This window comes from Methylobacterium sp. J-068, assembly GCF_022829445.1.
In the GTDB taxonomy this organism is placed as follows: domain Bacteria; phylum Pseudomonadota; class Alphaproteobacteria; order Rhizobiales; family Beijerinckiaceae; genus Methylobacterium.
Genome location: NZ_JAKSXY010000101.1, coordinates 1 through 54680 on the forward strand (window position 1 = coordinate 1; position 54680 = coordinate 54680).

General features: G+C 68.0%; 57 protein-coding genes and 3 tRNA genes (1 of these 60 running past the window's edge). 18 read left to right on the forward strand and 42 right to left on the reverse strand.

Annotated elements, in window-relative coordinates; translation table 11 throughout:
• The 5 genes from MKK54_RS17370 to MKK54_RS17390 form a co-directional block, all read left to right on the forward strand.
• Positions 1–826 (forward strand): cytochrome b/b6 domain-containing protein (locus tag MKK54_RS17370; RefSeq protein WP_244012460.1); only part of this gene is annotated, 826 nt, incomplete at its 5' end.
• Positions 823–1746, forward strand: a complete 924-nt coding sequence (locus MKK54_RS17375) for a molybdopterin-binding protein (protein WP_244012461.1) — start codon at positions 823–825, stop codon at positions 1744–1746. The genes MKK54_RS17370 and MKK54_RS17375, both read left to right, overlap by 4 nt.
• A 273-nt stretch (positions 1747–2019) precedes the next feature.
• Positions 2020–2808: an alpha/beta fold hydrolase gene (locus tag MKK54_RS17380; RefSeq protein ID WP_244012462.1), complete on the forward strand. Its 789-nt coding sequence runs from the start codon at positions 2020–2022 to the stop codon at positions 2806–2808.
• 323 nt (positions 2809–3131) lie between these two features.
• Entirely contained in the window at positions 3132–4214 is a 1083-nt protein-coding gene (locus tag MKK54_RS17385) for a catalase family protein (RefSeq protein WP_244012463.1), read from the forward strand.
• 54 nt (positions 4215–4268) lie between these two features.
• Positions 4269–4838: a type 1 glutamine amidotransferase domain-containing protein gene (locus tag MKK54_RS17390; protein WP_244012464.1), complete on the forward strand. Its 570-nt coding sequence runs from the start codon at positions 4269–4271 to the stop codon at positions 4836–4838.
• A gap of 111 nt (positions 4839–4949) precedes the next feature.
• Here the strand turns inward: MKK54_RS17390 and MKK54_RS17395 are convergent, their stop codons facing one another.
• A complete protein-coding gene (locus MKK54_RS17395) occupies positions 4950–5363 on the reverse strand; it encodes an ester cyclase (protein WP_244012465.1) in 414 nt (137 codons plus the stop codon).
• A 213-nt stretch (positions 5364–5576) separates the two neighbouring features.
• Complete coding sequence (locus MKK54_RS17400) at positions 5577–6656, reverse strand: molybdopterin-dependent oxidoreductase (protein WP_244012466.1); 1080 nt, start codon at positions 6654–6656, stop codon at positions 5577–5579.
• A 774-nt stretch (positions 6657–7430) separates the two neighbouring features.
• On the opposite strand from MKK54_RS17400, the gene MKK54_RS17405 reads away from it, so the two are divergent.
• Positions 7431–8459 carry an SDR family oxidoreductase gene (locus MKK54_RS17405; RefSeq protein ID WP_244012467.1) on the forward strand — a complete coding sequence of 343 codons (1029 nt, stop codon included), beginning with the start codon at positions 7431–7433 and terminating at the stop codon, positions 8457–8459.
• A 24-nt stretch (positions 8460–8483) separates the two neighbouring features.
• Here MKK54_RS17405 and MKK54_RS17410 read toward each other — a convergent pair whose 3' ends face one another.
• The 7 genes from MKK54_RS17410 to MKK54_RS17440 form a co-directional block, all read right to left on the reverse strand.
• A complete protein-coding gene (locus MKK54_RS17410; RefSeq protein WP_244012468.1) occupies positions 8484–8942 on the reverse strand; it encodes a cytochrome o ubiquinol/quinol oxidase subunit IV in 459 nt (152 codons plus the stop codon).
• Positions 8939–9565 (reverse strand): cytochrome c oxidase subunit 3, encoded by a 627-nt coding sequence (locus tag MKK54_RS17415; protein WP_244012469.1) that lies wholly within the window; start codon positions 9563–9565, stop codon positions 8939–8941. The genes MKK54_RS17410 and MKK54_RS17415 overlap by 4 nt, the downstream gene beginning before the upstream one ends.
• The gene (locus tag MKK54_RS17420; RefSeq protein ID WP_244012470.1) at positions 9562–11664 is read right to left on the reverse strand and encodes a cbb3-type cytochrome c oxidase subunit I; all 2103 of its coding nucleotides are present in this window, start codon (positions 11662–11664) and stop codon (positions 9562–9564) included. Before MKK54_RS17420 ends, MKK54_RS17415 begins: the two co-directional genes overlap by 4 nt.
• Complete coding sequence (locus MKK54_RS17425) at positions 11661–12584, reverse strand: ubiquinol oxidase subunit II (protein WP_244012471.1); 924 nt, start codon at positions 12582–12584, stop codon at positions 11661–11663. Before MKK54_RS17425 ends, MKK54_RS17420 begins: the two co-directional genes overlap by 4 nt.
• Before the next feature lie 877 nt (positions 12585–13461).
• Positions 13462–14181, reverse strand: coding sequence for a cytochrome c biogenesis CcdA family protein (locus tag MKK54_RS17430; RefSeq protein WP_244012473.1), 720 nt, complete (start codon positions 14179–14181; stop codon positions 13462–13464).
• A gap of 6 nt (positions 14182–14187) precedes the next feature.
• Positions 14188–14577: a thioredoxin family protein gene (locus MKK54_RS17435; RefSeq protein WP_244012475.1), complete on the reverse strand. Its 390-nt coding sequence runs from the start codon at positions 14575–14577 to the stop codon at positions 14188–14190.
• Positions 14578–14618: 41 nt separating this feature from the next.
• The gene (locus MKK54_RS17440; protein WP_244012477.1) at positions 14619–15419 is read right to left on the reverse strand and encodes a pentapeptide repeat-containing protein; all 801 of its coding nucleotides are present in this window, start codon (positions 15417–15419) and stop codon (positions 14619–14621) included.
• Between the two features lie 209 nt (positions 15420–15628).
• On the opposite strand from MKK54_RS17440, the gene MKK54_RS17445 reads away from it, so the two are divergent.
• From MKK54_RS17445 to MKK54_RS17455, 3 genes are all read left to right on the forward strand, one after another.
• Positions 15629–16309, forward strand: coding sequence for a Crp/Fnr family transcriptional regulator (locus tag MKK54_RS17445; protein WP_244012479.1), 681 nt, complete (start codon positions 15629–15631; stop codon positions 16307–16309).
• A gap of 29 nt (positions 16310–16338) precedes the next feature.
• A complete protein-coding gene (locus tag MKK54_RS17450) occupies positions 16339–16641 on the forward strand; it encodes a hypothetical protein (protein WP_244012481.1) in 303 nt (100 codons plus the stop codon).
• Positions 16642–16759: 118 nt separating this feature from the next.
• Positions 16760–17098, forward strand: coding sequence for a carboxymuconolactone decarboxylase family protein (locus tag MKK54_RS17455; RefSeq protein WP_244012483.1), 339 nt, complete (start codon positions 16760–16762; stop codon positions 17096–17098).
• Positions 17099–17294: 196 nt separating this feature from the next.
• On the opposite strand, the gene MKK54_RS24790 is transcribed toward MKK54_RS17455, so the two are convergent.
• The 3 genes from MKK54_RS24790 to MKK54_RS17465 all read right to left on the reverse strand — a co-directional run bounded on the left by MKK54_RS24790 (position 17295) and on the right by MKK54_RS17465 (position 18453).
• A complete protein-coding gene (locus MKK54_RS24790) occupies positions 17295–17567 on the reverse strand; it encodes a GCG_CRPN prefix-to-repeats domain-containing protein (RefSeq protein WP_409564200.1) in 273 nt (90 codons plus the stop codon).
• An 86-nt stretch (positions 17568–17653) separates the two neighbouring features.
• A complete protein-coding gene (locus MKK54_RS17460) occupies positions 17654–18049 on the reverse strand; it encodes an EF-hand domain-containing protein (protein ID WP_244012485.1) in 396 nt (131 codons plus the stop codon).
• A 71-nt stretch (positions 18050–18120) separates the two neighbouring features.
• Positions 18121–18453, reverse strand: a complete 333-nt coding sequence (locus MKK54_RS17465; RefSeq protein WP_244012487.1) for a GCG_CRPN prefix-to-repeats domain-containing protein — start codon at positions 18451–18453, stop codon at positions 18121–18123.
• 208 nt (positions 18454–18661) lie between these two features.
• Here MKK54_RS17465 and MKK54_RS17470 point away from each other — a divergent pair, with 208 nt between their 5' ends.
• On the forward strand, positions 18662–19363 hold the full coding sequence (locus MKK54_RS17470; protein ID WP_409564201.1) for a response regulator: 702 nt from the start codon (positions 18662–18664) through the stop codon (positions 19361–19363).
• Positions 19360–20700, forward strand: coding sequence for an ATP-binding protein (locus MKK54_RS17475; protein WP_244012491.1), 1341 nt, complete (start codon positions 19360–19362; stop codon positions 20698–20700). Before MKK54_RS17470 ends, MKK54_RS17475 begins: the two co-directional genes overlap by 4 nt.
• On the opposite strand, the gene MKK54_RS17480 is transcribed toward MKK54_RS17475, so the two are convergent.
• The 8 genes from MKK54_RS17480 to MKK54_RS17515 all read right to left on the reverse strand — a co-directional run bounded on the left by MKK54_RS17480 (position 20689) and on the right by MKK54_RS17515 (position 27632).
• Positions 20689–21216: a regulator gene (locus MKK54_RS17480; protein ID WP_244012493.1), complete on the reverse strand. Its 528-nt coding sequence runs from the start codon at positions 21214–21216 to the stop codon at positions 20689–20691. The genes MKK54_RS17475 and MKK54_RS17480 overlap by 12 nt on opposite strands.
• Positions 21217–21381: 165 nt before the next feature.
• Complete coding sequence (locus tag MKK54_RS17485; RefSeq protein WP_244012495.1) at positions 21382–21756, reverse strand: response regulator; 375 nt, start codon at positions 21754–21756, stop codon at positions 21382–21384.
• Positions 21757–22198: 442 nt separating this feature from the next.
• Positions 22199–23158, reverse strand: a complete 960-nt coding sequence (locus MKK54_RS17490) for a LysR family transcriptional regulator (protein ID WP_244012497.1) — start codon at positions 23156–23158, stop codon at positions 22199–22201.
• Positions 23159–23268: 110 nt separating this feature from the next.
• Entirely contained in the window at positions 23269–24111 is an 843-nt protein-coding gene (locus MKK54_RS17495) for an SDR family NAD(P)-dependent oxidoreductase (protein ID WP_244012499.1), read from the reverse strand.
• A gap of 25 nt (positions 24112–24136) precedes the next feature.
• Positions 24137–24835, reverse strand: a complete 699-nt coding sequence (locus MKK54_RS17500; RefSeq protein ID WP_244012501.1) for a RibD family protein — start codon at positions 24833–24835, stop codon at positions 24137–24139.
• A gap of 95 nt (positions 24836–24930) precedes the next feature.
• Positions 24931–25740, reverse strand: a complete 810-nt coding sequence (locus MKK54_RS17505; protein ID WP_244012503.1) for an SDR family NAD(P)-dependent oxidoreductase — start codon at positions 25738–25740, stop codon at positions 24931–24933.
• 13 nt (positions 25741–25753) lie between these two features.
• A complete protein-coding gene (locus MKK54_RS17510; RefSeq protein WP_244012505.1) occupies positions 25754–26491 on the reverse strand; it encodes a haloacid dehalogenase type II in 738 nt (245 codons plus the stop codon).
• Positions 26492–26744: 253 nt separating this feature from the next.
• Positions 26745–27632 (reverse strand): NAD-dependent epimerase/dehydratase family protein, encoded by an 888-nt coding sequence (locus tag MKK54_RS17515; protein WP_244012507.1) that lies wholly within the window; start codon positions 27630–27632, stop codon positions 26745–26747.
• A gap of 132 nt (positions 27633–27764) precedes the next feature.
• Here MKK54_RS17515 and MKK54_RS17520 point away from each other — a divergent pair, with 132 nt between their 5' ends.
• The 4 genes from MKK54_RS17520 to MKK54_RS17535 all read left to right on the forward strand — a co-directional run bounded on the left by MKK54_RS17520 (position 27765) and on the right by MKK54_RS17535 (position 31223).
• Positions 27765–28676: a LysR family transcriptional regulator gene (locus MKK54_RS17520; protein WP_244012509.1), complete on the forward strand. Its 912-nt coding sequence runs from the start codon at positions 27765–27767 to the stop codon at positions 28674–28676.
• Positions 28677–29014: 338 nt separating this feature from the next.
• Complete coding sequence (locus MKK54_RS17525) at positions 29015–29770, forward strand: hypothetical protein (RefSeq protein WP_244012511.1); 756 nt, start codon at positions 29015–29017, stop codon at positions 29768–29770.
• 2 nt (positions 29771–29772) lie between these two features.
• Positions 29773–29964 carry a hypothetical protein gene (locus MKK54_RS17530; protein WP_244012513.1) on the forward strand — a complete coding sequence of 64 codons (192 nt, stop codon included), beginning with the start codon at positions 29773–29775 and terminating at the stop codon, positions 29962–29964.
• A 221-nt stretch (positions 29965–30185) separates the two neighbouring features.
• Positions 30186–31223, forward strand: coding sequence for a hypothetical protein (locus MKK54_RS17535; RefSeq protein WP_244012515.1), 1038 nt, complete (start codon positions 30186–30188; stop codon positions 31221–31223).
• On the opposite strand, the gene MKK54_RS17540 is transcribed toward MKK54_RS17535, so the two are convergent.
• Both MKK54_RS17540 and MKK54_RS17545 read right to left on the reverse strand, forming a co-directional pair.
• Complete coding sequence (locus tag MKK54_RS17540; protein ID WP_244012517.1) at positions 31220–31783, reverse strand: metallophosphoesterase family protein; 564 nt, start codon at positions 31781–31783, stop codon at positions 31220–31222. The genes MKK54_RS17535 and MKK54_RS17540 overlap by 4 nt on opposite strands.
• Before the next feature lie 323 nt (positions 31784–32106).
• Positions 32107–32373 (reverse strand): hypothetical protein, encoded by a 267-nt coding sequence (locus MKK54_RS17545; protein WP_244012519.1) that lies wholly within the window; start codon positions 32371–32373, stop codon positions 32107–32109.
• Positions 32374–32443: 70 nt separating this feature from the next.
• Here MKK54_RS17545 and MKK54_RS17550 point away from each other — a divergent pair, with 70 nt between their 5' ends.
• Positions 32444–32632 (forward strand): hypothetical protein, encoded by a 189-nt coding sequence (locus tag MKK54_RS17550; protein WP_244012521.1) that lies wholly within the window; start codon positions 32444–32446, stop codon positions 32630–32632.
• A gap of 223 nt (positions 32633–32855) precedes the next feature.
• Here the strand turns inward: MKK54_RS17550 and MKK54_RS17555 are convergent.
• From MKK54_RS17555 to MKK54_RS17620, 14 genes are all read right to left on the reverse strand, one after another.
• Positions 32856–32932 (reverse strand) — tRNA-Met (locus MKK54_RS17555).
• A 110-nt stretch (positions 32933–33042) separates the two neighbouring features.
• A complete protein-coding gene (gene trpB / locus MKK54_RS17560) occupies positions 33043–34284 on the reverse strand; it encodes a tryptophan synthase subunit beta (RefSeq protein ID WP_244012523.1) in 1242 nt (413 codons plus the stop codon).
• 220 nt (positions 34285–34504) lie between these two features.
• The gene (locus MKK54_RS17565) at positions 34505–35146 is read right to left on the reverse strand and encodes a phosphoribosylanthranilate isomerase (protein ID WP_244012525.1); all 642 of its coding nucleotides are present in this window, start codon (positions 35144–35146) and stop codon (positions 34505–34507) included.
• Between the two features lie 46 nt (positions 35147–35192).
• Positions 35193–35567: a LapA family protein gene (locus tag MKK54_RS17570; RefSeq protein ID WP_244012527.1), complete on the reverse strand. Its 375-nt coding sequence runs from the start codon at positions 35565–35567 to the stop codon at positions 35193–35195.
• Positions 35568–35607: 40 nt separating this feature from the next.
• The gene (gene ihfB, locus MKK54_RS17575) at positions 35608–35919 is read right to left on the reverse strand and encodes an integration host factor subunit beta (RefSeq protein ID WP_238277152.1); all 312 of its coding nucleotides are present in this window, start codon (positions 35917–35919) and stop codon (positions 35608–35610) included.
• A 51-nt stretch (positions 35920–35970) separates the two neighbouring features.
• Entirely contained in the window at positions 35971–36957 is a 987-nt protein-coding gene (gene sppA, locus MKK54_RS17580) for a signal peptide peptidase SppA (RefSeq protein WP_244012529.1), read from the reverse strand.
• A gap of 321 nt (positions 36958–37278) precedes the next feature.
• Complete coding sequence (rpsA, locus tag MKK54_RS17585; RefSeq protein ID WP_056184418.1) at positions 37279–39009, reverse strand: 30S ribosomal protein S1; 1731 nt, start codon at positions 39007–39009, stop codon at positions 37279–37281.
• 269 nt (positions 39010–39278) lie between these two features.
• The gene (locus MKK54_RS17590) at positions 39279–39806 is read right to left on the reverse strand and encodes a hypothetical protein (protein ID WP_244012531.1); all 528 of its coding nucleotides are present in this window, start codon (positions 39804–39806) and stop codon (positions 39279–39281) included.
• Between the two features lie 155 nt (positions 39807–39961).
• Complete coding sequence (locus tag MKK54_RS17595) at positions 39962–40864, reverse strand: dihydrodipicolinate synthase family protein (RefSeq protein ID WP_244012534.1); 903 nt, start codon at positions 40862–40864, stop codon at positions 39962–39964.
• A 61-nt stretch (positions 40865–40925) separates the two neighbouring features.
• On the reverse strand, positions 40926–41636 hold the full coding sequence (locus MKK54_RS17600) for a DUF1013 domain-containing protein (RefSeq protein ID WP_244012536.1): 711 nt from the start codon (positions 41634–41636) through the stop codon (positions 40926–40928).
• 223 nt (positions 41637–41859) lie between these two features.
• Positions 41860–42804 (reverse strand): ribose-phosphate pyrophosphokinase, encoded by a 945-nt coding sequence (locus tag MKK54_RS17605; RefSeq protein ID WP_056097113.1) that lies wholly within the window; start codon positions 42802–42804, stop codon positions 41860–41862.
• Positions 42805–42939: 135 nt separating this feature from the next.
• Entirely contained in the window at positions 42940–43167 is a 228-nt protein-coding gene (locus MKK54_RS17610; RefSeq protein WP_244012538.1) for a DUF4170 domain-containing protein, read from the reverse strand.
• A 198-nt stretch (positions 43168–43365) separates the two neighbouring features.
• Positions 43366–45078 carry an exodeoxyribonuclease VII large subunit gene (gene xseA, locus MKK54_RS17615; protein WP_244012540.1) on the reverse strand — a complete coding sequence of 571 codons (1713 nt, stop codon included), beginning with the start codon at positions 45076–45078 and terminating at the stop codon, positions 43366–43368.
• A 61-nt stretch (positions 45079–45139) separates the two neighbouring features.
• A complete protein-coding gene (locus MKK54_RS17620; RefSeq protein WP_244012542.1) occupies positions 45140–45319 on the reverse strand; it encodes a hypothetical protein in 180 nt (59 codons plus the stop codon).
• Positions 45320–45533: 214 nt separating this feature from the next.
• Between MKK54_RS17620 and purD the strand changes: the two genes are divergently transcribed.
• Complete coding sequence (gene purD, locus MKK54_RS17625; protein ID WP_244012545.1) at positions 45534–46817, forward strand: phosphoribosylamine--glycine ligase; 1284 nt, start codon at positions 45534–45536, stop codon at positions 46815–46817.
• A gap of 53 nt (positions 46818–46870) precedes the next feature.
• Here purD and rsgA read toward each other — a convergent pair whose 3' ends face one another.
• The 6 genes from rsgA to MKK54_RS17655 all read right to left on the reverse strand — a co-directional run bounded on the left by rsgA (position 46871) and on the right by MKK54_RS17655 (position 54300).
• Entirely contained in the window at positions 46871–47869 is a 999-nt protein-coding gene (gene rsgA, locus MKK54_RS17630; RefSeq protein ID WP_244012547.1) for a ribosome small subunit-dependent GTPase A, read from the reverse strand.
• A 64-nt stretch (positions 47870–47933) separates the two neighbouring features.
• A complete protein-coding gene (locus tag MKK54_RS17635) occupies positions 47934–50801 on the reverse strand; it encodes a valine--tRNA ligase (protein ID WP_244012549.1) in 2868 nt (955 codons plus the stop codon).
• Between the two features lie 93 nt (positions 50802–50894).
• The gene (locus MKK54_RS17640; protein ID WP_244012551.1) at positions 50895–51506 is read right to left on the reverse strand and encodes a PopZ family protein; all 612 of its coding nucleotides are present in this window, start codon (positions 51504–51506) and stop codon (positions 50895–50897) included.
• Between the two features lie 123 nt (positions 51507–51629).
• Positions 51630–52880, reverse strand: coding sequence for a TolC family outer membrane protein (locus MKK54_RS17645; protein ID WP_409564204.1), 1251 nt, complete (start codon positions 52878–52880; stop codon positions 51630–51632).
• A gap of 396 nt (positions 52881–53276) precedes the next feature.
• Positions 53277–53927: a protein-L-isoaspartate O-methyltransferase family protein gene (locus MKK54_RS17650; RefSeq protein WP_244012555.1), complete on the reverse strand. Its 651-nt coding sequence runs from the start codon at positions 53925–53927 to the stop codon at positions 53277–53279.
• 299 nt (positions 53928–54226) lie between these two features.
• Positions 54227–54300: transfer RNA gene (locus MKK54_RS17655), tRNA-Cys, on the reverse strand.
• Between the two features lie 348 nt (positions 54301–54648).
• On the opposite strand from MKK54_RS17655, the gene MKK54_RS17660 reads away from it, so the two are divergent.
• Positions 54649–54680 (forward strand) — tRNA-Asn (locus MKK54_RS17660); it runs 44 nt beyond the window's last position.

The window sequence follows — 54680 nt, forward strand, 5'->3', positions numbered from 1 at the left end:
CCGCTGGATGTTTCGCCATCCCCTCGTGATCAGAGTCACCCACTGGGTGAACGCGATCTGCCTGCTGGTCCTGGTGATGAGCGGCCTACAGATCTTCAACGCCCACCCGGCCCTTTATTGGGGCAAGGTCTCGACCTTCGACGCGCCGCTCATGTCGATGACCCAGACCGAGGACGACCCGCCCAAAGGCATGACGACGGTGTTCGGCCATGGCTTCGACACGACGGGCTGGCTCGGTTCATCGGTCGGCTCCGACGGCGAGGCGGCGGACCGAGGCTTCTCGGCCTGGACGACCTTGCCGAGCGACCAGGACCTTACCGGCGGCCGTTCCTGGCACTTCTTCTTCGCCTGGGCCTTCGTCCTGAACGGCATCGCCTATCTGCTCTATGGTCTGGTCAGCGGGCAGCTGCGATTCCGTGTGATCCCGTCGCGCGACCAGATCCGTCATTTCGGGGCCTCGGTTTGGGAGCACCTGACGCTGCGCTTCCCTCAAGGAGACGAGGCCAAGCGCTACAACGTCATCCAGAAGCTCACCTACCTCGTCGTGCTGTTCGTGCTCCTGCCGGTGCAGGTGCTGGCCGGGCTCGCGATGTCGCCGGCGATGAACGCGGCCTTTCCCTTCCTTCTGACGCTCTTTGATGGACGCCAGTCGGCCCGCACGGTCCATTTCGTCGTGGCGGGCCTGCTGGTCCTGTTCGTAGTCGTGCACGTCGCCCTGGTCCTGCTGTCGGGCTTCTGGAACAACATGCGCGGCATGCTCACCGGCTGGTTCGTGATCGAGCGCAAGGTCGAGCCGGCCGTCCCTGCCGGAGAGCCCCGGGCATGAGCCGCGCACCCAACCGACGCGCCCTCCTGGTGGGGGCTTCCGCCACGGCCGCGGCGGCCATGCTCGGAGGCTGCGACCGCCTGGGCAACGCGGAGTGGTTCCGGCGAACGCTAAAGACCGGCGAAGACGCCAACATGTTCGTCCAGCGCCTGCTCATGGACGACGCGACGCTGGCACCGGAATACGCCGAGGCCGACATCTCGCCATGGTTCAAGCCGAACGGCACCGAGGACCCGCCGGACAAGGACTACAAGGCCCTGGCGAAGGGCAAGTTCGCTAAGTACCACTTGGAGGTCGGCGGCCTCGTGGAGGCGCCCCTCAAGCTGTCCCTCGCCGAACTCCGCAAGCTTCCGGCCCGCACCCAAATCACCCGGCACGATTGCGTCGAGGGCTGGAGCGCCATCGGCAAATGGACCGGGGTACCCCTCGCCGAATTGCTCAACCGCGCTCGGCTCAAGCCGGAGGCGCGATACGTGGTGTTCCACTGCGCCGACACCATGGACCAGGGCAATTCGCTCGAAGGCGGAGGAGATGGTGAGGGGACCGACGAGGTACCCGCCGGCAACGCCAATCCGAGCATGACCAAGCAATCGGGCAGCGGCGAGAGCAGGAAGGACTCCGGCGGACAGCAGGCGTCGGAGGACACCGCGGCCAGCGGCGGATCACCTGTCAGGTACTACGAGAGCATCGACTTGGTCGACGCGTTCCACCCGCAGACGATCCTCGCCTACGAAATGAACGGGGAGGCATTACCTATCTCGAACGGCGCCCCGCTTCGCCTGCGGGTGGAACGCAACCTCGGCTACAAGCAGGCGAAGTACGTGATGCGAATCGAGGTGGTCGAGAGCTTCGCCCACATCGGCGGGGGCAAGGGCGGCTACTGGGAGGACCAGGGCTACGCCTGGTACGCCGGCATCTGAGTTGGCGCGGAGATTACGTCCACGTCTCTGCGAGCATTGAAGGCCCAGCTCTCTCGTGGCGAACTTTGGCAGGATCTTCCCGGTGACGTCCGGCGCTTGCAAGACTGCGGAGTAGGGTCGGCCCCGCGCGGTTTAGCTGGCTGTCAGACCAGCGATGCAACCTCGAAGTGTCCGATACGAGCGCCCACGGACCTGACTGGCACGCCCAGACTGACGAAATCTGCGACGGACCAATGTTCGGACTGCAGCGCGAACATTAAGGACAATGCCGTCATGTTCCTACATTCCGAACGCCTCGGCACGGGGCGGCCGCTACTGATGGTCCACGGGCTGGGGGCCAATCTCCGTACCTGGGATCCGCTCTTGTCCGCATTACGCGGCTCGCGCGAACTGATCTTGGTCGACCTGCCGGGACATGGCAGATCGGCCCCGCTCGCGGGCCGGCAGACGGTTGAGGCCTATGCGGACGCCCTTGCCGCCTTCGTGCAGTCTCAAGGCCTGACGACAGCGGACCTTGTCGGCAGTTCGGTGGGGGGCCGGCTGGTCCTGGAGCTGACGCGGCGGGGCATCGGTCGGCACTGCGTGGCGCTTGATCCCGGCGGTTTCTGGCGCGGGTGGGAAACACGCTGGTTACACTGGACGCTCGCGGCATCAATACGCCTGGTGCGATTGCTGCGGCCCTTCCATCCCGGCCTGTCGCGCCACGCCGTCACCCGTACGCTGCTGCTGGCCCAACTGTCAGCCCGTCCGTGGCTGCTGCCACCGCAGCTTGTCGTAGAGGAGCTGCAGAGCCTGGCGGCCACACCGGTTTTCGATTCGATGCTGCGTGAGCTGGCACGCGGGCCCTTGCAGCAGGGTTCGGCAAAGACCCCCGGCCTTGTCACCATAGGCTGGGGCCGCCAAGACCACCTTCTGCTGCCGCGCCAGGCTGCACGCGCCCAGGTGGCATTCCCGTCGGCCCATCTGCACTGGTTCGAGCGCTGCGGCCACTTCCCGCACTGGGATCAGCCTGCCGAGACGGCGCGCGTAATCCTTGAAACGGTCGGGAAGGATGCGCCCTGAAACGGCTTGTCGCACACCCGAGCCCGCGGTCATCCCCGGGTCGTCAAGCATTTCGGCCGAGCTTGCCGCCTCCGCTCAGCAACCGGTCCATGGTCCAGTCTTCCATTACCGCGAAAACGAAGCAGCGCTTCGAAGCCAACTCATGGCGCAGCCGACCTCAGGCAGACTTTCGACGGACGCAAGGTCATCCGGGAACGGTCCGCGGCCGTCCCTCGATATTTGGAACGGGATCCCGTTTCAGACTCAATACGTCGTACCCAGAGTCCGCCGCCCTCTCTCCTGCCGCGGTCCGCTTCAGTTCCCCGATCACCGTGAGGAAGACCTTGACCTACCTTCGATACACCCCCGGCATCGAGAAGCCTGCTGCGGACGAGCAGAAGACGATTGACGGCATCATCGCCGGCATGACGCAGCAATCCGAGACGGTGGAGAGGCGCGAGCACCATGTGGTGCGGGCCAGCCACGCAAAGAGTTCGGCCTGCGTCACTGGCGAGTTGACGATCGCGACCGGCCTGCCGCCTGAACTGGCCCAAGGGTTGTTCGCCACTCCCGGCACCCATCCCGTCGCGGTTCGCTTCGCTCAGGGACCGGGCGAGACCCTGGGTGACCGGGTCTCAACCCACCGCGGAATGTCGATCAAGGTTTTCGACGTCCCCGGCGAGAAGCTGCCCGGCCACGCGGTCGACACCCAGGATTTCGTCCTCGCGACCGGGACCACCTTTCCGTCCGGTACGGCGGCGGGCTTCCTGCGCGACGGCACTGTCATCGGCAAGTCGACCGGTCTGCCGGAGGGCGTGAAGAGCGCGGTGTCCTCCACCATGCGCAACCTCAACCGGGCGCTGCATGCCTTCGGCACCGAGAGCGCGCTGGCCGACTTCTTCGGCCATCCCTACAGCCACCCGCTGGCCGACAGCTACTTCAGCCAGGCACCTGTCCGCTACGGTGACTACGTGGCCAAGCTCGGGGCCGTGCCGTCGACGGACAGCCAGCGTGCCCTGTCCGAGTGGCGTCTCGACCCGCACCAAGACGAGGACGGCTTCCGGCACGCCACCGTCGCGTTCTTCCGGGAGAACGAGGTGGTGTTCGAGCTGAAGGCGCAGCTTTGGGCGGATGCCGAGCGGCAGCCCATCGAGGACGCCTCGGTCGACTGGCCGGTCTCGGTCAGCCCCTACCGCACGGTGGCGACGCTGCGCCTGCCGCGTCAGGACGCCTACTCGCCGGATCGGGTGCGCTACTTCGACGAGGTGATGACCTTCCGCCCGGCGCACAGCCTCGCGGCGCACCAGCCGCTCGGTTCGGTGATGCGGGCGCGCCTCCAGGTCTACCGGGCGCTGAGCGACTTCCGCCACCGCGAGAACGGCGTGGCGGCCGAGGATTCCGTCGGCATCGACCGCATCCCGGCGTGAGGAACGGCGCGAACGGCGCCTCCGTTGAATGACGACATTCAGAAGGATGATGACATGAGCTTGCAGGGCAGGAAGATCGCGATCCTGATCGCACCGCGCGGCACCGAGGAGCCGGAGTTCGCCAAGCCGCATGAGGCGGTGAAGCAGGTCGGGGCGACCGTGACGGTCATCGGTCTGGAGGCCAGCGAGGCCGAGACGGTCAACAACGACCTTGATCCCGCTGGCCGCTACAAGGTGGACAGGACCATCGAGGGGGCCTCGGCCGCGGACTACGACGGGCTCATCATCCCCGGCGGTTGCGTCGGCGCCGACAAGCTCCGGGCGAGCAAGGACGTCGTGGCGTTCGTCCGGGACTTCTTTGCCGCGGGTAAGCCGGTCGGAGTCATCTGCCACGGTCCCTGGACGCTGATCGAGGCGGACGTCGTGAAGGGCCGGACGCTGACCTCCTACCCCACGGTTCGCCGCGACATCGAGAACGCCGGCGGCACCTGGGTCGACGAGGAGGTCGTCTGCGACAAGGGGCTGGTCACCAGTCGCACGCCCAAGGACCTGCCGGCCTTCTGCGCCAAGATCGTCGAGGAGTTCGCGGAGGGCCGCCATCCCGACCAGGCCCGGAGCGCCTGAGGAGTCGGGCATCCAGCGGTTGGTTCTTAAGCGTCCGGGGCGGTACAGGGGCCGCCCCGGGTCAGGCCTTGACGACGTCCCTTGGCTGGGACGTCCTCGCGGAGGCTTCCATTATCCCTCGATGGCGCCGATCTGCTTGAGGATGCCGAGCTCGTCGGAGGAACCCCACCGCTCGACCATCTTGCCGTCGACGAAGCGGCCGATCTGCATGCCGCGGACCTTGATGGCCTTCCCGGTCGGCTTGTGGCCGTTGAAGTCGCCCTGGTGAGTGCCGGTGAGCGTGTAGGCGAAGGCGACGCTGTCCCCCTCGGCGACGAGCTTCTTCACCTCGACCTGCATGTCGGGAAAGGCGGAGCGAAGCTGCGTGAAAAACATCTGGTATCCCTCGGGACCCATGTGCTGGCCCGGCGCCGGGTCGTGATCGTGGCAATCCGGGGCGACGACCTCGGGGAAGGCTTCGAACCGGCCGCCGTTGACGAGCTCGCCGAATTTCTCGGTCGCCTGGATGCTGGTCTCACGGGACATGGAGTTCCTTGCAGTTTGGGGGCGGCGACACGGCGCCGGGTATCTCGACGCACGGGAAACTCCCGCCAAGGTCGGACGTTGCCTGTGCCGCGCACGATAGGGTCGGAATGACCGCCGGGCGTCACGTCGGATCGTGGCGGGATGCCGGGTCGGCCGCTGTGTGGGACGTCGTCCACGAGGGCGGAGGTAGGCGATAGGCCAGGTCGCCTGTCCCTAGGCGACGTTAACCCGTACCCGATGCCAGCAGGCGCACAGGTAGCCCTTGTGGTTCCAGATCTCGTTCGACGTTGCCGGCTGCGTTTGGCCCGCTTCGTCCCAGGCGCGCACGGCGAGTTCATGCTCGCCCGCAGGCATGTCGAGACTTGTGCTCCAGAACGTCCAGGCGAACGGAGCGTCCGCCTCGTGTTCGAGCTCGGCCTGTACCCAGGACCGGCCGCCGTTCCCGGAGACGTCGACGCGTACGACGGCCCGATCCCCGCTCACCGCGTAGCCGCGGACCCTATTACCCCCTGACTTGAGGGTTGCCCCAGCCCCGGGCTCGCAGATCGCGGCGTTCAGCGGCATCGTATCGATGGTGTACCCCTTGGCCTGATCGGCGGCCTCGGCGGTCACGTCGGCCGGATACAGCTTGTACTCGTCGGCCTGGATCGGGTTGTCCGAGGGATGGCCCTGGACGCTCAGGCGACGGAGCCATTTGGGGCTGCGCACGCCGGCGAAGCCCGGCACCACCGCGCGGACCGGAAAGCCGTGTTCCGGGAGCAGGGCTTCGCCGTTCATGGCGTAGGCCAGCAGGGTCTCGGGCGCCATGGCCTTGGCGAGCGGGATCGACACGCCGTAGGGACGGCCTTCCACCATGTCGTAGCTCTCGAAGGCGACATGGTGACCCACGTGCTCGGCGACCCCCGCCTCGCGCAGGACGTCGCCGAGACGCACCCCGGTCCATTCGGCGGTGCCGATGGCTCCGGCATCCCACGGGTCGCCCGAGACCGGGGCGACCGCCCGCATGTCGGCGCGGCGATTGCCGGCGCACTGCATCGTGGCCGTGACCGTGGCTTCCGGGAAGCGGATCCGCAGATCGGATAGCGACAACTCAAGCGCGGTGCTGGTGCGGCCATCGATGGTTAAGCGCCAGGCTGCCTCGTCGAGGTCCGGCAGGTTGCCGTGCGAGCGGACGTAGAAATCCTTCGCCGGCGTCCGGTACGAGGCCCGCAATCGGTCGAGGGGCGGTTCGGCGTTGTAGGGCTGGTCGCCGTGGACGATCAGGCGTGCCTTGCGCTCGGTCAGACTCGACATCGGGGCTCCCGTCCCAGTGGGGTTACGGGAGTGAACGCGCGGAGGCGGCAAAGCTCAACCGGCGATGCAGGGGCCAGGGCGGTGGCGGCACGGCATCATCGCTCTGTTTGGTCGAGCCATTCGCCAAGCGTCGCAAATACCCGCTAGCACCGACCTTTTCCGTGCCGTTTCTCGTGCTCTACCGGAAAAAAGCTGAATCCCGCCCTGGGGATCGACGGTTTGGGCGGACTGTTATGAGCGGCCTGGTTAATCCATTTAGCTAGCGTTCAGATTGATGCTCACCTTAGGCATGTCGGACTTTTGGGTTGAATCGAGCTTCGACCTGGCGTGGGTTCCACGCTCAGGGAAATTGATTTTTTTAGTTGCCTGGCGGCCTTTAGGGCAACGTCCGCTTTCGGGCGACGCTCGCAACGGGATGTACGACTATGTTGGGTCGAATGCGGCAGGTCTGCCTTTTAAGCCTGGCAGGTCTGTGGCACGAATCCCGAACGTTGAACCGCGTTGTATCGCGGCGCTGCCAAATCGCTTCAAGCTCCGTCGGAATGGCCGAGCGAGCGCTACGGTCTCGTCTGGACACGCGAGCGCTGAGGGAATGAAAGGTCCTTCGCCCAAATCCCGCGGCGCCTACTGGTCGGCGACAACTGCGATTCGGACGAATTCCACACCATCAGGATGGAACGCTCATGTCGCCCATGTCAGGCGAACGCGCCGTCCGCTGGAACGTTGATCGGCCGCGACCAGGAAAATGTCCAAATCAGTTCCAACGGGTGACCGATGAGCCAAAAGCGAAAAGTGGACCGGCGTCCCACCGTGGTGGTGACCGGTGCAAGTGCGGGGGTGGGGCGGGCGATCGCCCACGAATTTGCCCGGCATCACTGGAACGTCTCGGTGCTGGCGCGGGGAGAAGCAGGGCTCGACGGTACCGTACGGGACATCGAGAACGCCGGGGGCCGGGCGCTGGCGCATCGGGTCGACGTCGCGGACGCCGATGCCGTCATGCGGGCGGCGGACGAGACCGTAAGGGCGTTCGGTGGCATCGACGTTTGGATCAACGTGGCGATGGTGACGATCTACGCGCCGGTGCAGAAGACATCGCCTGAGGAGTACAAGCGGGCGACCGAGGTGACGTATCTCGGACAGGTCTACGGCACGCTGGCGGCCCTCAAGCACATGCAGCACCGAAACGCCAGCTCCATCGTCTGCATCGGCTCCGCCCTGGCGTACAGGTCGATTCCGCTCCAATCGAGCTACTGCGCGGCGAAGGCCGCCGTGCGGGGCTTCGTCGACAGCCTGCGCAGCGAGTTGCTGCACGATGGTTCGCGGGTGCGGTTGACGATGGTGCAGCTTCCGGCGGTGAACACGCCGCAGTTCGACTGGGCGCGAACGCGCATGCCGCGTCGGCTGGAACCGGTCCCGCCGATCTATCAACCAGAGGCGATCGCACGCCATGTCTATCGCGCGGCCCAGACCTCGCCGCGCGAACTCTGGATCGGCTTCCCGACCTGGAAGGCGATCATCGGCAACATGATCATCCCGGGCTGGATCGACGGCTACCTCGCGCGGCACGGGTATCGCGGTGAAATGACGAGCCAAGCTGCGATCGAAGGGCGGCCGGACAACCTCTACGATCCCGTCGACACCGATCCGGGTGCGCATGGGAGGTTTGATGATCGCTCGCTCACGTCGGTGCCGGCTGCCGACCCGCGCTGGCTCAAACTCGGCATCGCCGCGGCACTCGGAACGGTGCTTCTCGGAGCCGTGACGGTTGCGAGGGCTTCACCGACCCCGCGCCGCCTCCGGTGAGGGATGGGCGGCCCCTCGCCGCGACTACATCATCCGCATACGCAGGTTGAGCAGTACGACGAGGGTGCCGCCCACCATCAGCCCGATGATGAGGGTGGAGAACAGGATCAACTGCAGATCGTCGCGGGATGAGCGGCGCAGATCCACGTGCAGGAAGCAGCGGAAGTGCACCACAGCTTGGACCAGGGCCAGTACGAAAACGATCCCAAGCGCCGTCGTGCCTGCTGCCCATCCCCAGGTCACGACCGCAAACGCGGCGCCGGTGAGGAGAAGGGCGAAAACGTACCCGATGCCGTAGGTCAGCAGGTCGCGACGTTTGGCATGCTTCTCATCGCTCGATCGCAGGCGTGCCCTGGCCTCGTCTCCCCGTCGATTCCTCGCGATCGCCGTGCCGCCGGCCAATGCTCTCGCAGTGCCAATCAGAGCAGCCGCGCCGGCAGCCTTTAGCAACACGACGCCCTTCGAGGGCCCTCGGGTGGTCATGTGAGAGCTCCCTGAAGATAGACCACGGAGAAGATTGCGATCCATATGATGTCGAGGAAATGCCAAAATAGGCCGAGCTTCAGCAGATTCAGCTTGACCCTGGCGTCCAAGCCGAACACCGCGATCTGTGCGAGCATCACCACGATCCAGATGCAGCCGGCGGTGACATGCAGGCCGTGCGTCGGTACCAGTGCAAAGAAGGCCGACAGGAAGCCGCTGCGGTTCGGCGTCGCTCCATCGGCGAACATCGTCCGGAAATCGCTGAGTTCGAAACCGAGGAAGACGATCCCCAGGACGAGCGTTAGTAAGAGCCATGCGACGACGCCTATCCAACCTCGGTCATACTTCATGGAGATGGAGGCAAGGCCGAAGGTCAGGCTGCTGGTGAGCAGGATGAGCGTCTCAATGAAAGCGGGGCCGAGCTTGAACTCCGCGGCCGGCCCAGGAGCACCGGCCGTCGCCGAAAGCTGCGTCCCGTAGATCGCGAAGAGCAAGGCGAACAGGATCGCGTCGCTCATCAGGAAGATCCAGAAGCCGTAGAGGCCGATGGCGGCCTCCCCCGGGTCCATCTCATCCGAGTCGAGGAGGTTGAGCCCGACATGCTGGAGCTGCGGGGCGCTCATGACGGCACCTGTGTGGGGAAGGGTCGGGCGAGCCCAAGATTGGCCGGCTCGGTTTCGAGTTCGCGGGGGACGGGACGCGTCGTGCGGGCCAGATCGAGCCATCGCCGGTCCGTCGCCTCGACCTCGGATGCGGAAATCGTCCGATGGACATCGCGCACGAAGCTGCGCGCGACGACCGGTGCCCAAACGCCGATGAAACCGAGAATGGTCAGCCACCAGATGTGCCAGACGAGGCCGAAGGCGCAGACCGCACCGGCCAGCCCGACCAGCGGGCCAACCCAGCTGTTCTTCGGCATGACGATGGCCTGATAGTGGTCGGCCGGCTTGTAGGCCTCCTTGCGCTCCTTGAGCCAATAGAAGGGATCGAGCCGATCCACCTGCGGGATCGTCGCGAAGTTGTACTCCGGCGGCGGTGCCGAGACCGACCACTCCAGGCTGCGTGCGTCCCAAGGGTCGCCGACCGGGACGCGGTTCGCTTCGCGATCCCTCACACTGACCCAGAGTTGGACGAACAGGGTGACGAGGCCAGCGAGCAAGAGGAAAGCGCCGACGATCGCCACAAAGAGCCAGGGTCGGTAATCGGGTTCGAACAGGGCCTGGCTTCGACGCGCCATGCCGCCGAGGCCGAGTACATAGAGCGGCATGAAGGCGAGATAGAACCCCGAGACCCAGAAGCCAAAGGAGATCCGGCCCCAGATCTCCGATAGCCGGAAGCCGAAGGCCTTGGGAAACCAGTACATGTATCCCGCGATCATGCCGTAGAGCAGGCCCGGGATCAGCACGTTGTGGAAGTGTGCCACGAGGAACACAGTGTTGTGGACCACGAAGTCGATGGGCGGGATCGCGAGCAGGATGCCGCTAAGACCTCCCAGGACGAAGGTAACGATGAAGGCGAGGGAAAACAGCATCGGCGCGGTGAAGCGCACCTCACCGCGAAACATCGTCCAGATCCAGTCGTAGATTTTGACCCCTGTCGGGATGGCGATGGTCATCGTTGCGACGCCAAAGAAGGCGTTGACGTCTGCGCTCTGGCCCATCGTGAAGAAGTGGTGCAGCCAGACCGTGAACGAGAGCACGCCGATTACCATGGTGGCGGCGGCGAGTGACTTGTAACCGTAGAGTTCCTTTGACGAGAAGGCCGAGATCACCTCGGAGTAGACACCGAAGGCCGGCAGGATGAGGATGTAGACCTCCGGATGGCCGAACAGCCAAAAGAGGTTGACGTAGTTCATCATGTTGCCGCCGAGATCGTTCGTGAAGAAGTGGAAGTCGAGGTAACGATCAAGGGCGAGGAGAGTGGTCGCGAGCGTCAACGGCGGCATCGCGAAGATCATCAGGATCGAGGTGCAGAGTGCTGTCCAGCAGAACAGCGGCATGCGCGTGAGATGCATTCCGGGGCAGCGCTTCTTATAGATCGTCGCCGCAAAGTTGAGCCCCGAGAAGGTCGTGCCGAGGGACGACAGCGTGATCGCCCAGATCCAGTAATCCGGGCCGACGCCGGGCTGGAAGACCTTCCCCGTATAGGGCGGATAGCCCGACCATCCGCCGGTCGAGAACTCGCCGACGGCGAGCGAGATCATCACGAGGCCGGCCCCGCCCGCGGTCAGCATCAAGCTGATCGAGTTCAGAAGTGGAAAGGCAACATCGCGGGCACCGATCTGCAACGGCACCACGTAGTTGATCAGCCCCGTCAGGAACGGCATCGCCATGAAGAAGATCATGATCGTGCCGTGCGTGCTGAAGAGCTGCGCGAAGTGTTCGGGCGTGACGATACCGGGAGCGTCGACCGCGAGCGATTGCTGCGCGCGCATCAGGACCGCCTCGACGAGGGCGCGGCTGAGCATCACGCCGGCGATCACGATGTACATGATCCCGATCTTCTTGTGATCGAGGCTGGTCACCCAGTCGAGGAAGAGCGGCCGCCACCACTGTTTCCAGGTCAGCAGCGCGACGAGGACGACCGCACCAACGACCACGAGTGCACCGGCGAAAGCGCCGATGAGTTCGCTGAGGTTGGGATTCTCCCAGGCCCGCACGAACGGGAACGCATGCGCGTTCAACCGACCGAACAGGAAGAACCAGAGACCGTCGTCGCTCATTTGGGGTGATGTCCGTGGGCGGTGGGCATGCCCGGATCGTCATGGGCGAGAATCGTCTGAAACAGGCCCGGCGTCACCGACCCGAACAGGATCGGCTCAGCCTGGATCGAACGAGCGGTCAGGGCAGCATAGGCGCCTTCGTCGAGGGTCTTTCTTCCAGAGCGGGCTTGCGCGAGCCAGGAGGCGTAATCGTCGGTCGATTTTGCCAGTACCGGGAACTTCTGGTTCTGGAAGCCCATGCCGTTGAACTGCGTGTTCTCGCCACGGAAGCGACCGGGCCGGTTAGCGGCGAGATTGTGCTGCGTGGTCATGCCGGCCATGGCGTAGATCTGGCCAGCGAGCTGCGGCACGAAGAACGATTGCATGACCGTGCCGCTGGTCAGGCTGAGATGCACCGGGCGGTCGACAGGGAAGACGAACTCGTTGACGCTCGCCACGCCCTCGTCGGGGTAGATGAACAACCATTTCCAATCGAGGGCGACCACCTGCACCTCGACAGGTGGGTACGGTGAGGCCAGCGGCTTGTACGGGTCGAGCTTGTGGGTGTCGCGCCACAGAAGCACGGCGAGCACGACGACGATGATCGCCGGTGGGATCCAGATGAAGCCTTCGAGCGGCCAGTTGAAGCCCCATTGCGGTCGGTAGGCGCTTTTGGTGTTCGACAATCGGTAGTGCCAGGCGAAGATCGGCGTCAGCAGCAGAACCGGCGCGGCGACGAAAAGCAGAATTGTGCAGACAAGCAGGAACAGGCTGCGGGTCTGGTCCGCGACCGGACCGGCGGCGCCCAACACGCCGTGATCAAGGACGCTGCAGCCGCCGAGAGGCAGCAGCGCAACAATGGCTGAGAGTGACGCGAGGCGAAGGGCGGCCCTGCCTGGACGGCCTGAACGGCAAGGGTCGGCGAGGGCGGTATCGGTCATCACGACGATTTCCACGATGGACGATGGTCCCGGGTCGAGCCATTCCTCGGACGCCGTGACATCGGCGAGGCAAACCCGAAAGGCCTTATTGGCCCCTAACGTGGGACTGACGGCTTCGGCTCCGGCATGACCAACGGATCTTGGGAGTGGCGGTCCGCTCGTCCTCTGTGGGCAGACGAGAGCCGCCCACAGCCTCCTCGATAATGACCGAGGTCACCTCATGCGCGGACGGATCTCTCGAACCACGGTATCGTGATGCCTTGAGCCCGACCGGCAGCTGCCACTGCGATCGATGACAGGTCCGCATAGGCCCAACGCGGGGTTCACGACGCCGCGATGTGTCAGGGCCTGCGGAAAATTCCCTGTGAGGTACCGGCCAAGAACGTCGTACTCCTCCGACAGGAAATTGACGTCGTTGGCCCCGCCGAGCACGCGTTCGAGGTAGGCCTCAGCTGGTTCCTGCCGTCCTTGGAGGCGGAGACAATCCGCCATCCAAATTGAGCACGTTATCCCCCGGTTGCTCGAACCCGATAGCGGCACGATTACCTTTCGCGGCGAGGTGGTGTCCGAGCTCTTCTCCCGCTCGGTGACGATGTCAGGGGCATCATGGCTGCACGTTTCGTCGAGACGCCGATGCGTGGGTCGCATCGCTAAGGCAGACGATCGCGCGGAGCTGGGAGGACGGCCTGGAAGGTATCCGCTTTCGCGGCCACTTGTGAGGGGGCTGCTACGGCAAGGTTGGGTCGAGACCTGCTGGTCTGCTCTACGACCGGGTTGGGTGGCTTCCCGCCGGTCCGCTTCTGGACTGCCATCGTAAGAAGCGGACGTCGCCGCCGCGCCCGCTCACGACCGATAGCAGGCTTTGGGAAGGGCCGCTTCACAGGCGAGTGGTCAGGGCGGTGAGCCAATCCGGCGAGGCGTTGACTAGCGCGGTCTCCGCCGCCTTGTCGTAGCCGGAGGCGATCAACAGGCCGGTGGTGACGAGGATCAGGCCCAGCGCCGTCTTCAGCCCCTTGCCTAGTCCCATCATCCGGTCGCGCCAGCGCATCAAGACCTCGCGCGAGAGGGTGCCGAGCAGCAGGAGCGGCAGAGCGGCGCCGAGACCGAACAGGAGCATGGTCAGCGCCACGACGCCGAGGTCGCGTCCCTGGGACGCGAGCAGCGACGCTGCCCCGAGGGTCGGTCCGACGCAGGGGCTCCAGACCGCCCCGAGCAGTACCCCAACGCCGAACTGACCGAACAGGCCGGAGGTCGAGAAGCCGCCGAACCGGCTTTCCGTCCAGTTGCTCACGGGGCCTGCCGCCACTGCCAACCGCGTCTGGGCTGCCGGGACCATCAGGACCAGCCCGACCAGGATCAGCATGATGGCAGCGCCAGTCCGGAAGATGCCGGCATCGAGGCCGATGGCAAAGCCGATGGTCGCCACGAACAGGCCGATGACCACGAAGGACAGCGCGAGGCCGGCCGCGAGAGCCGCCGGGCCGAGCCTGTGTTCCGACGCCGCCGCACCAGGCACCAGCGGCAGCAAGGGCAGCACGCAGGGGGACAGCACCGAGAGGATGCCGGCGAGGAAGGCGAGGCCCAGGCTCGTGACCATGACGGCTTAGATCGCCTTATCGAGGAGCGACGAGATCGCCTCGGGCTTGGTCTCGCCAGCCGAGCGCCCAGTCTCCTTGTCGCCCTTGTAGGTGATGAGCGTGCTCTGCATCGTGGCACCGAACCGCTTCACCACGTCTTTGCGGCTGTCGAAGTCCACATCGAACACCTGAAGCTCTTTGAACTTCGGGTCGGCCTCAAGCTTCGCCAAGATCGGCTTCTGGGCGGCGCAGGTGGTGCACCACGGGGCGGTGATGTGGACGAGGATCGGCTTGCCGGCCTTCTGGGCCGCCTCGAACGCGGCGGGTGTGTAGGCGGTCTCGGCGGCTAAGGCCCCTGTGCCGAACAGAATGGGGGCGACGGTGAAGGCTGCGAGCAGGATGCGGCGAGTGGTCATGGATGCTTTCCCGTGATGTATTGGTGGGGGAATGTCGGGGCCTAGTTGGCCGCCTGGGTGATCGCGCGGTCGACGTTCACGCGGGCTGACCAGTCCTTGGCGCTGTCCTGACCCTTGAGATCGATGAGGCGGGCGGCGCTCACGTCGACGTTCTTGAAGTCGGCGCCCGTGACCGTGGCGCCGGTGAGGTTCGCTCCTGATAGGTCGGAGCCCATCAGCACCACGTCGGTGAGGTCGGCATCGGTGAGGTCAGCGTATTCCAGGCGGGAGCGACCAAGGTTGGCGCCCTTCAGGTTGGCACCCCGGAGGTTCACTGAAACGAACACCGCCCGCATCAGCCCCATGGACTGATTCTTGATGTCGGCACCGCCTTTGAGGTCGACGAGCGTCGCCCCGGCCATGTTGGCGCCCTTGAAGTCGCCGATGGGCATCGACCGGCTGAGGTCGGCCCCGCTCAGGTTCGCGTCGCGGGCGGTAATGCCGAACATCTTGGCGCCGACAAGCTTGGCGCCGCTGAGGTCGGCCTTGATGAACCAAGCCTGCTCCAGGTTGGCCCCGGTCAGGTCGGTGCCGCGTAGGTACGCCTTGTTGAGACGGGCGGTACGCAGGTTCGCACCCCTGAGGTTCAAGCCCGACAGGTCGAGGCCGGCGAGCGCCTTATCGGAGAGATCGATGGGCTTGCCGTCGGCCTTGGCAATCAGTGCCTCGACGTCGGCCCGGGTCATCTCGGCCTTGGTCATCGCGGCCGATCCCATGTCGGCTCCGAGTAGCAGGTCCTGCTCGGCATGGGCCGGCAGGCCAAGAAGGACGGAGGCGAGCAGAAGGGGGACGAGACGGCGCATGGATTCTCCCGGGTTTCGCCCGGCCCGTCGGAAGCATGCGCTTCCTCACGGTGTTGCCGGAACGGTTTTTTGTTCAGTTTCGACAGTGATATGGGGAGACAAGGCAACCGTCTGTGACCCAGGTCACCGAAGGTTGTGGATCCAGGATCGACGATGCATCGTCCGGGTCATGGCGGCGTTCGATGACCGCGAGCCCGGGGAGGACGAGCATGCGGAGCGCCCATCAGATCGAACGCTGGATCGAGCGCTTTCCGCTGGTCCGGGAATTCGGCGCCAGCCATCTCCAGATCGCCAGAGGCACAGTGCATTTCCCCGTGCTTGAGGCCGGCGCGATTGCCTACGAGCTCCAGGACGCCTGCGCGAACTACCTGATGTGCATCGACGGGCGCACCCGGGTGTTCAGGATGTCCGAGACGGGCCGGGAGATGCTGATCTACAAGGTCGGCGCAGGCGGCACCTGCGTCCTGACCACCCAGTGCCTGCTGTCGGGCGGGGGCTTTCCGGCGCAGAGCGTCGCCGAGGCCCGGACCGAGCTGGCCGCCCTGCCGTCCGACACCTTCCGCCAACTGATGCGTGAGAGCGAAGCCTTCCGGACCTTCGTGCTCGACGACTACACCAAGCTGCTGTCGGGGATGTTCGACCTGGTCGAGGAGATCGCTTTCGCTCCCCTGGAGCAACGCCTTGCCCGGCGACTGCTGGTCGAGGCCGATGCCGAGGGGATCGTCTGGAAGACCCACCAGCAACTGGCGTCCGACGTAGGGAGCGTGCGCGAGGTCGTCAGCCGCCTCCTGGGCGAGTGGGCCGACGACGGCCTCGTCGAGATCCGGCGCGGCCAGGTGCAGGTCATCGACCGGGCGAGCCTTGCGGCCGGAAAATTGAACCCTTCCTGACCGGCCAAGCGAGTTCGGACGCCATCGACATGGATATCGCCCTTCGCGTCGAACCGCGAAAAATCGAGTTCACGACCTACGGACCGGGGAAGGCCCCGGTCTGGTCGGTGACCTTCGCGATCCATGCGTCCAGCGGTTACGAGCACCTTTGCACGGTCATCGTTCCGGGCTACGGGCACGACGACGTGACTGACATCTGTGGGAGGGCGCGAGCCGAGCTTCGACGGATCGCCGCGCTGATTTCCACCCCGCCGCCCGATCCGCCAGAGGAGCCCGCGCCAGCAGTCGTCGGAAAGCGCACCAGAGGACGTCGTCTCGTACGGCTACCGTGAGGATGTCGGCCGGGTTGCTATGCCTATGACACCTAACTACCTACCAGATGGTAGGCGCAACGTTCAGCGTCCGATCAAGGACGGCTTCCGAGAGAGCCGCATTTGGAGGAGATCCGAGATGGAAAATTGGAATGGCTACCGCGGCGAGTTGGTGTCCACACTGGGCCAGATAGGTGAGATCAGCCCCGAACTCCTAAGCGCGCACGACAAGTTGGCATCGGCCAAACCGAAGGAGCCAAAACTCGACGCCAAGACGCGGGAATTAATCGCCCTTGCCGTCGCGGTGACGACCCGGTGCGATGGTTGCATCGCCTTCCATACCGATGCCGCGCGCAAGGCGGGCGCGAGCAAGGAGGAGATGGTCGAGGCATTGGGTGTCGCCGTGGCCTTGAATGCCGGCGCGGCGCTTGTCTACAGCGCCCGGGCATTCGACGCCTTCACGCGTGACGCGGGCTAATAGGTGCGGCCGAGAGACGATCAATTTTGCGGAGGCATACTCGGCCACCTCGGTGAGAATGGGGCGTATGCGTCTCGCTGTTCCTGAGGATGCCAAGCCGTCCGACTCTCATTACGGCAGAGCCTCGCCAAGTCGGTCGACCTGGCGAGGCTCTGGAGGAGTGGCGTTCAGTCCGGGATCGAACGAGCCGTCGTCGTCAGCGGCGGCAGCGACCGCCTGGTCCGCGGTAGAGGCCGGGCGGACAACCGCGTGGTGCGCCGGTGATGGCCCGCCGCATGGCGCCGCGCGGTCCGCGGTTCAGGCGGCAGCCCCCGAACGGGCCGCGATGGGCGCCGAAGCCGCACCCTGCGCGAACCTGGACGATTGGGGCGTCGATGCCGATGCCGCCGGCCGGCATGGGAAGGGCCTGGGCCCCGCCTGCCATCAGCAGCGTCGCGAACCCGCCGACGATAAGACCTGTGAGCTTCATTCTGATTCTTTCGTTCTGGTAGGCGCGGCATACGGACCGTGCCCTGGGGGAAATCGCTATCCGAACCCCGATCCCTGGCGTTCGGTTCACTTGGCGCGGCAGGGTCGCTCCGCGCGGACGACGCGACCGTCGTGGTCGGCGTCGAGCCGTGCGAACCGCTTGCTGGACGTGGCGTCGATCTCATCGGCGGTGAGGAAGCCGTCGCCGTCAGCGTCGATGGCCCGGAACCGCCCGGCAGGGTCGTAGGGCCCCTTGCCGGGACGGGCGTCCCACCAAGCCGCCCATTCCGCCCTGCTGACGCGCCCGTCATGGTCGGCGTCGGCCCTCATGATCCGGGCGCGGTTCCGCGAATGGAACGTCGCGAGGTCGACGCCCGCGGCTCCCGCACCCTTCGGCGGGTCGGTGCCGGCGGGCGCCTGGGCGGATGCGGACGTGACCGCCAGGAGCGTGCACAGAGTCAGGTAGGCGATAGCCTTTGTCATGATCGCACCTCTCGCATCACCGGGTCGTCCAGCGACCGCACTGGATGGCAGGGTCCCAAGCCTCGACAGGGTCACCAACGGTGATGCCAGCCGTGGTGGCCCCATCCGCGATGGCCCCAGCCGACATGCCGGTAGCCGCCCCAGCGATGCCAGCGCGGACCGCCCCAGCCGAACCGCCGCGGTCCGTAGAATGCGGGCCGGAAGGCGTAAGGCCGGTAGAACACCCGCGGTCCGAGGTTGGGACGGCAGTAGCCGTAGAACCCGCGGTGGCCCCCGAGGCCGCAGCCGTCGCGGGCCTCGACCGTGCCGGCGGTGGCCAGCGGCGCCGCCAGGCCGGCCGCCAGCAGGGCCGCGGGCAGAAGCCGCCTCAACAGGGTCGGCGCGCGTACCGCTTCCTTCGTCATCGCTTCGTCTCCCGATGCGGTGTTTCGACTGCCCGCACCTTGCCGCCGGCCTGTCGCAGGAATTTGCCGGGAAACCCCGTTTTTGTCGCGAGCCGTCGCGGGTTCGAAGGTCCCGATACATTTCGCGACAGAATCCCCCGGGGAGGCGGACGCCGCCGCGCGTTAGGGCCCAGTACGAAAGGTTCGGGACATGGACGACGCACACATCATGGTGGTCGATGACCATCGCGACATCCGCGATCCGCTCGCGGCCTACCTCAAGCGGCACGAGTTCCGGGTGACCGTCGCCGCGGACGCGGCGGCCGCTCGCATCGTCCTGGCGCGAAGCACCATCGACCTGGTCCTCCTCGACGTGATGATGCCGGGCGAGGACGGGCTGTCGCTGTGCCGCCATATCCGGGAGGCCTACGACACGCCCGTGATCCTGTTGACCGCCTTGGCTGAGGGGACCGACCGGATCGTCGGCCTGGAGATTGGGGCGGACGACTACGTCACGAAGCCGTTCGAGCCGCGCGAGCTCCTCGCCCGCATTAAGAACCTCATCCGGCGCACGCGTGCGCTTCCCCGCACCCGGGAAGGGGCGGACGGGCGCAGGCTGGCGTTCGACCGTTGGACGCTGGACACCGACCGGCGCGAGCTCGTCGATGACGCTGGCACCCCGGTGACGCTCAGCACTGCGGAGTTCCGACTGCTCTCGGCGCTGACCCGGCATCCGAGGGTCGTGCTGTCCCGCAATCAACTCCTCGACCTGACCAGCGGCCGGACCGTCGACGCCTTCGACCGAAGCATCGACAACCAGGTAAGCCGGCTCCGGCGAAAGCTGGAGCGCGATCCGGCCAACCCGGGGCTCCTCAAGACCGTGTGGGGTGGCGGCTACGTCCTGGCGGCCGAGGTGAGGACGGTGCCGTGAGGCTGGTGCCGCACTCGCTCGGCGGCAGGCTGGCGCTGCTGCTCGTGCTCGCCGTTGTCGGCGCCCAGGCGGTGGCCTTCGCGATGTTCGCCCACGAGTCCTCGCGGGTCGGTCGAGCGGCGGCCCGGACCCAGGTGGTCGACCGCATCGCCACGCTGGTACGCCTGCTCGACGCGGTCCAGCCCGACGCCGTCCCGAGCGTCGTCAATGCCTACGGCTCCCCCCGCCACAGCTTCACCATCGATGCCGGGAGCCTCGTGCCGGAGGGCGCGATGGGCGTCGACGAGGCGCGACTCGCGCGGCGGATCGACCGTCGCATGAAGGATGACGCGAGCCAGGCGCGGATCGCGCTCGTCGAGCGGGACATCGGGGAGGACGCCCCCCGGGGCCGCCTATCCGACAGGCCCCAGGCATTGCGGGTCTCCGTCCGGCTCGACGACGGACGCTGGCTCAACGCCGAGGCCCCGCTTGCGCTGCGGACGCCGCCGTGGATGCGCATCGCACTCATCCAGGTCCTGGCGAGCGTAGTCGCGGTGCTCGCGGTCGTCGCCATCGCGAGGCGAGGGATCGTAGGTCCGGTGGCGGACCTCGCCAAGGCTGCGGAAATGGCCGGGCGGGGCGCAGCGTTCGAACCGTTGCCGGAGCGAGGCCCGAGCGAGTTGCGGACCATGACGGCGGCGTTCAACCTGATGCAGGAGCGCTCGGGGGCCTTCGTCGCCGACCGCACCCGGATGCTGGCCGCCATCAGCCATGATCTGCGCACCCCCATCGCCTCGCTCTGGCTCCGGGCGGAGATGGTCGAGGACGACGAATTGCGAAGCTCGATGGTGCGTACGATCTCGGACATGGGGCGAATGGTCGACGCGACCCTGGCGTTCGCCCGGGACGATGCGCTCGCCCAGGACAGCGGCCCGCTGGATCTCGCCGAGATGGTCCGGGCGCTGGTGGACGACCACACGGTCCTGGGGCGGGACGTCACCGCCGCGTCGCCGGCCGATGCGCAGTTCCACGGCCGGCCGGTGGCGCTGCGTCGGGCCCTCGACAACCTCGTCGAGAACGCCGTCCGGTACGGCGCCAGGGCGCGGATCACCCTTGAGCGGGGCGGTGACGGCATCCGCATCCTTGTCGACGACGACGGGCCAGGTATGCCCCCCGACAGGATCGAGGAGATGTTCGCGCCTTTCGCGCGGCTGGAGGGCTCGCGGAACGCGGAAACGGGAGGGACTGGTCTCGGCCTCGCCATCGCACGGTCGGCGATCCGCGCGCATGGGGGCGACGTGACGCTGTCCAACCGCGCCGGCGGCGGCCTGCAGGCCGAGGTAAGCCTACCAGCGTGATGGCCGGATGCCGAGGATGTCTTCCGCATCCCCGGCGTCGCGGGAACACGCGGCCCTGGCGGTGACCTTCTCGAAGGTGCCCGTCGCGATCTGGTTTTCGAGCTGCGCCTTGAAGTCCGCGATGCCGAGGACCTGGACGGGATTGCCCGCCTCGTCGAGGAACTCGTACAGCGCGTCCTCGATGTTGCGGTTGCTGAAGAACACGATGGCGTCCTCGTCCTCACCACCCTCCATGTGGGGGTCGCCGTTCGCGACGCCCGAGACGTAGCTGCCCGTCGGACGGGTTTCCTTCAGGGTCCCGTCCTCGCGGTAGAACCTAAGCTCGCCCTGCATCACGAGCGTCACGTAGGGACTCTTGTGCCGGTGCAGCATCACCTTCTGGTTCGCCGAGAACTTGAAGACGACGTCGACAATGCGGCTCTCCTCGTCGACCTTGTAGACGAAGAAGGCGATGTGCGGCAGCCAGTCGAGCTTCCGCCAGGTGATGTTGCTCTCGTCGAACATGGGCTTCGGCATTCCGTTATCTTCCGTTGCCCCCTCCAGCCGCTCTCGGGCGACGCACGGCTTTCCGCCGCGTCGGATGGTTCAGGCAGAGGGCAACGCCCCGCACGACGGATCGATGCGGCGGAGCCTAGCGACCGAGCGAACTCTCCTCATGAGGTCATCGGAAGAGGCCGACGGTCAGACCGCGTGCTCGATGGCATCCACGACCTGGTCGGCGCTGTAGGGCTTGGACACGAACAGGCCGTGGTCCGGGATATCCTGCTGGGAGAACCGACGACGTCCCGAGGTCACGACGAGGCGGATGTCGGGCCATGCCTCGTGCACGCGTCCGGCCAGTGTCACCCCGCACATGGAGCCAGGCATGTCGACGTCGGTGAAGAGCGCGCCGATGTCCGACCGTTCGTGCAGGATGAACCACGCCTCGTCGGCGTGGCGGGCCTCGATAATCGTGAAGCCCACATCCTCCAGCATCTCGACCGCGCAGAGGCGCACGAGGTCGTCATCCTCGACGACGAGGACGGCCGATGCTTCCATGGAACGCTTCGTCGCCATCGTCTCGAAACACAGGTTGAGACGAATGGTTGCCGACCAGGATCGCAGCATCCTCGCTATCCTGGACCGAGGGACCCGCGACCACGCTGCCCGGGCGACCGATCAACGGGCTCGACGTCTACCTGGAACCCACGGCCACTCTCGATATCTTGAGGGCATCGGCAGGGTGCCCCAGGCCTGCACGTGCTCCTCCGCTTTCCCTCGACCCATGTTCGGCCTGCAGCTCGGAGGTTCTCCCGGGGATATTCACTGAGCAGAGGAACGGCTTTTCCTTTGTTGCAGTCATCGAAAAGCAGTTGGGCGGTGCTAGGTTGGTCCCACCCAGACAACGGGCTGCAGAACAACGTCCGCTTACAGGCAAGCGCTGAAACGCGATGAGCGGCCGTGTTGGGTCGGATGCGGAACGTCCGCTTCGGTCGAAAAGCTTAGCTCTCCTCGCCACCTACCTAGAACGTTTCAGAAGAGCAGAATGTGATAGGCCCCCGCCGCCGTTCGACGGTCGGCCCTCCCAGTGCCGCCTGATGGCGTCAGCCAGGAGCCTCAGCCCGGTCGGGACCTGTTGGCGGCCCGAGTAGTACAGGAAGAAGCCGGGACCGTCCGAACACCAGTCCGGCAGGACGATCTCAAGCCGCCCCTCCGCGACGTGGTCGGCGACCCGCGCCTCCAGGCAGTAGAACAGACCGAATCCCGCCAGCGCCGCCTCGACCGAGACGTTGGTCTCGTTCGCCACCATTGTGCCGGGCACGTCGAGGGCCCGATAATCACCGTCCCTGTCGAACTCCCACCGGTAGACCTCGCCGGTGCCCAGGCGGATGCGCACGCAGGAATGCCGCATCAGGTCCTCGGGCACCTCGGGCCGTCCGCGGGCCTGCAGGTAGCCGGGCGAGCCCACGACCACCCAGCGCAGGTCAGGGGTGAGCCGCTGCGCGATCATCTCCTCGGGCACGGTGCCGCCATAGCGGATGCCCGCGTCGAAGCCCGAGGCCACGACGTCGATGACCCGGTCGTCGACGTCGACCTCGACCTCCAGGCCCGGGAACTCCAGCAGGAGCCGGGGCAGGACCGGATCGATCAGCAGGCGGGCGGCATCGCGCGGCACGCTGAGGCGAACCCGGCCCGCGGGCGTCTCGCGGAACCGGTTCAGCCCGTCGAGGGCTTCGCCAATGCGCCGGAAGCCCTGGTCGAGTTCCTCGAAGAGGGCGAGGCCCGCCGCCGTGGGCACGACCGACCGGCTCGTACGGTTCAGCAGGCGCACGCCAAGCCGGTTCTCAAGGCCCTTCATGGTGTGGCTCAGGGCCGACGCGGTCAGGCCGAGCTCGGCCGCCGACTTGCGGAAGCTCCGGTTCCTGGCGATGGCCATGAAGACGTTGAGGTCGACGAGGTCCGCCTTCGTGAAGGCCACGCGCGCTGCTCCGGGGTTGCGCGACGTTCGTGCCCCCGAACGGGGTCTGGTTCAACGTTCGATCCGCCTCAGCCTCGCATGAACTGTGGGCAACGGTCCCGCGGTCGGCCCTAGGGAGCCGATCCGGCCTCCATCCAGCGCTCGAAGCGATCCTTCCAGTCCGGATGCCACCGCGACAGGGCGGGCCGGTTCTCGATCATGTCGTCCGCAGACCAACGGATGCGGAGCGCGTCCACCTCATGGGTGACCTCGTTGTCCGGGCAGAGGATGTAGAAGTCGCCGGCCCGGAAACGTTCGACGAAGCGCTCGACGACCTGATCGGCGGTCCAGGCCGACGCCGGCATCTCCAATGGCCGCCCGGCCGCGTTCATGGGCGTCCAGGTGAAGCCCGGGACCAGCAGGTGGGCGGTGACCCGACCGGCGGACGCCTGCCTGAGTTCGTGCGCGAGTTGTTCCGTCAGCACCCTGATGCCGGCCTTGGCGACCGCGTAGGCCGCGTTGCCGGGCGGCGTGGTGATGCCCTCCTTCGATCCGAGGTTCACGATGGCCGCGGATCGGTCGGCCGCCAGCATGGTCGGGACGAACAGGTGCTGGGCGGTCAGCACGCCTCCGAAGTTGACGTCGAGCTGCCGTCGCCACGCGGAGGGGTCGCCCCAAGGGCCAGCACCCGCGGTGATGCCGGCGTTGTTCATCAGCAGGTCGACCGCGCCGTATGCCTCGTAGGCGGTCCCGTGCAATCGCCGGAGGTCGTCGGGATCGGCGACGTCGCCGACCACGGTCCGTACGTCGGCATCGAGCGTGGCGGCGTGGGCGGCCAGGGCGTCACCGTCACGGTCGAACAGGCAGAGGCGCATGCCCTCGGATGCGAACCGACGCGCGGCCGCAGCCCCGATGCCAGCGGCGGCACCGGTCACCACCGCCACCCGACCGGCCGAAAGAATCGTGCTCGTCATGGTTTTCTCCCCAATGCGGTGGCGCTCAACGGCCGGCGACGGCGTAGCGAAGGTGGACGCCGCCGCCGCGACGGACCTCGCACGAGCTCAAGGTAAGGCTGACCGCATCGGCCAGTCCCTCGTCCCCGCCCTCGAAGATCGTCCGCCCCCCGGAACGGCCATCGATTGCCGGGAACACCACCAGGCTGATCTCGTCGACGAGCCCGGCGCGGAGAAACGCCCCGTTCATGCCGCCCCCGCCCTCAAGCAACAGGCGCTTGATGCCGAGATCGCGGCCGAGCGTGTCCAGCATGCCGGCGAGGTCGAGGCTCGATCCGGTCGCGACCACGTAGGAGACGCCATCGGCCGCGAGCTCGGCCAGGTGCGCGTCGGGGACGTCGGGGCCGAGCGCCACCACGACGTGGTCTCCCTCGATATCGGGAGCCGTCCAATGGAGCTTGCCGTGCGGATCGACGGCGATGGCGTATCCTTCGGCCTCGCACCCTGCGAAATGGTGCGGCCTCGCAGGCTTGTCGAAGCTCGCGGGCGGGTGGGGCTCGCCGGTTGCGAACTCCTCCATGGTCACCCGGCCGGCGAGCCAGGCATCCCCTTCGAGGCTGTCGTGCACCCGCTCGTACTCGGCGACGCGTTCGTCGAAGCCGCCCTGGGGCGACCCGCTCCAGTCAGCGACCGCGAGGCGACCGTCGAGGGGGCTCATCATGTGGCAGATGACATGTGGTCTCATAGGAGATCCTCGGTCGGCGATCCGCGGCGGCGGCCGGGATGCCGGCCGCCCTTGGGATCGTGGGGATTCAAGTGGGTCCCGACGGGGACAGGGGCTCAGGAAAGGCCGGAACCGGGCTCGGCCCCGCCGGAATGGGCCGCGGCCTTGGCGGTGTCGGGCAGGATGTTGTTCAGCACCCGGCCGATGAACTTCGAGCCGGGCTTGCCGGCGACGACCCGGTCCTTGCCGGCCTTCATCGCCTCGTAGCCCTCGTGGGCGACCTTGGTCGGCGCGGCCTTCTCCCCGAGCCCGAGCTTGGTCGTGTCCATGCCGGCGCGATGCCAGAAGTTCGTGTCGACCTCGCCCGGCAGCAGCAGCGTGAACACGACGCCGCTGTCCTTGACCTCCTCCTTCACCGCCTCGACGAAGGAGATCAGGAAGGCCTTGGTGCCGCCGTAGACCGCCTCGTACGGCGTCGGCATCGTGCCGGAGATGGAGGCCGTGTAGAGCAGCCGGCCCGCGCCGCGCGCCACCATGTCCGGCAGCAGCCGCTTGGTCAGGTGGACCTGGGAGACCACGTTGAGGGCGATCATCTTGAGCTCGGCCGCGAGGTCGGTGCCACCGACGAAGTAGCCACCGACGTCGACGCCGGCGTTGAGGGCCGCGGCCGCCAGGGGGCGACCCGTATCGGCGACGGCTTGGGCTAGGGCCTCGACGCCATCGTACTCGGTGAGGTCAGCCTTCACGACGATGGCCTCGACGCCGGTCGCGCGGACCGCGTCGGCGGTCCGCTCCAGGCCGTCGTTCTGGCCGCTCGCCGTGATGATGACGTCGTGGCCGTCGGCCGCGAACAGGCGGGCGAGCTCGTAGCCGATGCCGCTGGATGCGCCGGTGACGAGCGCGAGGGGTCGATGGTCGTGGGTCATGTCGGTCTCCGGTTCAGGGACAGCCGAGGGCGTCGGCGGCTTCGGTGAGGCTCTCGACCTCGACGTCCCAGCGCTCGGCGGGGGCGAGGTCGGTGGAATGGGCGGGGCCATGCTCGTGCGGCCGGCGCACGAACACCGTCCGCAGGCCGCAGGCGCGGGCCGCCCTGAGGTCGTCGTTGTGGGCCGCGACCATGGCGATCCGTTCGGGCGGCAGGCCGACAGCCTCGGCCGAGCGCAGGTAGGTCTCGGGCTTCGGCTTGTAGCTTCGAGCGATCTCGGCCACGACGATGACGTCCCATGGCAGGCCGCCGAAGCGGGCCAGCCGCATCATGCCGGCGAGGTGTCCGTTCGAGAGCGGGCCGATGGCGAACCTGCGCTTGAGACGGGTGAGGCCCTCGACGCTGTCCGGCCAGGGATCGAGCCGTTCCCAGGCCCAGTTGAGCTCGTCCAGTTCCCCAGCCGCGATCCGCGCGACGTCAACCCCGTGACGGGTCAGCACCGTGCGCAGGTTCTCCCCGTTCAGGACGTCGAGGCGGACCCAGGGACGACGGCCCGAGTGGACCTCCTCCATCGCCGGCTGGTACAGGGCGCGCCACTCGTCCGCGATGGTCAGCGGATCGACCGCGATGCCATTCCCGTCGAGGAAGGGGGCTGCGGCGCGAGCGATGCCCGACCGCCAGTCCACCACCGTGCCGAACACGTCGAAGCCGACATCGGCGGGATCGGGCGGCGGGGTAGCCGAAAACGTCATTGGGAGGCTTCTGGCCTTCGTTCGAGGTCGGACCGGCGGCGCACGGACGGGCCGGCGGCGCCAATGCGAGGCCGTCGATCCGGTCGATCCGTGCGTTCGGTTGGTTCGATCAGGAAACGCCGCCCGGACCTGGCGGCTCCGCGATCATCAGTGAGCCTCGCTCATCGGAGCGGGTTGCCGGATCGAACGGTCCGGCGGCCGATCTCGACCGCTCGGGATCGCTGCCTCGACGGAGGAGCGACCCGCCCCTTCCTCAGACCTCGTCGGTCCAGCGATGCACCGGGTTGAACCCGAGCACGCGCTTGGCCTTCTCGTTGGTCAGCACGACCTCGTTCCCGGAGAACGTCTTCCGCCGCTCCGCCTTCGGATAGTACCGGTCGAGAAGCTCCTCCGTCGGGGTGCGCATCACCGTCTCGTCGTTGGTGATGAGGAAGGCGTCCTTGCCGCGCACGTCGTAGCGGATCGCGCACTCGATGGCCTGGGCTGCGTCGCGGTTGTCGATGTAGGTCCAGAGGTTCCACAGGCGCTGGGTCGGGTCGTCCTGCCAGCCCTCGAACTTCGCGTATTCCTCCGGGTCCATCACGTTCGACAGCCGCAGGCAGGTGATCCGCATCTCTGGGTCGTTGAGGCAGAACTGGCGGGCCATCTCCTCGCCCAGCACCTTGGTCAGGGCGTACACGTTGAAGCCGCGCATGGGGTAATCCTCGTCCACCGGGACGTAGGGAGCGTCGGTCTTGTCGAAGGGCACCCCGATGCCGACCTCGCTGGCCGCCCAGACGACGTCCTTTATGCCGAGCCGGCGGGCCGCCTCGAACACGTTGTAGGTCGCCATCATGTTGAGGCGGAACTCGACGCTGTCGGCGACCATGCGCGGGTGCGGGATGCTGGCGAGGTGCACGATGGCGTCGAACGCTTTGGGCTCGGCCCGCGCGTAGACGTCCTTGCCGACCGAGGACAGGGCGTCGAGGGTCTGCCCGAAGTCTTCGAGGTCGACCTGCATGATCGGCTCGTCGAGATCGTTCGGGCTGTCCTTGTCGACGACGAAGACGTCGTAGCCCTTCTCGCGCAGATACGGGACGAGGGTCTTGCCGACCTTTCCATGTCCGCCGGTCACGGCGATGCGCTTGCTGTTTCCAGCCATGTCTTAACCTCGAATGAGAAGGGATGCCGGTGCCCGGCCCTGCAGACGTCTAACCCGATCCACCCGACCTTGTGCCCGCCAAAAACTCACCGTAGCGTTCACCTGGGCTCAACACGACTGGAAGCGGAAGCCGTGGGCAACCTCACCCGGGCGGACCTCGGCGACCTCAACCTTTTCCGCGTGATCGCGCGGGCGGGAGGGTTTCGACGCGCGGCCCTCGAACTGGACATCACGCCCTCCGGCCTGAGCCACGCACTCCGCGGGCTTGAGACCAGGCTCGGCGTGCGGCTGTTCCACCGTACCAACCGCAGCGTGAGCCTCACCGAGGCCGGCTCCGAGCTCCTTGCCCGGCTGAACGCTGGGTTCGGCGAGATCGAGGAGGGGCTTGAGGCTTTGAACGGCTACCGGGGCAAGCCGGCCGGGCGCCTGAAGATCAACGTCCTCACGGATGCCGCGAGGCTGGTCCTCGGGCCCGCCTTGTCGGGCTTCCTCGCCGAGTATCCCGAGGTGAGGCTGGAGGTCGTGGTCCAGGACGATTTCGTCGACATCGTTGGTGGCAGCTTTGACGCCGGCATCCGCTTCGGCGGACGGGTGCCCGAGGAGATGATCGCCGCGCCGCTCGGCGACAACCTGCGATGGGTCATGGTTGCGTCGCCGGGGTACCTCGCGTCGGCACCGATCCTGGAGCATCCGTCGGATCTTTCGAAGCACCGATGCATCGGCCTCCGGATGGGCACCGGCGCCATCTACCACTGGGAGGTGGAGCGCGGTCCGGAGCGCTTGACCGTCACCGTCGAGTGGTCAGTCGTGGTGAGCGAGACCGCGCTCGCCATTGCGATGGCCGAGACGGATGGCGGCATCGCGTATTGCCAGGAAAGCTTGGTAGCAGGCCGATTAAAGGATGGGTCGCTGAGGGAGGTCCTGCCCGAATGGGCCTCGTTCGGACCTGCGTTCCACGTCTACTATTCAAGCCGCCGCCAGGTCCCCCAGGCCCTCCGGGCGCTGATACATTACCTCCGGGAGCATCCCGCCACCCAACGTTGATCCGGTCGCCACACGCCGCGAAAGGAGGAAAACCTCGTTCCAACCGATCTTCGGCCTTTCCCTCTCCACGTCGTCACCCTGGTTCGTGTCCCGCGCCGTTGCCACTGGTCCAAAAAGTGGTCGTCGCGGTCCTTCTGCCGATGGCCCGATCCGCGCCGGCGACATCGAGGGCTGGGGGCTCGACCGCCTCCTGGCCGTCGCCGCTTCCCTCGGGCTCCGGGCCGAGATCCGCCTCGTTCCCGTCGAGCCTGCCGCCTAGGACGCCGTCCGGCCGGACGCCATCCGCCCTTGTCGTAAGCATGGCCGCCTGGACAATCTCCTCAACAGGGAGACCGGCCGTGACGTTCTTCGACAACTCCGCCCTTCAGCACATCCTCGACGACCTCGATCTCGACGACGATTCTGCGCCCCCGCCCACGCCGGAATCTGCGTCCGCCGTAGCCGCAGCCGCCAAGGCGAAGCGCGACGAGGCCGAGCGCAAGCGGATCGAACGGGCCGAGCGCAAAGCGGAGGGCCGTCCAGATCCGCGCCTCGTGGACACTATCATCGCCCGGGCCCTCGCCGACGCCCTCCGGGCCGCTGGCGCCCGGGCCCACATTGTCAGGCACCGGAAGCTAGACGGGCTAACCCTCAGCGCGAAGGACGTCCTCGCCCTGGCCATGAAGGGCTTGCAGGACCGTGGCTGCACCGAGTGGGCGGAACGGAACATTTCCCTCACGCCGCGTCGGCTGGAGCGCGTCCGCATCGAGCGTTCGCCGCTTTCCCGGGAGGTGGTGACGACGGCCATTGAGAGCATGGTCACCGTGACGATGCGTTCGGCGTCCGGGTTCGTTGAGGCCATGTGTCGGATGTTTGCCCCGGAACAGGAGGACAGGTGGGCCGACATTGTTCGGATGCACCTCGACCTTCCGTGGGTCGGTTCCCATGACGAGCTCAGGTCCCTGCTTTGCGGCCATGATCCGGTGTGCTGCGGCGCCGCGGCGAGCCCTCTGCGACTCGCACGCTCCGTCCCCGGTAAGATCAAGCGAGACCCCGACACGGGCATGCCCTGGTTCCGGCAGCATGAGCGCGAACGGACCGGGAGGCGGTGGTGACCGTGGCTGACCTCGCACGCTGGCGCATTGAGCCGGATGCGGTCGACGCCCTCGTGGACGGGCTCCTCGCCCGCGACGGGCGGGCCCAGGCCGAGGCGGTCAGGGCCATCCCCGACGTCGCCGGCGCCCACCGCCGGGTGTGGGAGCGCGCCCTGCTGCTGCTCTCCTGGCACGCCGCGCACGGGCCCGACTGAGCGAGACGGGTTCTTAACCATCCCGAGTCGTTTCCTCTCATCCCGGGTGTTTTCCTCCCCGTGGGGGATTGTTCGAGGCATCGCTTCCGGGCTATGTTTGGGATGTACTAGAGTTAATTTAACCATCGAATGAGATGGTCTTATGATGGGGCTCGCTTACTGGCGAGACCTATGGATTCATCCGTGCATCGAGGCCGCCGGCCTCTGTGCGGAGTTGAACCGTGACAATCGGAAAATTCGTCTACACCAGGCTGACAGGCGAGGAGCAGGCTTACCTCGGTCGCGCTATGGAGCGCGCCGACGGACGTAACGAGTCCGACGACCTCTACTGCGGCCTCGCCAACCTCAACCATTTTGTCCCGGTAGCCGAGGGGCATAAGCCCACGGTAGAGCAGAAGATCCAGATGCTCGATCTGGTCAACGGCATCCGACGTGAGAACGGGCGCGAACTTCGGGACTACACCCGCATCCTCCGCAACATTGAGCGGAGCCGGGACGTGGCGCATCTCGCCTCCCTGTTCGTGGAGGCAACCGGCGTTTCGGACCTAGCTGTTTTCGGGGAACCCCTGATCGAGCGCTGGTGCGATCTGGACGACGAGCGCGTCGAGGACCTGAGTGCGGAGGACGACAAGGTCACCGCGGCCGCTCTCGGATGGCGCGGCATCGAAGGTGAACTCCCCGTCGAGGCGCTGAACAACTACCGCCTCTGGCGCCGGGCGCTCGACGCAGACGATCCCGACGCGGTTGCCACGTACGAGGAACTCAGGGCGGGCGACCGGAGCGAGCTCAGTCTCACCGCGCTGGCCTACCGGGTCGACGGCACCGACGAGAGGGAGGTCCTCACCGGGATCTTTGGACCCTTCTGGTCCGTCGCCCAAGACGTGATGACCGACACGTTCATGGACCGGATGGAGGAATCCCCGCATGCGCAGGACCGTGTCAAAGGCCGGCTGTTCTATGGGTGCCCGGCGCCCACCGACGTCACCCTGATCCGACAGGACGCGGTCAGGCGCATTACGGATCGCGAGTTGCTGTCGATGAAGCCCAAGAGCGGCAGGGTCGCCATCAGCCGCACCGACCATGTGTGCCACGACTCCGACTTGACCATCCCGGCCGGCGAACGCCACCTCGTCTCCATCGAGGTCGTGAACGATGAGACCAGGACGACGTGGCACAGCCTTGCGGCCTGTTGGTGCCATGTCGTCCTTGAGGACCTTTCCTTCGCCAAGGCGCTTCAGACCCAGCTATCGTTGCTCTAGCCCTCGTCGTCGGCTTCGGCCTCAAGGGCGGCGCCCCGGACCCGCTCCTCGGGCAGGTCCGTGGTAGCCGCCAGGCGCTCCCGGATCTCCCCGAGGGTGACCGGCCTATAGCTCCACCGGTCGACCCCGACGTCGCAACTCTGCGAGGTGTCCGGCAGCATGCCGTGGGTGTGCCCGAAAAGCTGGATGCTTCCTCGCCAAGCGCCGACCCACGCCCTCATCGGGTAGTGGCAGAGGATCACCCTTTGCCCCTCGATCTTGCGGCTGACGAGCTCGTGCACCTCGTGCCATGGGAGCGACGTCGTCTTCTGACGATCATGATTTCCACGGCATAAAATTTTGCGGCCCCGGAGGCGCTTGAAGAGCGCCGCGTACTGCTCCGGCGTGCCGCCCATACCGAAGTCGCCGAGGTGCCAGACCTCGTCCCTGGGGCCAACGACGGCGTTCCACGATTGCACGAGCAACTCGTTGTGCTCGGCGATATCGGCGAACGGGCGCGAGCTCATCCGAAGGACGCCCGCATGGAAAAAATGCGTGTCGGCGGTGAAAAAGGTCGTCATCAGGGCAGCCTCAAAGGGGGCTGCCGCGCACGCGGTCACGCCCCGGGGAATGGGATCTCGGCGGTGAGCGTGGCTATCGGTTTCACGAGTCTCTCCGGGGGCGGGCGAACAAATCCAGGAAGTGGATTAATCGGCCGGTGGAATCGGTCTCGTAGCACGGGCCGGGTTAACGAGACCCTGGCCCGAGGGCTTTAACGTGATCGTCCCCAACAAGATGATTCGACAGCATCGAAAGCGGCTTAGGGCTTTAGCGTCGGTCGCAGTTCCCCAGCGTCAGAAATGTCGGTGGACCCACCTCCAACGTTAGAAATGTCGGTCCGGCGTCAGATTTGTCGGTCGGGCGGCCGGTCCGATCCAAGGTCCTGGAGGTAGGGCCGGCACCAGGGCACGTACTGGTTCGGGCCGCGCTTGCCCCACGCCTTTGGCCACCGGCACGTGACCGCCACGGCGAGCGGCACCGCGTCGAGCGAGGCCCCGGGCCCGAGCCGCGCGATCAGCCTCCCCGTGCAGTAGTCCCCCCGCCGGCGCGGGCACCACAGGCAGGCCACCCGGACGCGCCGGTAGGGGAAGTCGACCAGCCGAAGGATCACCGACCCCGTCCTTGCTCCGCCGCATTTGTTCTCTATCTGTTCCTGTGGTGGAGGGTTGGCAATGCCTGACTTGAGCGACATCCTGGAGGCATCGGCTGGCGACGAGCGCGACGCGTTCCTGCGGGCCCTGGCGGAGGACATGGTGGAGGCGACGTCGCCGCGGCGGCCCGGGCTGGTGAAGGCCGAGCAGCCTGCGAACCTGGCGAGGGCGCTGGGGCGGGAACGGGGGCGGCGGCGACTCGTGCGGCTGGCGTCTTGATCCCGGGTGGTATCGATCCCGTCTGGTGATACCGGGTGGGATCACCTCGGGGCGTTCAGGGGCGGTTTTCGGGATGGGTAATCATCCACGGGATTTCGGCGAGGGCCTCTGGCGGGCTTCCCTGGGCTTCGAGGGAAACCCGAGGTCCCGCCCCAAATCCGCCCCGGAACGAAAAAGCCCCGGCGTCCAGGCCAGGGCTTTTCGACTAAGTGTTTGAGATTGTTGGTAGCGAGGGAGAGATTTGAACTCCCGACACAAGGATTATGATTCCTCTGCTCTAACCAACTGAGCTACCCCGCCATCGCGCGGCTACCGGGGCCGGCCGCCGCGTCGAGATCGGCGGTATAGGGAAATCGGCCTCGGCGTGTCAACGGGGTTTGGGCCGGGAAAATGGCGCGTCACCCCATCCTTCAGAGGTGGGTGCCGAGGATCTCGGCGACCTGGGGGATGTCCTTGTCGCCGCGGCCCGAGAGGTTGAGCACCATGAGGTGATCGGCGGGCTTCCGGGGCGCGAGTTCGAAGACCTTGGAGAGGGCGTGGGCCGGCTCCAGGGCGGGGATGATGCCCTCCAGCATCGAGCACAGCTTGAACGCCTCCAGGGTCTCGGAATCGGTGGCCGAGAGGTAGGTCACCCGTCCGGCCTCGTGCAGCCAGGCGTGCTCGGGGCCGATGCCCGGATAGTCGAGGCCCGCCGAGATCGAGTGCGCGTCGGCGATCTGCCCGTCGGCATCCTGCAGCAGGTAGGTGCGGTTGCCGTGCAGCACCCCCGGCTTGCCGCCCGACAAAGATGCCGCGTGCAGGCCGCTGGCGATGCCGTGGCCCGCCGCCTCGACGCCGTAGATCTCGACCTCGGGATCGTCGAGGAAGGGATGGAACAGGCCCATGGCGTTCGAGCCGCCACCGATGCAGGCGACGAGGGAATCCGGCAGGCGGCCCTCCATCTCCAGCATCTGCTCCCTGGTCTCGCGGCCGATGATCGACTGGAAGTCGCGCACCATCGCCGGATAGGGGTGCGGACCCGCCACCGTGCCGATGCAGTAGAACGTGTCGGCGACGTTGGTGACCCAGTCGCGCAGGGCCTCGTTCATGGCGTCCTTGAGGGTTTTCGTGCCGGATTGCACCGGCACCACCTCGGCGCCCAGCATCTTCATGCGGAACACGTTGGGGGCTTGGCGCGCCACGTCGACGGCGCCCATGTAGACCACGCATTTCAGGCCGAAGCGGGCGCAGAGCGTGGCGGTGGCGACGCCGTGCTGGCCGGCGCCCGTCTCCGCGATGATGCGCGGCTTGCCCATGCGGCGGGCCAGCATGATCTGGCCGAGCACGTTGTTCACCTTGTGCGAGCCGGTGTGGTTCAGTTCCTCCCGCTTGAAGAAGATCCGGGCGCCGTGTCCGGGGGCCGCCTGCGCCCGCAGGTGCTCGGTCATGCGCTCGGCGTAGTAGAGCGGGCTCGGCCGGCCGACATAATGGGTGAGGTGGCTGTCCATCTCCGCCTGGAAGGCGGGATCGGCCTTGGCGGCCGTATAGGCGGCTTCCAGGTCGAGGATCAGCGGCATCAGCGTCTCGGCCACGAAGCGTCCGCCGAAGATGCCGAAGCGGCCGCGCTCGTCCGGGCCGTTGCGGAACGAGTTCGGAGGGGGAGCGATGGTCACGGGCTTGGTCCTTGGAGTGACGGGTGCGTTTGGCCAACGCCTAGACCCGCGCGGGGTCCGGCGACAATGCGGCCAACACGCCGATTCGTGAAAACAAGGGTTTTCCGGCGCGAATGCAAGACCCCGATCTCAAGGCCCCGATCTCAAGACCCCGACCTCGGGGCACTTGGTGGCGGCGAGCCTCGAACGCGAAGGACGTGCCCGCGCGTTCCGCTCTCGATCAGCCACGCGCCGCGGCGATGAAGGCCGCGATCCGGTCGGGTGATTTCTCGCCCGGTCGCGTCTCGACGCCCGAGGAGACGTCCACCGCACGCGCGCCCGTCTGGGCAAGGGCGTCCGCCACGGTTTCGGGGGTGAGGCCGCCGGACAGCATGTAGCCCGCCGGCAGGGCCGCATCGTCGAGGAGAGCCCAGTCGAAGGCGTGTCCGTTGCCGCCGGGAAGATCCGCGCCGGGCGGCGCCTTGGCGTCGAGGAGGATGCGGTCGGCCCGCGCCGCATGGGCCGCGACGGCGTCGAGGTCGGCGCGGCTCGCGATCCCGATCGCCTTCATCACCGGACGTCCCGTCGCCGCCCGGATGGCCGCGACCCGCTCCGGCGTCTCGCGGCCATGGAGCTGGATCCAGTCCGGGTCCAGCGCCGCGACGGCGGCGGCCACCAGGGCGTCGTCGGGGTCGACGAGCAGCACGACGCGCTCGCTCCGGCCCTTCGCGCGCGCCGAGAGCAGGCGCCCGGCCTCCAGGCCGACATGGCGAGGGCTCCTGGGGAAGTGCACGAAGCCGACGAGGTCGGCACCGGCCTTCAGGGCCGCGTCGAGGGTCGCCGGCGTGCTGAGCCCGCAGATCTTGATCGCGATGGCGGACATGGGGCCTGGCGGGTATGGGGCTCGGGTGACGGGTGCGGGCACCGCCTCAGCGCGGCGCCGGCAGGGCGACGCGGTCGGGCGCGTTGCGATAGATGCCGTTCGGGCCCTCGTTGGCCGGCGGCGGCGCGTAGGTCTTCAGGCGGGCGGTCTCGCCCTCCAGGCGGCGGATCTCGCGGCGGCGCTCGGCGCTGGTGCGGCGGGTGCCCGATTGCCCGAGCCAGGCGCCGCAGCCGCCGAGCAGCACGCCGATGGCCACGGCGATGAACAGCAGGAGGTAGAGCGGCAGCGTTGCGCTGAAGACGGGCAGGCCGGGCGAGAACGGATCGAACGACACCCGCACCGCGTCGCGATTGGCGACCGCGAAGGCCACCACCAGGATCGCCACGGGCAGCAGCACCAAACCCTTGAGGAAGCGGATCATCGAGTAGAACTCCGAGCGTGGGGAACGGGGCGGCGGGCGGTCAGGAGGCGGACGCGCCCGCATCGCCGATGCCGGCCTCGTTGAGGCGCAGGCGCATCTCCTTGCCGGTCTTGAACACGGGGATGGCCTTCTCGGAAACGGCAACGGCCGCACCCGTGCGCGGGTTGCGCCCGCGCCGCGCATCGCGGCGCTTCACCGAGAACGCGCCGAACCCGCGCAGTTCGACCCGGTCGCCGCGCGCCAGGGCATCCGCGATGGTGTCGAGGATCGCGTTCACGAGGGTCTCGACATCGCGCTGGTAGAGATGCGGGTTCTGCTCGGCGATCTTGAGCACGAGCTCCGACTTGATCATGCGAGGGCCTTCACGAAGTCATGCACGAAAGTGGAACGGCGGGGCCGCGTCTCAGCGGGCGGCATCCGCGGATCCGGGGCGCCACAGGACGAGGAGCCCGCCCTCGGCGAGGCTCGCCGTCTCGTCGCTCACCCGGCGCAGGCGGGTGGCGAGGCCGTCGAGCCCGACGAGATCGGCGCCGATCCCGAGGGCCGACCACAGGCGGAAATCGCTCTTGGTGGTGGGCTTCCAGTCGAGGACCGGCAGGTCCTTGGCCACGCCCTTCTCGGCCTCGAGCCAGGCGATGGCCTGCCGCTCGCCGCCGAGCCCGTCGACGAGCTTCAACGGCACGCTCTGGCGCCCGCTGAACACGCGTCCGTCTGAGACGGCGGCGAGTTCCTTGTCGTTCATCTTGCGCCGGTCGGCCACGAGGCCCTTGAACCACGCGTAGGTGTCGCCGACCACGGCGGCGAGCGCCGCGCGCGCTTCCGGCGAGGTCGGGGTGAAGCCCGACGGCTCCGCCTTGAGCGGGGCCGACTTCACCGACTCGACCTTGACGCCGACCTTGTCGAGCAGGCCCGACAGGTCCGGATACTGGAACAGGACGCCGATGGAGCCGACCAGCGCCGTCTCGCGCGCCACGATGTGGTCGGCCGCGATCGCCGCGATGTAGGCGCCGGAAGCCGCGGTGCCGTCGACGAAGGCCACCATGGGCTTCTTCTCGGCCAGCGACCGCAGGTTCCGGTAGAGTTCCTCGGAGCCCGTCGTGGTGCCGCCCGGCGACGAGATCGAGACCACGACACCCTGCACGGCGCTCGAATCGCGCACCCGCTCGATCAGCTTGGTGGTGGATTCGCTGCCGGCGATGAAGCCGCCCACGGAGATCCGGGCGATCTGGGGCCGCACGCTGCCGAGGCTCAGGGCCTCGCCGCCGCTGCGCACGCGCAGGCCCACCGCGCCGACCGCGACCACGAGGCCGCCGATGCCGAGCACGCGCCAGAGGGACAGCTTGCGGCGCAGGCGCCGGCGATCGATCAGAAGTTCGGCATCCGCGGCCATGCGCTGGTCATGCTCCCTGGCGCGCCGGCTCTGCCGGCTGGTTCTTGTCCGGACTCGAGGCCCGGCTTGCGCTCACCGACGTGAGCGTGCCGATCCTTGTCCCATACTCCTCGCTGATTTGCACCAAGCCTTTGGCGCATCTCGCATCCTGGGACGTCGGATGCCGCACCGGCATCGCCTGCCCCGGTGTTCTAGCCCTCCCCGGCCGGGAGCGACAAGGGGCCGTGTGCACGCGAAAACGCCCGCGCGGGATGCGATCCCGCGCGGGCGTCGGTCGAGGCGCCTCGGCCGCGCGGGCCGAGGGGCGATCGCGCGGGACGCTTAGTCCTGCGACTCGTCCTTGTCGTCGCTGGTGCGGGCCTTCTTGAAGGCCGCGCCCAGGATCTCGCCGAGGGAAGCGCCCGAATCGGTCGAACCGAACTGGGCCATCGCCTCCTTCTCCTCGGCCATCTCGAGGGCCTTGATGGAGAGCTGGACCCGGCGCGCCTTGCGGTCGAACTGGATCACGCGGGCGTCGAACTTCTCGCCGGCGGCGAAGCGCTCGGGGCGCTGGTCGCCACGGTCGCGGGCGAGCTCGGCGCGACGGATGAAGGTGGTGAGGTCGGTATCGACGATCTTCACGTCGACGCCCGAATCCTTCACGTCCACCACTTCGCAGGTCACGATCTGACCCTTCTTGAGGTCACCGGCTTCCGTGAAGGGGTCGCCGCCGAGCTGCTTCACGCCGAGCGAGATGCGCTCCTTCTCGACGTCGACGTCGAGAACCTGGGCGCGCAGCATGTCGCCCTTCTTGAACTCCTCGATGACCTGCTCGCCGGGACGGTTCCAATCGAGATCCGACAGGTGGACCATGCCGTCGACATCGCCGTCGAGGCCGATGAACAGGCCGAACTCGGTCTTGTTCTTGACCTCGCCCTCGACCTCGGAGCCCACCGGATGCTGCTGGGCGAAGGCCTCCCAGGGGTTCTGGAGGGTCTGTTTGAGGCCGAGCGAGATGCGGCGCTTGACCGGATCGACCTCGAGGATCTGCACTTCCACTTCCTGGGAGGTGGAGACGATCTTGCCCGGATGGACGTTCTTCTTCGTCCAGGACATCTCGGAGACGTGGATCAAGCCCTCGATCCCCGGCTCCAGCTCCACGAAGGCGCCGTAATCGGTGATGTTGGTGACACGGCCCTTGAGCTTGGCGTCGACCGGATAGCGCTGGGCGATGCCCTCCCACGGATCGGCGAGCAGCTGCTTGATGCCGAGCGAGATGCGGTGGGTCTCGTGGTTGATCTTGATGATCTTGACCTTGACCGTCTGGCCGATGGTCACGACCTCGGACGGATGGTTCACGCGGCGCCACGCCATGTCGGTGACGTGAAGCAGGCCGTCGATGCCGCCCAGATCCACGAAGGCGCCGTACTCGGTGATGTTCTTGACGACGCCGTCGATGACCTGACCCTCTTCGAGGTTGGCCACGAGCTCGGAGCGCTGCTCGGCGCGGCTCTCCTCGAGGACGGTGCGGCGCGACACGACGATGTTGCCACGGCGACGATCCATCTTGAGGATCTGGAACGGCTGGGGCGTGCCGAGCAGGGGCGTGACGTCGCGCACGGGGCGGATGTCGACCTGGGAGCGCGGCAGGAACGCCACGGCGCCGTCGAGGTCGACGGTGTAGCCGCCCTTGACCTGGTTGAAGATCGCGCCGGTGACGCGCTCGTTGGCCTCGAAGGCCTTCTCGAGCTTGACCCAGCTCTCCTCGCGGCGCGCCTTGTCGCGCGAGATCACGGCCTCGCCGAGCGCATTCTCGATGCGGTCGACATAGACCTCGACCTCGTCGCCGACGGCGAGTTCGCCTTCGCGGCCGGGGCCGTTGAATTCCTTGAGGGCGACACGGCCTTCCGTCTTGGCGCCGATGTCGATGACGGCCACGTCCTTCTCGATCGCGACGACGCGACCCTTGACGACGGAGCCTTCGGTGATCTCGTGTTCGAGGAACGACTCCTCGAGAAGAGCTGCGAAATCGTCGCGGCTCGGGCTACGCTGCAGGGCGTTACCAGCGGTCATTCTGTCTCCTGACAGGCCTCATCGGGAGGCCGGCATCGGCGGCTCGTGTGACGGGGCACCCTCGACGTCGCCGCCCGGGGTCGCTGACCCGACGGGCTCAACCTCCCGGAGGAGGGCCGACGCATTCTCAAACGATGGTCGAGAGCGGATCTCCAACGGGGGCGCGGCCCGGGATGTCTGCCCAGGCTTCGTCGATTCCGATCGGAGAACGCCGGTTCCATAGCCGATTGCCGGGCGTCCGGCAATATCGGCCCCGCGCCCGCTCGCGATCAGGCGGCGGGGGCGTCCCCGGCTTTGCGCAGCCAGATCGCCGAGGCGACGGCCAGCGGTTCGAGCGGGAGCATGACGCGGCCGTGGCGCCGACCCCAGAGCTCGATTCCATCGAGGCGGACCTCGCGGATCGTCAGCCAGGCGCCGAACGGGAAGGTCGCGTCGGTCCCCTCCTCCGGCCCGAAGCACTCCTCGAAGGCGAGCGGGTCGATCATGATCTCGTCGTAGCGGGACAGATGATCGGTCATCGAGACCTTGGAGCGGAACAGCACCCGGTCGCGATGAAAGGAGGAGAAGCACGGCTCGAACTCGGTGAGCGTGACCCAGAGCTTTCCGCCGATGCGCAGGTAGGGTGGATTGGGACCGGTCTCGCTGAAATTCGCCGGGCCCCAGCCCGCCCGGCTCATCAGGGAATCGGCGAGCGTCACGGGCTCGCAGGAGGCGCGGGACGGGTTCGCGTCGAAGGACGCATGATCATGCGGCGCCGACCATGGCGGGGGCTCCGTTGCGATGGTCTGGCCGGTCATGGCGCCCCCCGAAGGCATTCTCATGCGCATAGAGGGCAAGATAGTACGCATTTTCCGACCTCGAAGGCCAGACTTTGCGAAAAATGTTCGCAGGGCTGCGTTCTATTGTGCCGCTTGCCGGTCCGCATCCCGCTCGCGGGCTGCCCCGGACGGCGTCAGATCAGGTCGAGCCGCGCCAAGACCTCCGCCACCTCGCGCCGCGCGCCGTCCGGCAACGGCAGCAGGGGGCGCGGCAGTTCCGGCCGGCACAGATCCAGGATCGTCGCGGCGGCGTAGATCACCCGCAGGCTGGAATAGGTCCTGAAGAGCGCCCAGAGCGGGTCCAGGGCCGCGTCGAGACGCCGAGCCTCGGCGGCGTCACCGGCCTCGACGGCGCGCATGATCGCACCGCACGGCTCCGGGAACAGGCCGGCGGCGACGCTGTACCAGACGGTGCCGCCGGCCAGGAGCGCCTCGGTGGCGTGCCAGTCGCCGCTGAAGCCCACCGAGAAACCGTCCGGCACCGCGTCGCGCAGGGCCGCGAGATGCCCGGGGACGTTCGCGGCGGGGGGAGCCGGGCTCTTGATCGCGACGATGCCCGGAATGCGGGCGAGCCGCGCCGCGAGGTCCGGGCGGATCGTGACGTGCGTGGTGGTGGGATTGTCGTAGATGCAGAGCGGCAGGCCGCTCTCCCGCGCCACCACCGTGAAGTGCTCGACGATCTCGTCGTCGGTGAGCGGCGTGTAGGAGACCGGCGCGAGCAGCCCCGCCGCCGCCCCGATGGCCCTGGCGTCCCGGGCGAGCCCGACGGCCTCGTCCGTGCGCAGGGCTCCGACGCCGACGAGGATCGGGGCACGGCCCGCCACCGTCTCCACCGCGACTTCCAGCGCCCGCCGGCGCGCCGCGCGGGTCAGGTAGGGATAGCTGCCCGTGCTGCCGAGGAGGCCGATCGAACGCACGGCCGGCGTCAGCAGGCGGGTGAGCAGGCGGGACAGGGCCTCGCCGTCGACCTCGCCCCCGGCGCTGCACGGGGTGATCGGGAAGGCCGAAACGCCCTTCGGCATCGTATCCGTCAGCATGGGCCCCCTCCCCCTGGCGATCACCCGTGGCCCGGCCGCTCCGGCCCGGGCGACGTGGCGATCAATCCTCGTCGTCGTCCTCGGTGCTGCGCATGCCCTTGAGCTTGGCGAACACGGAATCGGCGTTGAGCTTCTCGTCGCGGGCGTTGCGGTGGTGCTCGTCGGCCTCGGTGTAGTCGGTGGCCGTCGAGACCTCGGTCGGCAGGAGCGTCGCGCCGCCATCCACCGGCATGTTGGCCGGGCGGTCCTTGGCGGAGCGCTGGACCTCGAAGTCGAGGTCGATCTGCGTGCAGAGGCCCAGGGTCACCGGATCCATCGGCTGCAGCGAGCCCGAATTCCAGTGGGTGCGCTCACGGATCTGCTGGATCGTCGACTTGGTGGTGCCCACCAGGCGGATGACCTGGGCGTCCTTGAGCTCGGGGTGGTTGCGCAGCAGCCAGAGGATGGCGTTCGGGCGGTCCTGCCGGCGCGACAGGGGCGTGTAGCGCGGACCCTTGGTCGTGCGCTTGACCTCGGGCAGCTTCACCTTCGAGACCGCGACCTTGAGCTTGTAGTTCGGGCTCTTCTGGGCCTTCTCGATCTCGTCGCGGGTGAGCTGGCCCGTGGTGATCGGGTCGAGGCCCTTGATGCCGGCGGCGACCTCGCCATCGGCGATGCCCTTCACTTCGAGCGGATGCAGCTTGCAGAAATCGGCGATCTGCTCGAAGGCCAGCGAGGTGTTCTCCACCAGCCACACGGCGGTGGCCTTCGGCATCAGCGGGCCTTGCGACATCGGGGCTACTCCAACAGGTTCGTGCGGGACGGGTCTTCAGGGCGCCGCCGACAGGGCGTCGCTCGCTCCGGCCTCGGACTGGCCGGCAGCATCCCGTCTCAACGCTGCAATAGGGAAGCGCCGTCTATACAGGTTTCGGTGGGGTCTGCGCAATTGCGATCCGCCGGCCCGCGCGCGAACGCGGCCGGACGATCGCCGCGGTCTCTTCGAGCGGGGTGTCGCCTCAGGTGAAGAGGCTCGACACGCTCGACTCCGTCGCGGTCCGGCCGATGGCCTCGCCGAGCAGCGGCGCGATGGTGGCGACCCGGATGTTGCGGGCGAGCTTGACCGCCTGCGTCGGCTGGATCGAGTCGGTGATCACCAGTTCCTTCATCCGCGAGGCGGCGATGCGCGAGACGGCGCCGCCCGAGAGCACCCCGTGCGTGATGTAGGCCGACACGTCCTTGGCCCCGGCGTTGAGCAGGGCCTCGGCCGCGTTCACCAGGGTGCCGCCGGAATCCACGATGTCGTCGACGAGGATGCAGGAGCGGCCCTCGACCTCGCCGATGATGTTCATCACTTCCGATTCGCCGGGGCGCTCGCGGCGCTTGTCGACGATGGCGAGCGTCGCGTCGATGCGCTTGGCGATGGCGCGGGCACGCACCACGCCGCCGACGTCGGGGGAGACCACCATCCAGTCCTTGGGGTCGAGCCGCTCCTTGATGTCGCGCACCTTCACGGGGGCGGCGAACAGGTTGTCGGTCGGGATGTCGAAGAAGCCCTGGATCTGGCCCGCATGGAGATCCAGCGTCATCACCCGGTCGGCGCCGGCCTCGGTGATGAGGTTGGCCACCAGCTTGGCCGAGATCGGGGTGCGGCCGGAGGTCCGCCGGTCCTGCCGCGCGTAGCCGAAATACGGGATCACCGCCGTGATGCGCCGCGCCGAGGAGCGCCGCGCCGCGTCGATCATGATGAGCAGTTCCATCAGGTGGTCGTTGGCGGGAAACGAGGTCGACTGGACGATGAACACGTCCTCGCCGCGCACGTTCTCCTGCAACTCGACGAAGATCTCCATGTCGGCGAACCGCCGGACCATGCACTTGGCCAGCGGCAGTTCGAGATAGGCCGCGATGGCCTCGGCCAGAGGCCGGCTCGCGTTGCCGGCGATGATCTTGATCGAGGACTTCATGCCGGGGTCTTCATCTCGCGGTCCTTGAAGCCCGCCGCATCATCGATGGGCGGGCTGTCATTGCGGCGCTCCATAACAGCCGCAACAGGGGCGTCACAATGGTTTCAGGTCGGTTACGGATCCGAGGATCCCGGATCAGGGCTCGAGCAGACGGTGCAGATGCACGATGAAGTAGCGCGTCTGCGCGCTATCAACCGTGGACTGTGCCTTGGCCTTCCAGGCCGTCTGCGCCGAGGCGTAATCTGGAAAAATTCCAACGATGTCGAGACCCTTCACGTCACGGAAGTGCACGCCGTCCAGGCTCTCCAACTCCCCGCCGAAGACGAGGTGGAGCTTCTGCGCGCTGTCGATCGTCGTGGTCATCCCGCATCTCCTTCGCGGCGTCGCGGCCCATTCTCGGAAGGCATGGGCCCGGGCAGGCATGAGCCGTGCCGCCGGTGCGGTCGCAAACGCGGCCGGATTCGTCAACCCGACCGGCGTGCTGAGGAACACGCACGTCGCGCTGGGGGCGCCCGGCGTGAGCGCGCGACGGTCGGGCCAGCCTCGACGATGCGTCGCCGCTCAGAGGTCGAACAGGGTTCCCTGCTTGGCCGGAAGCACCGGAGCGGCGTCTTCCGGCTGGGCGCGCTTCGCGGGCGCGACCCGCTTCGCGCTTGTCTTCTTGGGCGCGGCCTTCGCGGAATCCGCCCGCGGCCGTTCGGGTGCTTGCGGCGAGGTGGGCTCGGGTGACGCCTCGGGCGAGGCCTCCGACAGGCGCACCGCGACGTGCCCGTCGGCGAATTCGAGGTTCATGTGCCGTGTGGCTCGCGCGGCGCCCCGGATCGGAGTCCCGTCGACGTCGCGGACCAGGGCATAGCCGCGCCGCAGCACGGCGCGGTACCCGAGGGAGCCCAGGAGGCCCGCCAGCCCGGCGAGGCGGTCGGCGCGGCGCTCGGTGAGGCGGGCTCCGGCCTGCACCAGGCGCGCCTGGAGCGCACCGAGGCGATCGCGATGGCGCACCTGCTCGGCGCGAACCCGCCCCAGGGTTCCGTCGCGGGCGATGACGAGGCGGCGCCCGAGATAGGTCAGGGCCTCCGTCTTCCGCGCAGTGTCGTGGCGCAGGGCGGCTTCCGGGCGCTCGCCGATCCGCGCGAGGCGTCCGCGCGCCCGGGCGAGAGCGAGAGTCGGGGGATGCCGGGCGAAGCGCTCGACGAGGCGTGAGACCCGGAGGCGGTGGACACGGGCATTGCCGGCCAGCGCCGGGCCGAGGCGCGCTTCCGCGAGATCGAGGCGTTGGCGCTTGCCCGCCAGGAAGGCGTCGGCGTCCGGCATCGCCCGCACGAGCGCGCGCAGGTCGCCCCGCTCCCGGTCCAGGCGCCGGAGCACCGCCTCGCGCTGCCGCCGCCCGAGGTCGATCACCTCGGCCACGAGATCGGCGCGCACCGGCACCGCCATCTCGGCCGCCCCCGTCGGTGTGGGGGCCCGGCGATCCGAGACGAAGTCGATCAGCGTCGTGTCGGTCTCGTGCCCCACCGCCGAGATCAGCGGGATCGCCGAATCCGAGGCCGCGCGGACGACGCATTCCTCGTTGAAGGCCCAGAGGTCCTCGATCGATCCACCGCCGCGCGCCACGATGAGCACGTCGGGGCGCGGGATCGATCCCCCGGGCGTCATCGCGTTGAAGCCCCGGATCGCGGCGGCGATCTCCTCGGCCGCCCCCTCCCCCTGCACCCGGACGGGCCAGACCAGGACGGGCCGGGCGAAGCGATCCTCCAGGCGGTGCAGGATGTCGCGGATGACGGCGCCCGTGGGTGAGGTCACGACGCCGACCACGCCTGGCAGGTAGGGGATCGGCCGCTTGCGCTCGGCCGCGAACAGGCCCTCGGCGGCGAGTACGCGCTTACGCTCCTCCAGGAGCGCCATCCAGGCGCCGATGCCGGCGGGCTCCAGGGTCTCGATGACGATCTGATACGAGGACTTGCCGGGGAACGTCGTGATGCGCCCCGTGGCCACGACCTCGAGCCCCTCCTGCGGCCTCTGGCGCAAGCGGTTGAAGGTGCCCTTCCAGACCACCGCGTCGATCCGGGCATTGCCGTCCTTCAGCGAGAAGTAGGCATGTCCGGAACCGTGCTGCCCGCGAAATCCGGAAATCTCGCCGCGCAGGCGGACATGGCCGAACGCGTCCTCCAGCGTCCGCTTCAGGGCGGATGCGAGGTCGCCGACGGACCATTCCGGTACGTTGGAAACGGGGTCCGGGGAAGCCGAGGCTTTGGCGGGCGGAGGAGGAACGGCCATGGCGGCGGACGCTAGGGCCGGGGATCGCGCAGGTAAAGTGGACGGGCTGCCCGTCGCCGCCTCACATCAGGATCGACAGGATCACCAGGGCGGACACGACCGGGACGGCGCTGACGGCCAGGACCATTCGCCAGATCGGCAGGCTATCGGGGCGGCGGTTGTCGTTCGCCGCCCTGGCCGGGAGGCGGCCCCGGGTCACGTAATGCGACAGGAGCACGCGCCGCGCCGGGAGCGGAGCCATCGAAAACGGAATGGATTTGCGACAGCCTGGCATGATCCCCATTAACGTCGTTCGTCCCTGTTCGTTCCAGCGATAAACTGCGCGACCGCGTCCTTCGTCGCGCGGTCGATCCGTGCCCGCAAGCGTGGATCGGCACATCACTTCCCGTGCACAGGCGGAGGACCGTCCGCGAATCGGCCTTTCCAAGGCGCGACTTTTGGGGAACATCACCCCCATGAACATCCTCCTCATCGGTTCGGGCGGGCGTGAGCACGCCCTGGCCTACGCCATCGCCAAGAGCCCGCTCTGCAACCGCTTGTTCACCGCGCCGGGCAATCCGGGGACCGCCGCCTTCGGCGAGAACCGGCCGGACCTCGACGTGGCGGACCATGCCGCGGTGCGCGCCTTCTGCTCCGGCGAGCGGATCGGCCTCGTGGTGGTCGGTCCCGAAGCCCCGCTCGTGGCCGGCCTCGTCGATGACCTCCAGGCGGCGGGCATCCGCGCCTTCGGGCCGACGAAGGCCGCGGCCCAGCTCGAGGGCTCGAAGGGCTTCACCAAGGATCTCTGCGCCGCGTACGGCATCCCGACCGCCGCGTTCGCGCGCTTCCGGGCCCTCGAACCGGCGTTGGCCTACCTCGCCGAGCACGGCGCGCCCATCGTGGTGAAGGCCGACGGGCTGGCGGCCGGCAAGGGCGTGGTGGTGGCCGAGACGCGGGATCAGGCGGAATCGGCGGTGCGCGCCCTGTTCGAGGAGCCGGGCGCCGAGATCGTCATCGAGGAATGCCTGTTCGGCGAGGAGGCGAGCTTCTTCGCCCTCTGCGACGGCACCCGCGCGGTCCCGGTCGGCACGGCCCAAGACCACAAGCGGGTCTTCGACGGGGATCGCGGACCCAACACCGGCGGCATGGGCGCCTACTCGCCCGCCACCATCCTGACCCCGGCCCTGGAGCGGGAGGTGATGGAGACCATCATCGCCCCGACCCTCGACGGCATGCGCGCGCGCGGCATGCCCTTCACCGGCATCCTGTATGCCGGGCTGATGCTGACCGCCGACGGGCCGAAGCTGATCGAGTACAACACCCGCTTCGGCGACCCCGAGGCGCAGGTGCTGATGCCCCGCCTCGCCTCCGACCTCGTGCCCGCCCTGCTCGCCGCCTGCGAGGGCGACGTCTCCGGGATCGGCCTCGAATTCGACGAGCGCCGCGCGGCCCTCACCGTCGTCATGGCGGCGGCCGGCTATCCCGGCACGGTGATGCGCGGATCCGAAATCCGGGGCGTCGAGGCGGCGGGCGCCAGTGACGAGGTCGTCGTGTTCCAGGCAGGCACCCGCGCCGAGGGCGGACGCCTGCTCGCCGATGGCGGGCGCGTGCTCGCCGTCACGGCGCTCGGCGAAAGCATGATGGAGGCGCAGGCCCGGGCCTATGCCGCCATCGCACGGATCGACTGGCCGGAAGGCTTCTGCCGCCGGGACATCGGACGCCGCGCGGTCGCCCGCGAGGTCGCGGGCGGCGGCATCTGAGCCCAGATCCGCCATCCCGAAAGGATCGGCCGGATTCGGGATGACCGGTCGCCTCAGCGCCGCTTGTTGCCGCGCGGGCCGGTGGCGACGACCGTGTTGCCCCGGTTCTCCGCCCGCAGCGTGCGCCAGCGCGAGACCCGCTCCGGATCGAGCCGACCCTCCGCCACGGCGGCCCGCACGGCGCAGCCGGGTTCATGGGCGTGGGTGCAGTCACGGAACCGGCACGCCGGCGCCAGTTCGGTGATCTCGGCGAACAGCGTGTCGAGCCCCTCGGCCGCGTCGCCGAGCTGGAGCGAACGGATGCCCGGCGTGTCGATCACCCAGCCGCCCCCCGCGATCGCGTGAAGCGAGCGCGCCGTGGTGGTGTGCCGGCCCTTGGCATCGTGCTCCCGGATGCCGCCGGTCGCCTGCGGCGCGTCGTGGTCCGGTCCCGCGAGAGTGTTGACCAGCGTCGACTTGCCGACGCCCGAGGAGCCGACCACCGCCACCGTCCGGCCCGGGCCGCACCACGCGGCGAGGTGCGCCGCCGCCTCGGGCTCGCGCGGGTTCACGATCACGACGCGCAATCCGCGCTGGAGCGACAGCGCTTGCCCGCGATAGCGCTCCGCATCCTCCGCCACATCCGCCTTGGTCAGCACGATCACGGGTTCCGCGCCGCCCTGGTTGGCGAGCGCCAGGTAACGCTCGAGGCGGGGCGCGTTGAAATCGGCGTTGCACGAGGTGACGATGAACAAAGCGTCGACGTTCGCCGCCGCGAGCTGCGGCGTCGGGCTGCCCTCGCGGCGGCGCTCCAGAACGGTGCGCCGGTCGAGGCGCCGGTGCAGGGACTGCGTCGCCGGATCGACCAGGACCCAGTCGCCCACCGCGTAGTCGCCGGTGTTGGTGTGGACCGGGAGCACGAGCTTGACCGGCCCCGCTTCCGAGAGGGCGCCCATGCGCGACCGGTGCACGGTCGCGACGCGCCGGGGTGCGAGTTCGGCCTCGTCGGGCCGGCACTGGTCCGCGAAGAAGGCGGACCAGCCGAGGCCGGCGAGCGTGTGGGGGCCGCTCACGCCGCGCGCCCTCGCGGCACGAGGCTTCCGTGGGGGCCGGCCCGCCCGTCGCGCCGCCGGGCGCTCAACCGGCGAGCCGCGTCAGCGCCTCGGTGATCTTCTCCAACCGGGCGGCCTCGGCGTCGCGGCGCTCGCGCTGTTCGTCCACCACCTCGTCGGGCGCGCGGGCGAGGAAGTCGGCATTGCCGAGCTTGCCCTCGATCTTGGCGATCTCGGACGTGGCCTTGGCCGCCTCCTTCTTCAGGCGCGCGACCTCGGCGCCGAGGTCGACGATGCCCTCCAGCGGCAGGGCCGCCACCGAGCCGCGCACCAGCAACTGCACCGAGTTCTTCGGTGCGCTCGCCGCGAAGCGGATCTCGGAGAGCCGGGCCAGCCGGATCAGGGTGTCGCTCCAGCGGGTGGCGCGGGCGCGCGCGGCATCGTCGGCCCCGACCACCACGAGGGGAATCTGGGCGGCGGCCGGCACGTTGGTCTCCGAGCGCGCCGAGCGGATCTCCGAGACGAGATCGACCAGCCAGCCCACCTCGGCCTCCGATTCGGAATCGGTCAGAGCGGCCAGATCGGGCCAGGATTCCAGGGCGAGGAGGCCGCGCGACGCCGGCAGGTCCGCGCCCTTGATCGCCCAGAGTTCCTCCGTGAGGAACGGCATGAACGGGTGCAGCAGCTTGGCGATCTGGTCGATCAGGAACGCGACGGTGGCCTGCGTCTCGGCCTTCAACCCCGCATCGACGCCCTCGCCCTGGAGCACGGGCTTGGCCAGTTCCAGGTACCAGTCGCAGAAGATGTTCCAGACGAAGCGGTAGGCGCTCGCCGCCGCGTCGTTGAAGCGGTAGGCCTCCAGCGCCGCCGTGACCTCGGCCACCGCGCGGGCGGCCTCGCCGAGCGCCCAGCGGTTCAGGGGCTCGGCGGCGGCCTCGGGACGGTAATCGGCGCGGAGGCCGCAGCCGTTCATCTCGGCGAAGCGCGAGGCGTTCCAGAGCTTCGTCGCGAAGTTGCGGTAGCCCTCGACACGGTTGACCGCGAGCTTGATGTCGCGCCCCTGCGCGGCCATCGCGGCCAGCGTGAAGCGCAGGGCGTCGGCGCCGTACTGGTCGATCAGCCCGAGGGGGTCGACGACGTTGCCCTTCGACTTCGACATCTTGGCGCCGGACGCGTCGCGCACCAGCGTGTGCAGGTAGACGGTCTCGAACGGCACTTGGTCGGTGACGTGGAGCCCGAGCATCATCATGCGGGCGACCCAGAAGAAGATGATGTCCTTGCCGGTCACCAGCGTGTCGGTCGGGTAGTGGCGCGCGAGTTCGGGCGTCTCGTCCGGCCAGCCCAATGTCGAGAACGGCCACAGGGCGGAGGAGAACCAGGTGTCGAGGACGTCGGGGTCGCGCCAAATGGCCTGCCGCTGGATGGCTCCTAGGTTTGGCAGATGCGCGAAAGCTTCAAGGCGATCCCCTACCACGTCAATAGGACAGCCATAAAACCCCTCTGCTTTTGCGATTGCCTCAGCTTCTGAAGCAGCAACAATTATCTCGAAATGTTCGGATCCATGAATATTGGAAGGAGATGTGATTTCTAGATGTGTTCCGCCTGCTGGATTTTTCTTCGGTCCATACCAGACCGGGATCTGGTGGCCCCACCAGAGCTGGCGCGAGATGCACCACGGTTCGATGTTCTCCAGCCACTGGAAGAACGTCTTCTCGTAGGTCTCGGGGACGAAGCGGGTCTGCCCATCGCGCACCGCCTGGAGCGCGCGCTCGGCCAGCGGCTTCACGTTCACGTACCACTGGTCGGTGAGGTAGGGCTCGATGACCACGTTCGAGCGGTCGCCGTGCGGGACCGCATGGGTGTTGGGCTCGACGAGCCGCAGACGCTCGCGCGCCTCCATCAGGGCGACCACGCGCTGGCGCGCCGCGAACCGGTCGAGCCCGTGCAGGGCGAGGGCCTCGGGCTCGGGGCTCGCGTCCGCCAGGAAGGCCGCGTTGCCGTCGATCGCGATGCGCGCCTCGGAATCCAGGATGTTGATCGGCGTGCAGCCGGCCCGCTTGCCCACCTCGAAGTCGTTGAAGTCGTGCGCCGGCGTGATCTTGACCGCGCCCGTGCCCTTCTCGGGGTCCGAATAGGTGTCGGCGATGATCGGGATCAGGCGTCCGACGAGGGGCAGGCGCACGCGCTTGCCGACGAGGTGGGTGTAGCGCTCGTCCTCCGGATGCACCGCCACCGCCGTGTCGCCCAGCATGGTCTCGGGCCGGGTGGTCGCGACCGTGATGACCTCGCCGGTCTCCTGCCCGGCCGCGTCCACCACCGGGTAGTCGAAGTGCCAGAGATGGCCCTTCACCTCGACCTGGAGCACTTCGAGGTCGGAGATCGCGGTCTGGAACTTCGGATCCCAGTTCACGAGGCGCTTGTCGCGGTAGATCAGTCCCTGCGCGTGGAGATCCACGAACGTTTTCGTCACGGCGCGGACCATCTGGTCGTCGGGCGCGCCCGCGAGCCCCATGGTGAAGCGCTCGCGCGACCAGTCGCAGGAGGCGCCGAGGCGCTTCAGCTGGTTGACGATGGCGCCGCCCGATTCCGCCTTCCAGGCCCAGACCTTCTCGACGAAGGCCGCGCGGCCGAGGTCTCGCCGGCCCGGTTCGCCGGCTTCGGCCAGCCGGCGCTCGACCACCATCTGCGTCGCGATGCCGGCATGATCGGTGCCCGGCTGCCAGAGCACGTCGCGCCCGCGCATCCGCTCGAAGCGGCAGAGGATGTCCTGCAGGGTGTTGTTGAGGGCGTGCCCCATGTGGAGGCTGCCCGTCACGTTCGGCGGCGGGATCACCATCGTGAAGGGCCGGGCGTCCGCCCGCTCCGGCCGTCCGGCCTTGAAGGCGCCGCCGGTCTCCCAGGCGGCACTGACGCGCGCCTCGACGGCGGCGGGGTCGAAGGTCTTGTCCATCATGGGCGGGGTCGGGTCACTTGCCGGAGAGCGGGGTTGGCCCGCTTTCAACCCGTCCGGCGCCCTGCGTCAACTCGCGATCCGGGCGATCCGCCCTTAGCGGCCCCGGGCGACGCGCTCGATCTCGGCGCGCACGAGGCGCTCGACGAGGCTGGGCAGGTTCTCGTCGAGCCAGTCCTTGAGCATCGGACGGAGCATGTCCTGCACGAGGTCCTCCACGGTGCGGGCCTGGCTGCTCATCACCGTGTGGGACAGCATGTCGAAGGCCTGGGCTACGCTGGCATCGGTCACGGCCGAGGTCAGGCGCTGCGTGGGCGTCGGTTCCGGCTCCGGGGCGCGGGGCGCGGGCTGCGGCGCGGCGCGCGGCGGCTCGACGGGCGCGGCGACCCGAGGCGGGGGCGGTGGCGGCTCGGGCTCCTCGTCGTCTTCGAAGGAGATCGCGTCGAAGTCGATCTGGCCGTCCTCGATCGGCTCCTTGCGGAAGGCGATCTCGGGCTCGTCGAGGGGGACGGGCTTGCGCACGGGTCGCGCGACCTCGGCGAGGTCGAGCACGTCGTCGTTCTCGGGCATCGGCGCGGCGGGCACCGACGTCGCGATCTCGGACTTGGCGTTCTGATCGTCCGCGATGATGCGGCGGATCGAGGCGAGGATCTCCTCCATCGAGGGTTCCTGCGCCTTTTCCGGCACCTTGGGGCTCGCTGCACTCATCCGGACGACGCTCGGGATTTGGGGTAAACGGTTGATGACGGAAGCGAGTATTTCACGCTCCCATCCCGATACAAGCGCCGCGCGTCGCACGGCACGGGATAAACCCGCGCCGGGCTCGGCATCCTATCGCCCGTCGGGTGTGCGCACGCCGTACCAGAGGTCCTTGACCTGATCGAAGTGCTCCTTCGGGCTGTAGACCGCCACCGGCAGCGCGGTGTAGCGCACGGTGAGGCGGCCCACGGACTGGACCACGAGGTAGGAGAAGATCACCCGGTTGCGCTGGGCGATGATCAGGTTGGTGCGGGCGTTCAGCAATTCCTGCTGCGCGTTGAGGACGTCGAGGGTGGTGCGCTGGCCGACGCGGGCTTCCTCGCGCACACCGTTCAGGGCCACCTCGTTGGCCTGCACCTGGGCCTGGGACGCGATGACCTGCGCCTTGGCGGCCTCGAGCTGGCCCCAGGCGTTGACGATGGTGGAGCGGATCTCGTCCCGCGTGCTCTCGGCCTCGATCCGGCGCTGGCCGACGACTTCCTTGGCCTGGCGGATCTGCGAATAGGTCTGGCCGCCCTCGTAGAGCGGGATCGAGAGACGGCCGACGATCGAGGCGCTGACCGCGTTGTCACCGGGAAACTGGTTGTCGTAGCGCTGCTGCACCGACCCCTGGAGACCGGCCGTCGGGTAGAGGGCGCCCTCGGCGAGCTTGACCAGCGCCTCCGCGGTATCGACGGCATGGAGCGCCGACAGGATGCGCGGATGCTCCTTCAGGCCGACATTGATCGCGGCGTCGAGATTGGGCGGCACGAATCGGTCGAGCGGGCGTCCGGGCGCGAGCTGGCGCGGCTCCACGCCGATGTAGCGACGGTAATTGCCGATGCTGGCCCGCAGGGTCGCCTCGGCGCCGCTCACCTCCGAGCGGGCACCCGCGAGGCGGGCCTCCGCCTGGGCCACGTCGGTGCGGGTCACCTCACCGACGTTGAAGCGGTCGCGGGTCTGGCGAAGCTGCTCTTCCAGCACCTCGACGTTGTTGCGGCGCAGCTCCAGGTTCGCGGTGTCGCTCAGGACGGACATGTAGGACTGCGCCGCGAGGTAGAGCGTGTTCATCTCCGCGTCTCGCAGCGATTCTCGCCCCCCCAGCACGTCGGACTCCCGGCGCCGGGTCTCGTTGTCGGTGCGAAAGCCGTTGAACAGGGTCTGGTTCACGGTCAGGCCGGCGCCACCGGGCCGGGTCACGTTGTTGATGCCGATGGTCTGCACCTGCCCCTTGGTTCTGGCGAGGCCGATATCCGCGTCGAGGCTCACGGTCGGACGATAGCCGGCCTTGGCCTGCGCCACGTACTCATCGAGCGAGCGGACGGCGGCCCGGTTGGCGTTCAGGGCCGGATTGGCGGCATACGCCCGCGAGAGCGCGCTCTCCAGCGTCTCGGCACCGGCGGGGTTCGCCAACGCGAAGGCCAGCACGGCGAGGCCGGCCGGCCGAAGCCTCGGGCGCATCGCGGGTCTCGATTCTTTCACGCTCATCAGCCCTTGCGGTTTCTCGATGAACCGGCCGGCCGTAGAGATGGCCATCGCGCCTGAGCGCGATCCGGGTTGCCCGCCTCGGTGCAAAGTCTAGCCGACCTTGCACGCCAGGGCACCGGTCGGTTCCGCCGCAGCGCGCGAATGCTGAGCGAGTGCCGCAAAAAAGCGACACCGCAGGTCGGCGCGGGCGATGGAGGCGTCAGGGCCGGCGACGATCCGGCACCGGCGATCGGGCGCGAAGATGCCGTTGCGTCAGAAGGCGAATCCGGCCTCGGCCGCGAAGGCGCCCAGGGCCGGAAGGGCGGCATCGAAGAGCGGGCGGGCGCCGAAGGCGTCGCCGGCCCGCACGAACAGGGTCGCCTTGGCGGCCCGGTCCTGACCGATCACGCAGACCAGGCGGCCGCCATCCTTCAGCTGCTCGAGCAGCGCCAGCGGGCGGGTCTCCACGCGACCGTTCACCAGGATGGCATCGTAGGGCGCGGACTGGGAAGCCCCGGCCTCGAGCGGCCCCTCGACGACCTCGATGCCGCCGGCATCCGCCAGGCGCTCGCGGGCACCGGCGGCGAGGTCGGCGACCGATTCCAGTGCCACCACCGCGGCACCGACCCGGCTCAGGATCGCCGCGCCGTAGCCGTAGCCCGTGCCGACATCCAGGGCCTTGTCCCCAGGCTGGATCGCGAGGGCCTGGACCATGCGCGCGAGCAGCATCGGCGCCGGCATCGCGCGGCCTTCGGGGGGGAGGCGCAGGGTTTGGTCGATATAGGCGAAATCCTCGCGGCCCGGCGGCACGAAGCGCTCGCGGGCCACCGCCTCGAAGGCATCGAGCACCGGGACGTCGTTCACATCGAAGGTCCGCAACTGACAATCGACCATGAGGCGTCGCGCCTGCGCGTAATCGAGCATGGGTGCCGTCTTCCCTCGACGCTGGGCCGGCGCATGGCGCCGCTCTCTCCCCTCGGGTGACCGGGTGGCCACGCCGAAGCTTGCGGGTTGTCGTGGCGGGTTGTCGTGGATCGACTCGCAAAACGCAAGGTTCGCGGCTCGCGGTTCCGGTCTCGCGATGGGACGAGCGATCCGAGCGACGCGGGGGTACGGCGAGCCCTTCGAGGGCCCGTCCACCGTGGTCGCGGGATTGTGGAGAGTCGCGTTCGGCGCCCTGTCGGCGTCGCCGCTCTCGCGGGCGACATGCGCGAAAGAGATGTTGGAGGCCTCGCCCGGAATCGAACCGGGGTGCAAGGATTTGCAGTCCTCTGCGTAACCACTCCGCCACGAGGCCTCTGTCGCGAGGGCCGATGAATCGGGCCCTTCAGGCGACCCCCGTCCGGGCGGCCGGCTCGGGGAGAGCGGTCTCTAGCAGAGCCCCGGGCGTCAGGGCAACGGCCTTTGGACGATCTCGGCAAAAAGGATGCGCACGGGATCGAGGCCCGGTGAATCGGCGGGAAGGCCCCGCGCGCCCCGCATCCTGGGGGGCGATCGGAGCGGATGCCTCGTGCGCGAGCGGCGGGACGCGACATTCCGGGCCGCTCCGCGAAGGGGCGGGCCAAAAAATATGACGGATTCGTCAAATCACCGGTCCGGACACCCTTGCGTCCCGGCGAAGTGCTGTGTAGACCCCCGATCGTGGTCCCCGATAGCTCAGTTGGTAGAGCAAGCGAC

Bases quoted from the DNA above. Each gene is read 5' to 3' on its own strand.
- MKK54_RS17375 (WP_244012461.1), top strand. From the start codon at position 823: ATGAGCCGCGCACCCAACCGACGCGCCCTCCTGGTGGGGGCTTCCGCC.
- MKK54_RS17380 (WP_244012462.1), top strand. From the start codon at position 2,020: ATGTTCCTACATTCCGAACGCCTCGGCACGGGGCGGCCGCTACTGATG.
- MKK54_RS17390 (WP_244012464.1), top strand. From the start codon at position 4,269: ATGAGCTTGCAGGGCAGGAAGATCGCGATCCTGATCGCACCGCGCGGC.
- MKK54_RS17395 (WP_244012465.1), bottom strand. From the start codon at position 5,363: ATGTCCCGTGAGACCAGCATCCAGGCGACCGAGAAATTCGGCGAGCTC.
- MKK54_RS17400 (WP_244012466.1), bottom strand. From the start codon at position 6,656: ATGTCGAGTCTGACCGAGCGCAAGGCACGCCTGATCGTCCACGGCGAC.
- MKK54_RS17405 (WP_244012467.1), top strand. From the start codon at position 7,431: ATGAGCCAAAAGCGAAAAGTGGACCGGCGTCCCACCGTGGTGGTGACC.
- MKK54_RS17410 (WP_244012468.1), bottom strand. From the start codon at position 8,942: ATGACCACCCGAGGGCCCTCGAAGGGCGTCGTGTTGCTAAAGGCTGCC.
- MKK54_RS17415 (WP_244012469.1), bottom strand. From the start codon at position 9,565: ATGAGCGCCCCGCAGCTCCAGCATGTCGGGCTCAACCTCCTCGACTCG.
- MKK54_RS17420 (WP_244012470.1), bottom strand. From the start codon at position 11,664: ATGAGCGACGACGGTCTCTGGTTCTTCCTGTTCGGTCGGTTGAACGCG.
- MKK54_RS17425 (WP_244012471.1), bottom strand. From the start codon at position 12,584: ATGACCGATACCGCCCTCGCCGACCCTTGCCGTTCAGGCCGTCCAGGC.
- MKK54_RS17430 (WP_244012473.1), bottom strand. From the start codon at position 14,181: ATGGTCACGAGCCTGGGCCTCGCCTTCCTCGCCGGCATCCTCTCGGTG.
- MKK54_RS17435 (WP_244012475.1), bottom strand. From the start codon at position 14,577: ATGACCACTCGCCGCATCCTGCTCGCAGCCTTCACCGTCGCCCCCATT.
- MKK54_RS17440 (WP_244012477.1), bottom strand. From the start codon at position 15,419: ATGCGCCGTCTCGTCCCCCTTCTGCTCGCCTCCGTCCTTCTTGGCCTG.
- MKK54_RS17445 (WP_244012479.1), top strand. From the start codon at position 15,629: ATGCGGAGCGCCCATCAGATCGAACGCTGGATCGAGCGCTTTCCGCTG.
- MKK54_RS17450 (WP_244012481.1), top strand. From the start codon at position 16,339: ATGGATATCGCCCTTCGCGTCGAACCGCGAAAAATCGAGTTCACGACC.
- MKK54_RS17455 (WP_244012483.1), top strand. From the start codon at position 16,760: ATGGAAAATTGGAATGGCTACCGCGGCGAGTTGGTGTCCACACTGGGC.
- MKK54_RS24790 (WP_409564200.1), bottom strand. From the start codon at position 17,567: ATGAAGCTCACAGGTCTTATCGTCGGCGGGTTCGCGACGCTGCTGATG.
- MKK54_RS17460 (WP_244012485.1), bottom strand. From the start codon at position 18,049: ATGACAAAGGCTATCGCCTACCTGACTCTGTGCACGCTCCTGGCGGTC.
- MKK54_RS17465 (WP_244012487.1), bottom strand. From the start codon at position 18,453: ATGACGAAGGAAGCGGTACGCGCGCCGACCCTGTTGAGGCGGCTTCTG.
- MKK54_RS17470 (WP_409564201.1), top strand. From the start codon at position 18,662: ATGGTGGTCGATGACCATCGCGACATCCGCGATCCGCTCGCGGCCTAC.
- MKK54_RS17480 (WP_244012493.1), bottom strand. From the start codon at position 21,216: ATGCCGAAGCCCATGTTCGACGAGAGCAACATCACCTGGCGGAAGCTC.
- MKK54_RS17485 (WP_244012495.1), bottom strand. From the start codon at position 21,756: ATGGCGACGAAGCGTTCCATGGAAGCATCGGCCGTCCTCGTCGTCGAG.
- MKK54_RS17495 (WP_244012499.1), bottom strand. From the start codon at position 24,111: ATGACGAGCACGATTCTTTCGGCCGGTCGGGTGGCGGTGGTGACCGGT.
- MKK54_RS17500 (WP_244012501.1), bottom strand. From the start codon at position 24,835: ATGAGACCACATGTCATCTGCCACATGATGAGCCCCCTCGACGGTCGC.
- MKK54_RS17505 (WP_244012503.1), bottom strand. From the start codon at position 25,740: ATGACCCACGACCATCGACCCCTCGCGCTCGTCACCGGCGCATCCAGC.
- MKK54_RS17510 (WP_244012505.1), bottom strand. From the start codon at position 26,491: ATGACGTTTTCGGCTACCCCGCCGCCCGATCCCGCCGATGTCGGCTTC.
- MKK54_RS17515 (WP_244012507.1), bottom strand. From the start codon at position 27,632: ATGGCTGGAAACAGCAAGCGCATCGCCGTGACCGGCGGACATGGAAAG.
- MKK54_RS17540 (WP_244012517.1), bottom strand. From the start codon at position 31,783: ATGACGACCTTTTTCACCGCCGACACGCATTTTTTCCATGCGGGCGTC.
- MKK54_RS17565 (WP_244012525.1), bottom strand. From the start codon at position 35,146: ATGTCCGCCATCGCGATCAAGATCTGCGGGCTCAGCACGCCGGCGACC.
- MKK54_RS17570 (WP_244012527.1), bottom strand. From the start codon at position 35,567: ATGATCCGCTTCCTCAAGGGTTTGGTGCTGCTGCCCGTGGCGATCCTG.
- ihfB (WP_238277152.1), bottom strand. From the start codon at position 35,919: ATGATCAAGTCGGAGCTCGTGCTCAAGATCGCCGAGCAGAACCCGCAT.
- sppA (WP_244012529.1), bottom strand. From the start codon at position 36,957: ATGGCCGCGGATGCCGAACTTCTGATCGATCGCCGGCGCCTGCGCCGC.
- rpsA (WP_056184418.1), bottom strand. From the start codon at position 39,009: ATGACCGCTGGTAACGCCCTGCAGCGTAGCCCGAGCCGCGACGATTTC.
- MKK54_RS17590 (WP_244012531.1), bottom strand. From the start codon at position 39,806: ATGACCGGCCAGACCATCGCAACGGAGCCCCCGCCATGGTCGGCGCCG.
- MKK54_RS17595 (WP_244012534.1), bottom strand. From the start codon at position 40,864: ATGCTGACGGATACGATGCCGAAGGGCGTTTCGGCCTTCCCGATCACC.
- MKK54_RS17600 (WP_244012536.1), bottom strand. From the start codon at position 41,636: ATGTCGCAAGGCCCGCTGATGCCGAAGGCCACCGCCGTGTGGCTGGTG.
- MKK54_RS17605 (WP_056097113.1), bottom strand. From the start codon at position 42,804: ATGAAGTCCTCGATCAAGATCATCGCCGGCAACGCGAGCCGGCCTCTG.
- MKK54_RS17610 (WP_244012538.1), bottom strand. From the start codon at position 43,167: ATGACCACGACGATCGACAGCGCGCAGAAGCTCCACCTCGTCTTCGGC.
- xseA (WP_244012540.1), bottom strand. From the start codon at position 45,078: ATGGCCGTTCCTCCTCCGCCCGCCAAAGCCTCGGCTTCCCCGGACCCC.
- MKK54_RS17620 (WP_244012542.1), bottom strand. From the start codon at position 45,319: ATGGCTCCGCTCCCGGCGCGGCGCGTGCTCCTGTCGCATTACGTGACC.
- purD (WP_244012545.1), top strand. From the start codon at position 45,534: ATGAACATCCTCCTCATCGGTTCGGGCGGGCGTGAGCACGCCCTGGCC.
- MKK54_RS17635 (WP_244012549.1), bottom strand. From the start codon at position 50,801: ATGATGGACAAGACCTTCGACCCCGCCGCCGTCGAGGCGCGCGTCAGT.
- MKK54_RS17640 (WP_244012551.1), bottom strand. From the start codon at position 51,506: ATGAGTGCAGCGAGCCCCAAGGTGCCGGAAAAGGCGCAGGAACCCTCG.
- MKK54_RS17650 (WP_244012555.1), bottom strand. From the start codon at position 53,927: ATGCTCGATTACGCGCAGGCGCGACGCCTCATGGTCGATTGTCAGTTG.